Origin of the sequence: Paenibacillus cineris, from assembly GCF_018333335.1 — a bacterium.
GTDB classification, from domain to species: Bacteria; Bacillota; Bacilli; order Paenibacillales; family Paenibacillaceae; genus Paenibacillus_AQ; species Paenibacillus_AQ favisporus.
On the sequence record NZ_BORU01000003.1, the window covers coordinates 230,686 to 287,782 of the forward strand.

At 52.0% G+C, this 57,097-nt stretch carries 56 protein-coding genes (2 of these 56 running past the window's edge); 21 read left to right on the forward strand and 35 right to left on the reverse strand.

Annotation, left to right across the window (positions count from 1 at the left end; genetic code table 11):
* From KI379_RS25185 to KI379_RS25195, 3 genes are all read right to left on the reverse strand, one after another.
* Positions 1-839, reverse strand: the 5' end (the start) of a protein-coding gene (locus KI379_RS25185) for a family 43 glycosylhydrolase (protein WP_212985279.1). Its footprint begins 1,009 nt before the window's first position; the window shows 839 of its 1,848 coding nt (coding positions 1-839); its start codon is at positions 837-839; the stop codon falls past the left edge of the window.
* A gap of 179 nt (positions 840-1,018) precedes the next feature.
* Positions 1,019-2,479, reverse strand: coding sequence for a family 43 glycosylhydrolase (locus tag KI379_RS25190; protein WP_212985280.1), 1,461 nt, complete (start codon positions 2,477-2,479; stop codon positions 1,019-1,021).
* Between the two features lie 57 nt (positions 2,480-2,536).
* Positions 2,537-4,288: a glycoside hydrolase family 2 protein gene (locus KI379_RS25195; RefSeq protein WP_212985281.1), complete on the reverse strand. Its 1,752-nt coding sequence runs from the start codon at positions 4,286-4,288 to the stop codon at positions 2,537-2,539.
* Between the two features lie 176 nt (positions 4,289-4,464).
* On the opposite strand from KI379_RS25195, the gene KI379_RS25200 reads away from it, so the two are divergent.
* The gene (locus tag KI379_RS25200) at positions 4,465-5,379 is read left to right on the forward strand and encodes an ArsR/SmtB family transcription factor (RefSeq protein WP_212985282.1); all 915 of its coding nucleotides are present in this window, start codon (positions 4,465-4,467) and stop codon (positions 5,377-5,379) included.
* A gap of 96 nt (positions 5,380-5,475) precedes the next feature.
* On the opposite strand, the gene KI379_RS25205 is transcribed toward KI379_RS25200, so the two are convergent.
* The 10 genes from KI379_RS25205 to KI379_RS25250 all read right to left on the reverse strand — a co-directional run bounded on the left by KI379_RS25205 (position 5,476) and on the right by KI379_RS25250 (position 17,004).
* The gene (locus tag KI379_RS25205) at positions 5,476-6,435 is read right to left on the reverse strand and encodes a glycoside hydrolase family 43 protein (protein WP_212985283.1); all 960 of its coding nucleotides are present in this window, start codon (positions 6,433-6,435) and stop codon (positions 5,476-5,478) included.
* A gap of 175 nt (positions 6,436-6,610) precedes the next feature.
* Entirely contained in the window at positions 6,611-7,453 is an 843-nt protein-coding gene (locus KI379_RS25210; protein ID WP_280518783.1) for a helix-turn-helix transcriptional regulator, read from the reverse strand.
* Positions 7,454-7,535: 82 nt separating this feature from the next.
* Positions 7,536-8,144, reverse strand: a complete 609-nt coding sequence (locus KI379_RS25215; protein ID WP_212985284.1) for a hypothetical protein — start codon at positions 8,142-8,144, stop codon at positions 7,536-7,538.
* 176 nt (positions 8,145-8,320) lie between these two features.
* Positions 8,321-9,877, reverse strand: coding sequence for a stage V sporulation protein B (gene spoVB, locus KI379_RS25220; RefSeq protein ID WP_212985285.1), 1,557 nt, complete (start codon positions 9,875-9,877; stop codon positions 8,321-8,323).
* 286 nt (positions 9,878-10,163) lie between these two features.
* Positions 10,164-10,805, reverse strand: coding sequence for a TetR/AcrR family transcriptional regulator (locus KI379_RS25225; RefSeq protein ID WP_212985286.1), 642 nt, complete (start codon positions 10,803-10,805; stop codon positions 10,164-10,166).
* 215 nt (positions 10,806-11,020) lie between these two features.
* Positions 11,021-11,854, reverse strand: coding sequence for a MurR/RpiR family transcriptional regulator (locus KI379_RS25230; RefSeq protein ID WP_212985287.1), 834 nt, complete (start codon positions 11,852-11,854; stop codon positions 11,021-11,023).
* 72 nt (positions 11,855-11,926) lie between these two features.
* Complete coding sequence (locus tag KI379_RS25235) at positions 11,927-12,691, reverse strand: PHP-associated domain-containing protein (protein ID WP_212985288.1); 765 nt, start codon at positions 12,689-12,691, stop codon at positions 11,927-11,929.
* Positions 12,688-13,836, reverse strand: coding sequence for an ABC transporter ATP-binding protein (locus KI379_RS25240; protein ID WP_212985289.1), 1,149 nt, complete (start codon positions 13,834-13,836; stop codon positions 12,688-12,690). Before KI379_RS25240 ends, KI379_RS25235 begins: the two co-directional genes overlap by 4 nt.
* On the reverse strand, positions 13,837-15,663 hold the full coding sequence (locus KI379_RS25245) for an ABC transporter permease (RefSeq protein ID WP_212985290.1): 1,827 nt from the start codon (positions 15,661-15,663) through the stop codon (positions 13,837-13,839).
* Positions 15,664-15,705: 42 nt separating this feature from the next.
* Positions 15,706-17,004, reverse strand: a complete 1,299-nt coding sequence (locus tag KI379_RS25250) for an ABC transporter substrate-binding protein (RefSeq protein WP_244879432.1) — start codon at positions 17,002-17,004, stop codon at positions 15,706-15,708.
* Positions 17,005-17,442: 438 nt separating this feature from the next.
* Between KI379_RS25250 and KI379_RS25255 the strand changes: the two genes are divergently transcribed.
* The 7 genes from KI379_RS25255 (at position 17,443) to KI379_RS25285 (ending at position 24,221) form a co-directional block, all read left to right on the forward strand.
* Entirely contained in the window at positions 17,443-18,237 is a 795-nt protein-coding gene (locus KI379_RS25255; RefSeq protein ID WP_212985291.1) for a DUF6492 family protein, read from the forward strand.
* Positions 18,234-19,346, forward strand: a complete 1,113-nt coding sequence (locus KI379_RS25260) for a glycosyltransferase family 4 protein (protein WP_212985292.1) — start codon at positions 18,234-18,236, stop codon at positions 19,344-19,346. Before KI379_RS25255 ends, KI379_RS25260 begins: the two co-directional genes overlap by 4 nt.
* Positions 19,347-19,388: 42 nt before the next feature.
* Complete coding sequence (locus KI379_RS25265; RefSeq protein ID WP_212985293.1) at positions 19,389-20,729, forward strand: sugar phosphate nucleotidyltransferase; 1,341 nt, start codon at positions 19,389-19,391, stop codon at positions 20,727-20,729.
* Between the two features lie 110 nt (positions 20,730-20,839).
* Complete coding sequence (locus KI379_RS25270) at positions 20,840-21,295, forward strand: GyrI-like domain-containing protein (protein WP_212985294.1); 456 nt, start codon at positions 20,840-20,842, stop codon at positions 21,293-21,295.
* A 115-nt stretch (positions 21,296-21,410) separates the two neighbouring features.
* Positions 21,411-22,664, forward strand: a complete 1,254-nt coding sequence (locus KI379_RS25275; protein ID WP_244879433.1) for a sensor histidine kinase — start codon at positions 21,411-21,413, stop codon at positions 22,662-22,664.
* Positions 22,651-23,295 (forward strand): response regulator, encoded by a 645-nt coding sequence (locus KI379_RS25280; protein ID WP_212985295.1) that lies wholly within the window; start codon positions 22,651-22,653, stop codon positions 23,293-23,295. The genes KI379_RS25275 and KI379_RS25280 overlap by 14 nt, the downstream gene beginning before the upstream one ends.
* An 83-nt stretch (positions 23,296-23,378) precedes the next feature.
* Complete coding sequence (locus KI379_RS25285; RefSeq protein WP_212985296.1) at positions 23,379-24,221, forward strand: CPBP family intramembrane glutamic endopeptidase; 843 nt, start codon at positions 23,379-23,381, stop codon at positions 24,219-24,221.
* A 130-nt stretch (positions 24,222-24,351) separates the two neighbouring features.
* Here the strand turns inward: KI379_RS25285 and KI379_RS25290 are convergent, their stop codons facing one another.
* From KI379_RS25290 to KI379_RS25325, 8 genes are all read right to left on the reverse strand, one after another.
* Positions 24,352-24,996, reverse strand: coding sequence for a TetR/AcrR family transcriptional regulator (locus KI379_RS25290; protein WP_076174001.1), 645 nt, complete (start codon positions 24,994-24,996; stop codon positions 24,352-24,354).
* Between the two features lie 58 nt (positions 24,997-25,054).
* Positions 25,055-26,287: an FAD-dependent oxidoreductase gene (locus KI379_RS25295; protein WP_212985297.1), complete on the reverse strand. Its 1,233-nt coding sequence runs from the start codon at positions 26,285-26,287 to the stop codon at positions 25,055-25,057.
* Positions 26,288-26,482: 195 nt separating this feature from the next.
* A complete protein-coding gene (locus tag KI379_RS25300) occupies positions 26,483-27,052 on the reverse strand; it encodes a YdeI/OmpD-associated family protein (RefSeq protein ID WP_212985298.1) in 570 nt (189 codons plus the stop codon).
* A 51-nt stretch (positions 27,053-27,103) separates the two neighbouring features.
* On the reverse strand, positions 27,104-27,568 hold the full coding sequence (locus tag KI379_RS25305; RefSeq protein ID WP_212985299.1) for a VOC family protein: 465 nt from the start codon (positions 27,566-27,568) through the stop codon (positions 27,104-27,106).
* Positions 27,569-27,794: 226 nt separating this feature from the next.
* Entirely contained in the window at positions 27,795-28,163 is a 369-nt protein-coding gene (locus KI379_RS25310) for a DoxX family protein (RefSeq protein WP_089548757.1), read from the reverse strand.
* A 37-nt stretch (positions 28,164-28,200) separates the two neighbouring features.
* Positions 28,201-28,602 (reverse strand): SRPBCC family protein, encoded by a 402-nt coding sequence (locus KI379_RS25315; RefSeq protein ID WP_089548758.1) that lies wholly within the window; start codon positions 28,600-28,602, stop codon positions 28,201-28,203.
* A complete protein-coding gene (locus KI379_RS25320) occupies positions 28,599-28,928 on the reverse strand; it encodes an ArsR/SmtB family transcription factor (RefSeq protein WP_089550379.1) in 330 nt (109 codons plus the stop codon). The genes KI379_RS25315 and KI379_RS25320 overlap by 4 nt, the downstream gene beginning before the upstream one ends.
* A gap of 266 nt (positions 28,929-29,194) precedes the next feature.
* A complete protein-coding gene (locus KI379_RS25325) occupies positions 29,195-30,148 on the reverse strand; it encodes an alpha/beta hydrolase (protein WP_212985300.1) in 954 nt (317 codons plus the stop codon).
* A gap of 211 nt (positions 30,149-30,359) precedes the next feature.
* Here KI379_RS25325 and KI379_RS25330 point away from each other — a divergent pair, with 211 nt between their 5' ends.
* The 3 genes from KI379_RS25330 to KI379_RS25340 all read left to right on the forward strand — a co-directional run bounded on the left by KI379_RS25330 (position 30,360) and on the right by KI379_RS25340 (position 32,315).
* The gene (locus tag KI379_RS25330) at positions 30,360-30,689 is read left to right on the forward strand and encodes a winged helix-turn-helix transcriptional regulator (protein ID WP_306433704.1); all 330 of its coding nucleotides are present in this window, start codon (positions 30,360-30,362) and stop codon (positions 30,687-30,689) included.
* Positions 30,690-30,945: 256 nt separating this feature from the next.
* Positions 30,946-31,308, forward strand: a complete 363-nt coding sequence (locus KI379_RS25335) for a MerR family transcriptional regulator (protein ID WP_089548761.1) — start codon at positions 30,946-30,948, stop codon at positions 31,306-31,308.
* A gap of 23 nt (positions 31,309-31,331) precedes the next feature.
* Complete coding sequence (locus KI379_RS25340; RefSeq protein WP_212985301.1) at positions 31,332-32,315, forward strand: SDR family NAD(P)-dependent oxidoreductase; 984 nt, start codon at positions 31,332-31,334, stop codon at positions 32,313-32,315.
* Positions 32,316-32,475: 160 nt separating this feature from the next.
* Here KI379_RS25340 and KI379_RS25345 read toward each other — a convergent pair whose 3' ends face one another.
* Together KI379_RS25345 and KI379_RS25350 are read right to left on the reverse strand one after the other, a co-directional pair.
* Positions 32,476-36,078 (reverse strand): Ig-like domain-containing protein, encoded by a 3,603-nt coding sequence (locus tag KI379_RS25345; protein WP_212985302.1) that lies wholly within the window; start codon positions 36,076-36,078, stop codon positions 32,476-32,478.
* 339 nt (positions 36,079-36,417) lie between these two features.
* The gene (locus KI379_RS25350; RefSeq protein WP_212985303.1) at positions 36,418-37,266 is read right to left on the reverse strand and encodes a stalk domain-containing protein; all 849 of its coding nucleotides are present in this window, start codon (positions 37,264-37,266) and stop codon (positions 36,418-36,420) included.
* Positions 37,267-37,468: 202 nt separating this feature from the next.
* Here KI379_RS25350 and KI379_RS25355 point away from each other — a divergent pair, with 202 nt between their 5' ends.
* Positions 37,469-38,020: a GNAT family N-acetyltransferase gene (locus KI379_RS25355; protein ID WP_212985304.1), complete on the forward strand. Its 552-nt coding sequence runs from the start codon at positions 37,469-37,471 to the stop codon at positions 38,018-38,020.
* A gap of 189 nt (positions 38,021-38,209) precedes the next feature.
* Here the strand turns inward: KI379_RS25355 and KI379_RS25360 are convergent, their stop codons facing one another.
* Entirely contained in the window at positions 38,210-39,364 is a 1,155-nt protein-coding gene (locus KI379_RS25360; protein ID WP_212985305.1) for an MFS transporter, read from the reverse strand.
* A gap of 119 nt (positions 39,365-39,483) precedes the next feature.
* Here KI379_RS25360 and KI379_RS25365 point away from each other — a divergent pair, with 119 nt between their 5' ends.
* From KI379_RS25365 to KI379_RS25375, 3 genes are all read left to right on the forward strand, one after another.
* Positions 39,484-40,392: a LysR family transcriptional regulator gene (locus KI379_RS25365; protein ID WP_212985306.1), complete on the forward strand. Its 909-nt coding sequence runs from the start codon at positions 39,484-39,486 to the stop codon at positions 40,390-40,392.
* Between the two features lie 92 nt (positions 40,393-40,484).
* The gene (locus KI379_RS25370) at positions 40,485-40,898 is read left to right on the forward strand and encodes an RrF2 family transcriptional regulator (protein ID WP_212985307.1); all 414 of its coding nucleotides are present in this window, start codon (positions 40,485-40,487) and stop codon (positions 40,896-40,898) included.
* Positions 40,867-42,246 carry an MFS transporter gene (locus tag KI379_RS25375; protein WP_244879454.1) on the forward strand — a complete coding sequence of 460 codons (1,380 nt, stop codon included), beginning with the start codon at positions 40,867-40,869 and terminating at the stop codon, positions 42,244-42,246. The genes KI379_RS25370 and KI379_RS25375 overlap by 32 nt, the downstream gene beginning before the upstream one ends.
* 326 nt (positions 42,247-42,572) lie before the next feature.
* On the opposite strand, the gene KI379_RS25380 is transcribed toward KI379_RS25375, so the two are convergent.
* Complete coding sequence (locus KI379_RS25380) at positions 42,573-42,887, reverse strand: hypothetical protein (RefSeq protein WP_212985519.1); 315 nt, start codon at positions 42,885-42,887, stop codon at positions 42,573-42,575.
* Between the two features lie 132 nt (positions 42,888-43,019).
* Here KI379_RS25380 and KI379_RS25385 point away from each other — a divergent pair, with 132 nt between their 5' ends.
* Entirely contained in the window at positions 43,020-43,529 is a 510-nt protein-coding gene (locus KI379_RS25385; RefSeq protein WP_212985309.1) for a tetratricopeptide repeat protein, read from the forward strand.
* A 141-nt stretch (positions 43,530-43,670) separates the two neighbouring features.
* Here the strand turns inward: KI379_RS25385 and KI379_RS25390 are convergent, their stop codons facing one another.
* The gene (locus KI379_RS25390) at positions 43,671-44,384 is read right to left on the reverse strand and encodes a class I SAM-dependent methyltransferase (protein WP_212985310.1); all 714 of its coding nucleotides are present in this window, start codon (positions 44,382-44,384) and stop codon (positions 43,671-43,673) included.
* 181 nt (positions 44,385-44,565) lie between these two features.
* Between KI379_RS25390 and KI379_RS25395 the strand changes: the two genes are divergently transcribed.
* Positions 44,566-44,739, forward strand: a complete 174-nt coding sequence (locus tag KI379_RS25395) for a hypothetical protein (protein ID WP_212985311.1) — start codon at positions 44,566-44,568, stop codon at positions 44,737-44,739.
* A 212-nt stretch (positions 44,740-44,951) separates the two neighbouring features.
* Here the strand turns inward: KI379_RS25395 and KI379_RS25400 are convergent, their stop codons facing one another.
* Positions 44,952-45,767: an alpha/beta fold hydrolase gene (locus KI379_RS25400; protein ID WP_212985312.1), complete on the reverse strand. Its 816-nt coding sequence runs from the start codon at positions 45,765-45,767 to the stop codon at positions 44,952-44,954.
* Between the two features lie 26 nt (positions 45,768-45,793).
* Positions 45,794-47,035 carry a YbfB/YjiJ family MFS transporter gene (locus KI379_RS25405; protein WP_244879434.1) on the reverse strand — a complete coding sequence of 414 codons (1,242 nt, stop codon included), beginning with the start codon at positions 47,033-47,035 and terminating at the stop codon, positions 45,794-45,796.
* A 115-nt stretch (positions 47,036-47,150) separates the two neighbouring features.
* Here KI379_RS25405 and KI379_RS25410 point away from each other — a divergent pair, with 115 nt between their 5' ends.
* Positions 47,151-48,023, forward strand: coding sequence for a LysR family transcriptional regulator (locus tag KI379_RS25410; RefSeq protein ID WP_212985313.1), 873 nt, complete (start codon positions 47,151-47,153; stop codon positions 48,021-48,023).
* A 77-nt stretch (positions 48,024-48,100) separates the two neighbouring features.
* Here KI379_RS25410 and KI379_RS25415 read toward each other — a convergent pair whose 3' ends face one another.
* Positions 48,101-48,856: a hypothetical protein gene (locus tag KI379_RS25415; RefSeq protein ID WP_212985314.1), complete on the reverse strand. Its 756-nt coding sequence runs from the start codon at positions 48,854-48,856 to the stop codon at positions 48,101-48,103.
* Positions 48,857-49,051: 195 nt separating this feature from the next.
* On the opposite strand from KI379_RS25415, the gene KI379_RS25420 reads away from it, so the two are divergent.
* Complete coding sequence (locus KI379_RS25420; RefSeq protein ID WP_152399019.1) at positions 49,052-49,846, forward strand: SDR family NAD(P)-dependent oxidoreductase; 795 nt, start codon at positions 49,052-49,054, stop codon at positions 49,844-49,846.
* 141 nt (positions 49,847-49,987) lie between these two features.
* Here the strand turns inward: KI379_RS25420 and KI379_RS25425 are convergent, their stop codons facing one another.
* Positions 49,988-50,779, reverse strand: coding sequence for an AraC family transcriptional regulator (locus KI379_RS25425; RefSeq protein WP_212985315.1), 792 nt, complete (start codon positions 50,777-50,779; stop codon positions 49,988-49,990).
* 102 nt (positions 50,780-50,881) lie between these two features.
* Between KI379_RS25425 and KI379_RS25430 the strand changes: the two genes are divergently transcribed.
* Positions 50,882-51,331 (forward strand): SRPBCC domain-containing protein, encoded by a 450-nt coding sequence (locus tag KI379_RS25430; RefSeq protein ID WP_212985316.1) that lies wholly within the window; start codon positions 50,882-50,884, stop codon positions 51,329-51,331.
* An 85-nt stretch (positions 51,332-51,416) separates the two neighbouring features.
* Here the strand turns inward: KI379_RS25430 and KI379_RS25435 are convergent, their stop codons facing one another.
* Entirely contained in the window at positions 51,417-51,845 is a 429-nt protein-coding gene (locus tag KI379_RS25435; RefSeq protein WP_212985317.1) for a MarR family winged helix-turn-helix transcriptional regulator, read from the reverse strand.
* 161 nt (positions 51,846-52,006) lie between these two features.
* Here KI379_RS25435 and KI379_RS25440 point away from each other — a divergent pair, with 161 nt between their 5' ends.
* A complete protein-coding gene (locus KI379_RS25440) occupies positions 52,007-53,302 on the forward strand; it encodes an amidohydrolase family protein (RefSeq protein WP_212985318.1) in 1,296 nt (431 codons plus the stop codon).
* 92 nt (positions 53,303-53,394) lie between these two features.
* On the opposite strand, the gene KI379_RS25445 is transcribed toward KI379_RS25440, so the two are convergent.
* The 4 genes from KI379_RS25445 to KI379_RS25460 form a co-directional block, all read right to left on the reverse strand.
* Entirely contained in the window at positions 53,395-54,819 is a 1,425-nt protein-coding gene (locus KI379_RS25445) for a hypothetical protein (protein WP_212985319.1), read from the reverse strand.
* Positions 54,820-54,939: 120 nt separating this feature from the next.
* A complete protein-coding gene (locus KI379_RS25450; RefSeq protein ID WP_089548788.1) occupies positions 54,940-56,109 on the reverse strand; it encodes an MFS transporter in 1,170 nt (389 codons plus the stop codon).
* Positions 56,110-56,338: 229 nt separating this feature from the next.
* On the reverse strand, positions 56,339-56,617 hold the full coding sequence (locus tag KI379_RS25455) for an ArsR/SmtB family transcription factor (RefSeq protein WP_076173865.1): 279 nt from the start codon (positions 56,615-56,617) through the stop codon (positions 56,339-56,341).
* A 272-nt stretch (positions 56,618-56,889) separates the two neighbouring features.
* A protein-coding gene (locus tag KI379_RS25460) for a DinB family protein (RefSeq protein WP_212985320.1) crosses the window boundary here: on the reverse strand, positions 56,890-57,097 show its end. It continues 335 nt past the right edge of the window; 208 of the gene's 543 nt are visible here — the last part of the coding sequence; its start codon lies off the right edge, out of view — the gene reads right to left on this strand; its stop codon occupies positions 56,890-56,892.

Here is a 57,097-nt window from a genome sequence, read left to right on the forward strand (position 1 = left end):
GCGTAGACGCCATTGGCCGCAGACTTGGCGAAAACCGGCTGATCACTCTTCGTCCATGACGCGGGATTCAGCAAGTCGCTTGCAGCATCCGCGCTCAGGATACCAAGCGAGTAGTCATCCTCCCAGCAAGCGCTTGCAGAAAAGACAAGGTATATTTTCCCCTGGTTTTTCAAGATGACAGCGCCTTCATTAACAGGCATGCCTTTCATTTCCCAGTCGTATTCGGGCTTGGTCAGGATACTGCTGTCTCCGTCCAGCGTCCACGGATTCGACATCGGTGCGATGGCGATCGCGCTGCCGTGGCTGCCCGACCAATCCCCATATGCCGCATACAAAAAGTACAGTCGGCCATTATGGTCGAATACGGTGCCGTCTAGTCCCGCATACTGTGTATTCAGCTTGCCTTTGTCCGTCCAGCTGCCCTGTAAAGGATCCGGAGAATCGTTCTCCAGGACGTATACGCCCCGGCAGTCATCGCCGCAGCCGGTATTCGCCGTATAGTAGATATACCATTTGCCGTCGATGTTGTGGATCTCAGGCGCCCAAATATCCTTCAAGCCGGAAGGGGGCGTCCATACCGTCTTTCGTTCTCCCAGATCGATCGCAGTCAGTGATCTGGATTTCCAAATATCCAGCCTGTTGCCTAACGTGCGTGTAAAGTAATAGTACCCATCCGAATGCAGCATCACGTACGGATCTGCTCCCGCCGTATTGATCGGGTTTGAATAGTTCATCGTTGACGCAGCTGACGTTGGGTAAGCCCACAGCGAAGTCCATGTCAGCATAAAGAGAAGAATGAGCGATGTGCATTTAAAACCGATTCTTCTGGCAGCATACATTGTTCTGGCACCTCCGGTATGTATAGTGGTTTTGTTGATCGCGATCACGCAAAAACCATTATAGGCCAGGAAAGGCATGTAAAGTTCCGGAAAGCGGCATATTTCTGCCGGACAAATAAACATAAGATAAACCGGATTCGACGGTCGAAAGCAAGAAAAACGTGCATCGACGTACATTCCTAGAAGACAGACCGCGCGCCGCTGCCCCAAAAACCAAAGGCCGGCTCAGGAATGAGCCGGCCAAGTTTGGCACGCTTGATGTCAAAAAAGTCGATCTCCCCGTAGCCTGCGCCCTTGGTGAAGCGGATCGTGTTGGTGCCTGCATGGAGCTGAATACGCGCCGTGGACAATCCCCAGTTCTCCCAGCCTTTATTCGTGATGTAAAAGGGGCTCGGCATGCCCGAATTGACGGCCAGCTGAAGATGGGACCAGTCCCCTCCGGCCGTTCCGTTCGCGGTTCGCGCCAGCAATATATATTCGCCGGCTTTCGGCACCTTCACGGCATATTCCACGTAGCTGTCCGGCGTATCGATATGTCCGGCCTTCATGCCGCCAGACCCGTTCGGACTTTGCGAAGCGTACGCGGCTCCGCCGAACGTCCCTTGTTCCCCTTCAACGCGGATATGCGGCGTTTCACCGGAAGGCAGCGGAATCGGGACATTGGGATCGGCCGGTACGCCCAGATTGGGCGTATGGTCGGCATTCCACGTAAATTTTTGCATGCGGATCTCCCGGTTCCAACCGGCACCGTCGAATTTGGCCGTATGGTACACAATCCAGTCCTCGATTCCGTCGGGCGATTGGGTAAACGAATGATGTCCCGGACCGTAAAGCCCGTTTCCGGACGCGAAGATCGGCTGACTGCGTTTCGTCCAAGAGGCCGGATTCAGCAAATCGCCGGAAACGCTGGCTGTGATGAGCCCAAGACAGTAATCGTTCGTCCAGCTTCCACTCGCCGAGTACACCAGGCTGATGACGCCGTCCCGCACAACAACCTGCGGGCCCTCGTTGACATAAGGCGAGTGGTTGGTCTCCCACGGATAGGTCGGCCTGGAAATTTCAACGCGGCTCGAGTCGATCGTCCAAGGATTGCTCATATGGGCGATGTACAAGTTCTGACTTACGTTGACATCCCCCTCCCAGCCAGACCAAATAAAGTAGAGCTGTCCACCAGTCTGCAGCACGGTACCGTCGATAGCCCATTTATTCGTAGGGTCGGTGATCTGCCCCTTGTCCTGCCAGGTTCCCTGCGTCGGGTCCGCCGACGTATTTTCCATCACGTACATGCGGTGATTCGCGTTGTCGCCGTCATCCTTGGCGTAATAGATGTACCAGGCCCCGTCAATATAATGAAGCTCGGGAGCCCAAATATTGCAGCAGCCGGTTTCGACGACTCGGGTCGGGGCCGCGTCGATCGTCGTCAGCTCGGCCGATTTCCAGATCGTTACGTTGCCGCCCGTCGTTTTCGTGAAATAGTAATAACCGTCCGTATGTTTGTAAACCCAGGGGTCCGCTCCATCCTGCATGACGACATTATAAAAATTGTTCCGGCTGGAAGCCGCGTCCGTGACCTGCCCCATGGGGACGAGCAACAGCATGCATAACGCAAGCAGCAGTGGATTACGCACTATAGCCTTCATGTACAGGCATCCTCCTCTTCGGGAATATCAACTCGTACCGTCACCTTCACCTAACCCTTAATCTTCAATGGCCGCTTTGCGGGAATTGATGCGGCGAATCACTTCCGGATCAAACTTCTGGCGTCTGTCGTAGGTGTACAGTCCGTTTACTTCCTGTTCCACGTCATACAGCTGGGTATAACAAAATCCGAACATCATCGGGTGCTCCAGCAGAGCGCTCGTCAGCCCTTCGTACCGCTGGAGAAACGCCTCCTCGGATGTCGGCCGGTCGCCGTAGCCCCAAGCCTTGTCGTCCTTCTGGTCGGGGTTCCACCAGATGCCGCCGTATTCGCTGATAAAATAAGGCTGCCCGCCGTACGTCTGCCGGTTTGGAAACGTGTTATACACCTCGCCGCCCGTTTTCATCGGCTCGTATCTGGACCGGAACGTCTCCGGATTTTGATCGTAATCGTGCAGGTCGAAAATATCCGTCACGACGTGGAAGTTGCCGCTGGTATCGATCACCGGGCGCGTCGGATCCAGCCGTTTCGTCGTCTCGTACACGATGCGCAGCACTTCGTTATCCTGCTTGGCGCCGTCCCGGTCCCACGTCTCATTGAACGGGCACCAGCCGATGACCGCCGGATGATTATAATCCCGCTCCACACCTTCCAGCCATTCTGGCAAAAACAGCGACAAGCTTGCGGGAGTAGTAATGTCCAGCCCCCAGTTGGCATGCTCTCCCCAAACGAGGTACCCCAGCCGGTCGGCCCAATATAAGAAGCGCGGTTCGAACATTTTCTCATGTAGTCTGGCGCCGTTGAATCCGAGCCCCAGCGAAATCTCAATATCCTTCCGCAGATCCTCGTCCGTAGGAGCAGTATAGATGCCGTCCGGGTAAAAGCCTTGATCCAGCACGAGCCGCTGGAACACTGACTTTTCGTTGATCCGGAACGCCAGGCCGTCCAGCCGCACCGTCCGCAGGCCGAAATACGAATCAACCGCATCGGCATCCGTCAGGTCCGGCCGTTCGAGCGACAGCTTCAGGTCATACAGCCGGCCGTGGCCCGCCTCCCACAAATGGACTTCCGATACAGGCACGGTCACCTTGACGCATGGCCCTTGCACCACAGCCGTGGCCTCGCCGACTTCCTTTCCTTCATAGAAGGCGGACGCCTTCAGCTGCGCTCCGGCGGTATTTCCGCTGACCTTCACTTCCAGGTGCACGCATGCATTCGCCGGATCGGCCACCACTTTCATGTCCGCGAGATACGTCTCAGGGACCTGCTCCAGCCATACGGTCTGCCAAATGCCCGTCGTGCGCGTGTAGTCGCAGCCATGCGAGTGGAAGCGTTCACTTTGCTTGCCGCGCGGCTGGCTTCCCGAGCGAACGTCATCCTCCGCATAGACAGTCACCACGTTGGCGCCTTCCTTGACCTGCGAGGTAATATCGAAGCTGAACGAAGAGTACCCGCCGCAATGCGTACCGACGGATGTTCCGTTCACCCACACCTCGGTTTCGTAGTCGACCGCGCCGAAATGCAGCAGAATTCTGCCGCTGTTCCAATCCTCCGGCAAGGTGAATTCCCGCTTATACCACACGGCGGCCATGAAGTCCTTATATTCCACGCCGGACAGCTTGCTTTCCGGACAAAACGGAACATTGATCGTTCCTTCGAGCGCATGCTCCGGCTGGTGGTAGCCGCGCTCCTTCCCGCTCTTGCCGTGATCGATTTCGAACTGCCAAGGGCCGTTCAAATTCAGCCAGCGGTCCCGCACCCATTGCGGACGCGGGTATTCGGGACGGGGGATGCTGAGGTTCGATTCCATAGAATAGCTCCTTTTCGGGTTGATTTTTAGTTAACTAATTAGTTAATGATTAATCCTAAAATACTCACATAGATAGTAAAATACCCGTGATATTTAGTCAATAATTTTCTTGCTTAGTTAACCTTTTGGTTATACAATAGATAGACAACACCTATCAGACCGATTCGGAGGCATCTATGGAAATCAAGGTAAGCCAGGAAAATCTGCCGTTATTCGTTGCGCTGGCGTCGGATACGCGCATTCGTATGGTCGAAATGCTCAGCAAAGAAAACCTCAATATTAGGGAGATGGCGCAAAGGCTGAATCTCTCCTCCGCCATCGTGACCAAGCATGTTCAGCAGCTGGAAGAGGCGGGCATTCTCCGTACGGAGATGACTGCGGGCAAGCGCGGTATGCAGAAGCAGTGCTCTCTTCGTCTGGAGCAGGCATCGCTGGTGTTCAAAACGGACGGCGTCCTGCCGTCCGAGCCGGATCAAGACGGCTATGACGTCGACATTCCCGTCGGCCAGTACTCCAGCTGCCAAGTGAAGCCCACCTGCGGACTGGCTTCCGAAACCAAGCTGATCGGCATGCGCGACGACCCGCGGTATTTCGCCGAGCCGGAGCATGTCAAAGCCCAGCATATTTGGTTCGCTGCCGGCTATGTCGAATACCGGATTCCGAACTACGTCTCCGGCAAAAACAGCATCAGCGAGCTTCGCATCTCCCTGGAGATCGGCTCGGAGGCGCCCGGCTACGCCGAAGATTGGCCGTCGGATATTACGTTTCTGCTCAATGACGTTCCCGTGTGCGTCTGGACCTCTCCGGGCGACTTCGGCAGCGTACGCGGAAAGCTGAACCCTTCGTGGTGGGATCCCGGAAGCTCCCAGCACGGCCTGCTGAAAACGCTGCTGGTGACCTCTTCCGGCACATATATGGACGGCGTGCGGATGTCGGATGTATCGATACAGCATATTCCGGTCCTGCCCAGAGAAGAAATCCGATTCCGTATTCTGTCGCCGGAGGATGCGCGGAACGCCGGCGGCGTCAGCTTGTTCGGCAGGCACTTCGGCAATTACGGGCAGGACATTCAAGTCCGAATCCGCTACTAAGCCAAAGGCTCAGGCCAAACGGTTCTGTTTGCAAGAACATGCCGCTTAGTCTGAGCCTTTTTCGTTACTTTTTTCATATACTTAGCCTTCCTTCGCTTATTCCTCACCAGAAGGCACAGATAGATAATGCGTATCGCTCCAGGGAACGCCGAAATCAGGCGTACCGTCCGGATTCCAGCCGAACTTCTGTATGCGCGTCGAGCGGAGGCTCGTATCGGAGCCGGGTGAAGGAAGGGCATGATAGACGATCCAGTCCTCCTGATCATCCGGAGACTTCGTAAAACTGTTATGGCCTGTTGCATATACTCCGTTTTCTACACTTTTGCGAAATACTGGCTGCATCGATTTTTGCCATGAAGACGGATCCAGTGGATCGGCATCTTCATTCATCGTGAGCATACCTAAGGCATAATCCTCAGACCACGTGGTGCTTGCCGAATACACCAGAAAAATCCGGCCGTTGCGATGCAGCGTGACGGGTCCTTCATTAATGGCCATTCCGCCTTGCTTTTCCCACGGGAGTGTCGGGGCAGTGAGCAAGTGATGTTCCCCTGTCAATGTCCAGGGATTGGCCATTTGGGCAATGTATATCGCAGACCCATAATCGGGGAAGTTTCCGTAGCCGGCATACAGAAAATAGAGCTCGTTCCGCAAGGACATCACGGTGCCGTCCAATCCCGGGACAGGCGTCTCCAGCGCCCCTCTCCAGTTCCACTCGCCTTCCAGCGGATCAGCATTTTCGTTCTCCAGTACGCATATCCGGCGTGATTCATCGCCTCCCCCATCGTTCGCTGTATAGTAGATGTACCATTTGTGATCCAAATAATGTATTTCCGGCGCCCACAAATTGCAGCTGTAGGGACCTCCCGGTTCGGGCGTCCAGATGGTCTTCTTGCGCCCCCAGACCAATCCGGTCAAGCTGGAAGATTGGGTAAGCTCCAAGCAGCCTGACCTTGTTGCCATAAAGTAGTAGCTGCCATCCGTGTGCTTAAGCACCCAGGGATCGGCAGCATGGGCCACGATGGGATTGCAAAACGTCTTCGTTTTGGTGGACATCTTCTCACTCCTTTTCCCTGAACAAAGCAGTCATCCCTCTAATTATCCCGTGCGATCCTATCGTAAACAATGTTGAAAGCGATTTACTCTTTGCGCATAAAAAGGAATTACCGAATCGTTTTCGACCGACGAAAAAGAGAACCGTCCTGGCGAACGGTCCTCATCATCATTCCATTCATGGATTCTGTTTGCGCCATTCCAGCGGAGTGACTCCAGTCGATTGGATAAAGAACTCATAAAACCGGCTGGATGAAGTAAACCCAACCTCAGAGGCAATCAAATCGATCGCCTTGCTCGTTTGCTGTAACAGCCGTTTGGCCTCCATCAAACGAAGGCTGATGATATATTGCTTGGGCGAGACGCCGACCGATTCCGTAAATTTCTTCCGAAGGTTGCTTTCGGACAGAAAATGACGCGCTGCCAGTTCGTTAACGGTAATACGGGTATGATAGCTGCTGTGAATTTCTTTTAACACTTCTTCTATGACCCCGTGACGGATATCTGCTCCTGGCACCGCCGATTCGATGTTACGCTGGAATACCAGCAGTGCTGTCTCAAAAGCGATCCTCATCATGTTGTAGGAGTCGATCGTTTTCCTTTCGGAATTCCATTCTTTCTCCAACTGCAACAAACTGATTTCCACCCAGCGCGTATCGTCAGCGTCAAGATGGCTGCTCCGGATGCGCTGCGACTCACTCTCCGCTTCATGAAAGAGATACTGGCAGTGGACCGGAAGCTGATCATGGAAAAAATGAACGGAAACACCCTTCCAAGGTTTTGTACACACGAAGCCATGATGAAGCCCGGAAGGGATCAGGATCAGGTCGCCGGCAGCCACCTTGATATTTTGTTCGGAAGAGCTGTAGTATCCATCCCCTTCCAAAATAAGCGTTAACTCATCATATTCATGGGAATGCGACATAAAGAGGCCCTCACCTTGACTTGCCTGAAAGGTGTGAGGTTTAAAGCGCTCCATACTGACTACAAAACTCTTAACACGGTTTCCCAAAGTTAGCATCCTCTTTCCCTTGACGCTTCTTTCTCCCTTTCATTCTATGAAGTCCGCTTCGCCCCGTCAATGATCCCGCTAAGCCGAAATTTCAATCCATCAGCGCTATGAGCCAAGCCCCGCTCGCTTTGTCCTTCAATAAAGAATAGGTCATGACGCCTTGCTCTATCTGTTTATGATATATATTTCGATAAAAAGTAACGACCACTTGAATACGTTTCGAGTCTTCCTCATAAGAAATTTCATTAACTTCGGAGAACTCAAACTTCACTCCATCTCCATCCATATAATCGAACCAATCCATATTCGCCTTGATGTCATTCTCACTAAGCATATTTTGTTTGAATTTGGCTGCATCGTGATCAACAATGGCTTCCATATTATTTTGGACCTTCTCGGCTATATCCTGTGTAAAAAAGTCCTCCACGTGCTCCGATAATTCAAAGAAAACGCCCTCTTGGAAATTCTCCAGACTCGGTTTATCCTGACGGAAATCTTTTTGATAAAGAAGCGTTTTGCTGCCTGTTTTGGCAAGGGAAGTAGGGGGAGTGGTGTTCGATTCATTGGCTTCCCCAGTGTTTTCTGCACGGTGAGTAACCGCTTCCCGGCTGACATCCACACGTTTCGATTCTTGAACACATCCAGAAGCAGCAACGATCGCTAGAATAGCAATGACATGAAGCCAATTTTGAAACCTCATTGTAATCAACTCCAATTCACAGGCGGCATTTTTTCCCACTTATTCCAATATATCATATAAAAAAATGCACCCTCCAACCGGTCAAATGAGCAGAAAATCGCATCATTTGATCCTATGGAAAGATGCATATGAGAGTATACGACCCACTCTTTTGCAGAAGGCGGAAACCTGCCTCCTCAGGACACCGGAATCGTCGGTGCCTTCGGCCGGCTGCGCAAAGCCCGGGTCGCCTGCAGGGTGATGGCATACACGAGCAGCGATACAAGAATGGCCCCAAGCAGCGCAACCGTCGCCCCCAGCTGAACATGCTGCTCCAGGAAACGATGCGCGGCCAGCCCCGTCACCGTCATGACGATCCCCCCGATGCCCGCTTTGATCACCATGCGGAAGTCAAAATAAAAACCAATTGAGCCCGCTACCGCGTAGAAGTTGAGCACGGTCAGCATCAGGATGCCGAGCCCGAACCCGAGCGCCACGCCGCGGATCCCCAGGTTCGAGCCGAGTACGAAGATCAGGCTGATCTCAAAAATATTGGTCATGATATGGTTCCACATAACGGTGGATGCTTTGCCCAGTCCAAGCAAAATCGCCTTCAGCGGCGCCTCAAAATAGTGGAGGAAAAACAGCGGCGCCAGCAGCTGCAGCAGCACGCCCGCTTCCGGCGAATGGTACACGACCGTCGTCAGCGGCACCGCCCACATATACAGAATGACGGTGCAGGGCACGCCGACCAGCAGCCCCGTGCGCATCGCCATGTCCATGCGGCTGTGCATGAGCCGGGTGTCGCCCTCCGCGCTGGCTTCGCTGATCGCCGGGATCAGCGCCGTCGACAGCGACTGGGTAAAAAAGCCGGGGAGGAACAGCAGCGGGATCGCGTACCCTGCGAGCATGCCGAACTGCTTCGTGGCCATTTCCACGCCAACACCGGCAAGGACGAGGCTCTTCGTAATGACGAGCGGCAGAAACGCATGATAGATCGAATGGATGAAGCCGCTGCCGGTCATCGGCAGGCCGATGCGCAGCAGGTCCCGCAGCGTCCGGTCCCCCTTGAGCCGCACGCTCGGAACAAACCGCCGCTGCTCCTTCGATTTTCCCCGGTTCGCCCACTTGAACACGGAGAACAAATACAGCAGGCCAACGCCTTCGCCGATCACCGAGGCCCCCATGGCTCCCGCCGCCGCGTAGGCGATGCCATAAGGCAGCAGCATGTTGACGACGCCGATGATGACGATGATCTGCGCCACATTCTCCAGAATATCGGATAAGGCGAGCGGGTTCATGTTCTGCCGGCCGCGGAAATACCCTTTCAGCACGGCAGACATGGCGATAATCGGGATGATCGGCGTAATCGCCACCATCGCATAATACGCCCGCTGGTCGGCCAGCACGATCGAAGCGATCCACTTGGAGCCGAACAACGCGGCCAGCGTCAGCACGACGCTGAGCGTCCCCGTTACCGACAGCGAGACGGCGAGAATCCGTTTAATCCTCGCCTCGTCCCCTTTGACTTCCGCCTCGGACACCAGTTTCGAAATCGCAACAGGCAGCCCGAGCTCGGTCATCGTAATAAACAGCGGAAGCAGCGGATGGGCAATCATCAAGAGCCCTACCCCTTCCGCTCCCAGAAAACGCGCCAGCACAATGCCGTTCACAAACCCAAGCCCTTTGGTAAAAAAAGACGACAGGGTCAAAACGAACGTTCCACGGATAAAGCTTTGCTTGTTCAATCCCATTGGTCACATCCCACCCACTGTTTGTCCTGATCTCTCTTTTATTAGCGTATTCGGACAAGGGGCAATACATGCAGACAACCCTGACATCTTCGAATGCCTTTCCGGCTCTATGCAGCCAAAGAAAAACATAAAGGAAGCCAAATGGCGACGCATTTCTCGCCATTGACTTCCTTTGAAAGAGATTATGAACTAAAGGATTACTTGTAAGTTCATAGCAGTTCATTACATAGGGGACAGTTTACCAAAGGGACGGATACGGATTTTTCGTCTTGCTCTATATGACCTTTTAATACGATATTTTTTGGATCGTCTGCAGCAGCAGCTCTTCCATCTCGGCATCATCCACGGAATCGAGCATGTCCGGGACGAACAGCTGGTATTTTTTCATCTTATAAAATTCAAACAGCGCCTGCTTCAACGAGAAGTCATGCCTCACAGCGAACGAAGGCTCTACCATCTGGCGGAGCATGAGATCGTCTTGTACAACAGACAAAGTGGAGTTAACCGGATGAAAAACATTCTTCTCTACGCCTGCCTCATAAAACCGGCGCAGATTCCGGTGTCGCTCCAGTTCCGCTGTGCTCAGCCTGTCATATAGAACCGGGTATACCGACTTGAGGTCCTCCAGCAAAATATCGGGCATGTACAGCACGCATTGCAAGGATTGGATGTATAACATGTGGAACCTCTTGCCCCACGAGAGCTCCTCATCCTGCAATTGGACGTCGGCATTTTGCAGAAAGGCGATGCAATGATCCACAAACATTTCAATGATTTCGTCTTTGGATGAAAAATATTTGTACAGCGTCACTTTGCTGATATCCATATGGCGGGCCATGTCGTCCATATTGATGGTGCTGAACTTGCTTTTTCTCAACACCGGCTTGATTTTATCCAGGAATAAATTTTTGTTATCTATCTTTTTCATGTTGCCCTCCGCTCCGAACGCTTAATATTCCTATTATATCATATTGAACTCCTTTCATTCCGTGCATTAGCTTATATGAAAAGAACTAAGTTAACGGTTTTTCAGTAAACCAGTTAATATTAAGACGACCGGACCCGTACTGTCGGCTCTTTACACCACGGATCATATCCTTAACATCTTAACTTTTTACCGCACAAAAAAGCTGCCAAGCGGCTCTAGACCCGCTTTGGCAGCACTTTCTGATATCTGCGCCGCAGCTCGTGCAGCTCCTCACTTCCCGCAACCGCCTGCTCCTCCATCTGCTTGCCGACCGCCACGATCAGCGTCTCGAGCAAGGCCACCGGCGCCACCATGGAGTGGAACTCCCACAGCTGACCGCGTGCGGTGTACAGGGTCACATCGGCCTTCTCCAGCATGCCGCTGACCGCCAGATCGGTGACGAGCAGCGTGCGGTAGCCCTTCACCTTGCCGTGGTCCAGCAGCACCGACAGCTCCGGCGACTCGGACACGAAGCCGAAAATGACGATCACGTCCTGCGGCTGCACATGCACCAGCAGGTTAAACAGTTCGTGCCCGCCCCGGTCGAGCCGCTTGACCCGCATGCCGAACCGCGTCAGCCGGAAATCGGTCAGCGCGGCCAGGCTCTCCGCGGAGCCGGGGCCGTAGATGTACACGGTCCCCGCGTCGCTCAGCAGCGACGCCGCCCGGTCGAACGCCTCCTGGCTGAGCCGGTCGGCCGTCTGCTGCAAATAATCCGCGCCGACGAGCAAGCTCGCGGCGGCGTCGTTTTCGTTCATTTTCGAAAACGCCGATTGCAGCTTCTGCGAGGGGGACAGCAGCATTTCGTCCTTCACCTTCTGCTTGAATTCCTTCAGGTTTCGGCATCCCACCTCGGACCAGAACCGCGACACCGTCGACGTGCTGACCTGGCAGGCGGCGGCGATGTCTTCCTCCACCATAAACGGGATGTCTTCCATGTGCTTGCTGATATAATCCGCGATCCGCTGGTGTCCGCGGGACAGCTTATGGCCTTCCAGCGCAAGGTTCATAGTTCTTGCCACCTCTCTATAGCGGGATGAATGATCAACGGCCTTAACGATACAGGGAATGAACCGTTAACGTTACACGGCTTCCACTTCGACCTTCTTCTTCAATAGCTTCTTCACTGCGCCCGCCGCGCGCACCTGCAAGTGCAAGCTCGGAGAGATGACCCGTTTGCAGGCCCCCGCCCGGATAGCCGCCTTCAGCTCGGCGACGGTCTCATAATCGCCCGGCAGGACATTGTAGACGCAGCCGACCTGGAACATCTGGTGGGCGTCGCTGCCCGCTACGACCGGCACACCTAGCTCCGCGCCGAGCGGCAGCACCAGGGCGATATTTTCCTGAATGCCGATCTCATGCAGGTCCTTGCCGTTCAGGTCGAACGCGTCGAACCGGCGCAGCAGCTCGCGGTCCACATGGTACAAATGGTTGGACTCCCGGAACGGGTGGCCACCGATCACCATCATGCCCCGCGGCTCGCACAGCTCGAACAGCCCGGCCAGCCCGATAAATGAACCGGCTGCGGTGTGCGGCTCAAGCAGGGCGCGGATTTCGAGCAGGGCGTCCTTGGGTCCGGAGACGAGAATATGTCCGCCTTCGGCTACGTCCACTTCCATGCCTGTAAAGATTTTAAAGCCGTCGCGGTCGTAGTAGTGGTTGTTGCCCGGCAGCATCCGGTCAAGCGTCCCGTAGACCTCGTCGAAGCGGCGCGTATTGAAATGCTCGGTCAGCGTGATCGCCTGCAGTCCCTGATCGCGGGCTTCATCCAGCATCTCGTTGAAGTGGTCCATGGAGAAATCGGTCTTCTTGGACAATTTAACATGAAAGTGAAAGTCAATATTCATCGGTGTATTTCCTCCAATATGGGTGTAATGGTCGTCACGCCGGTCTCCAGGCGTCTGCCCGTCTCCCGGTCGTACAAGTTGATGCGTTCTTCGCGGAAGGACGCGTACAGCATGTGTCCCGGCGCGTAATCCGGGTCGCCGATGACACGCGCGCCCAGCTTCTCCTGGCCGTAGGCGACCCTCACCAGCGTCTCGCCGCCGGCGGGCAGCACGTCCTCCACCTTCACCGGGATGGAACCTGCGGTGCGGGTCTCGTGCAGCACAACGTCTTCCGGCCTCACCGTCAGGACGACCGCTCCCGCTTCCTCCGCTCCGCCGTCCATTCCTGCAAGCCGGAAGCTTCCGAGCGCCGTGCTGACGGTGCTTTCGCCTCCGCTCGTGCGGCACATTCCTTCCACCCGGTTCAGCGGATGGTCCGAGCTGCCCATGAACTCCGCCACCTGCAGCGTCCGCGGATGGCGGTACAGCTCGCGCGGCGTATCCGCCTGCACCAGCTCGCCTCCAAAAAATACCGCGACCTTCGTCGACAGTGTGATCGCCTCGTGCTGGTCATGCGTCACGTAGACGATCGTCGTGCCCAGCTCGCGGTGCAGCCGCTTCAGCTCGGCTCGCATCTCCGTCCGCAGCTTGGCGTCCAGGTTCGAGAGCGGCTCGTCGAGCAGCAGGATCGACGGGGACGTCACGATCGCCCGGGCGATCGCCACCCGCTGCTGCTGCCCGCCGGACAGCTCGCCGGGATAGCGGTCCGCCAGCTCCGGGATGCGCATTTTGTCCAGCGCCGCCATGACGCTCTTGCGGATCCCGGCCTTCGGCTGTTTGCGCACCTGCAGGCCAAAGGCCACATTGTCATAAACGGTCATATGCGGCCACAGCGCATAGCTCTGAAACACCAGGCTCACGCCCCGTTTGGCGGGATCCAGATGGTAAGCCAGATTGCCGTCGGCCACCTTGTTCCCGGAGATGACGACGGTTCCTTCGTTCAGCTTCTGCAGGCCGGCGATCGTGCGGAGCAGGGTCGTCTTGCCGCAGCCCGACGGGCCGAGCAGCGTCACGAAATCCCCCTCTTCGACGGTCAGGTCGATGCCCTTCAAAATATGCTTCTGCTGCACATGCACATGAATCTGCCGCAGTTCAATCGCGTTCATTCATTGCCCTCCCAATCCTTTGGTCAAATCGGCCTTCCCGAACTTCACCGCAAGGGCGTAGACCGCCACGACAATCGCGATAATGATCATCAGCACGACGTTGGTGAGCTGGTCATACCCTTTTTCCACGTAATAAAAGGTGAGCGTCGTCAGCGTCTCCGTCCTTGGCGTCACGAGCATGATGATCAGCTCCATCTCCTTCATCGCCCCGATGAACACGAGGATGAAGGCGGACAGCAGGCTCTTGCGGCTGAGCGGCAGCAGCAGGCGTCGGAATCGGGTGAACCAGGAGGCACCGCCAAGCACGGCCGCTTCCTCGAGTTCCGGGCCGATCTGCATCATGGCGGCGCCGCCCGCCTTAACGGTAAAGGGCAGCTCTTTGACCACCGTGATCAGAATAATAATCGTGATGGTGCCGTACAGCGCCGGAATGAACAGCACCGGCTTTGCAAACATTGTAATATAAATCGCCGCGAGCGAGATGCCCGGGATAAAATACGGGAAAAACGACAGCTGATCGACGAGCCTGCCCATGGCCGTGTTTTTGCCGCGGGCCACCGCGTATCCGAACAGAAGTCCGATAATCGCAGCCGCGACCGAGGCGATGCCGGCGATGATCAGCGAATTTTTCAGCGCGAGCAGGAAAATCGGGTTCTGCAGCACGCCTTTCTCACCGGTGTTGATATCCGGGTCCGAGCCGCCCGCCCAGTAATGAAGCGTGAAGTTATCCGGGCTGAGTGAGCCGTCCTTCAGCAGGAACGTCTGCAGCAGCAGCACGATAAAAGGCACGACCGCAATCAATACCATGCCGGCCGCCGTCCCCACAGCCGCCGGAAGCCGCCATTTGCCGAGCGGCACATGCGTCACCGCGCTGCCCTTGCCCGTCACCGTCACATAGCTGCGCCGGCCGCCGATCAACCGCTGGTTGAAATAGATCGCCAGCATGGTGATCAGCATCAGCGTCAGTGACAGCACGTTCGCCTCGGTCGTCAGCCGCGACCGCATGCTGGAGTACAGCATCGTCGAAATCATGTAGAAGTTCACGGGGGTGCCGAGCAGCGCCGGCACGCCGTAGGAACTGACCGCTTTCGTAAAGATCAGGATGAATCCCGACAGCACCGACGGCAGCATCAGCGGAAACACGATCCGGCGCAGCACCTGCATCGGCCCCGCGCCGGCCATTTCGGCCGCCTCTTCCAGCTGGCTGTTCATCGAGCTGAGCGCCGCGCCCACGAGCAGGAAGAAATACACGCTGTCGTGGATCGACAGGGTCAGCACGATCGGCACGAAGCCGTACGCCAGCCAGTCCGGCGGCGTCACATGCAGCACCGACTGCAGAATGCCGGGCGTACCGCCGATTTTGCTGTTTTTGAAAAAGGTCAGCCACGCCTGGGACAGCATCCATGACGGCAGCAGGTACGGGATGATCGCCAGAAACGTAATCGTCTTCTTGAGCGGAACGTCCGTCCGCGTCACGAGCCAGGCCAGCCCGCAGCCGAACACCATGGACAGCGCCGAGACGGTCACGCCCACCGCCAGTGCGTTCAGCACCGGCTTGTAGAAGAGGGACCAGCTCATATCGCTTGCCAGCACGCGGCTCCAGTGGTACAGCGTCAGGTGCCCCGGGTCCGCCGCGGGCGTAAGCCGGGCGTCCTGGGTTCTCCATACGAACGTCGACCAGACCAGGTTCAGGACCGGCCAGACGATGGTGTACGCCAGAAACAGAAGGGCCGCCGCCCCGATCAGGTACAGCGGATTCCGCAGCGCGTCCCGGCACCGGTTCAGCCATCTTGCTTGCCATGTATTCAGCACGGGCTTATGCAGCATCCCGTTTCCCTCCTGTTTGTGTCATTTCGGTCTTTTGGTCCGTCATTTCTGCTTGATCCAGAAGTCGCGGACCTTCGGCGCCTCGAAGTACAGCTTCTCCCCGTCAAACACCCACAGGTTCAAATCCTCGAAGGCCACCTCGTTTTTGGTCTTGACGTCGGAGCGCGGCACCCAGGAGCCCACTTCATTGAACGGCGCCATGCCTTCGCCCTGGCCGTCCTTCTCGCCCATCATCCAGCGGATGAACAGCTTAGCCCCCGCCGGATGCGGCGCTTTGTTCGCGAGGAACAGGTAGCCCGAATCGGGTACCGACGTTTTCGGCTTGATGTCATAGATCGGCAGGATGTTCCAGCCTTTCTCCTCAACCTTGGATACGTCGCCGGATACCGCCAGCCCGACCGCGTCGCTGTTCGCCTTGCCGATCGCATCCAGCACATCGTCGCTTCCTTTTAACACGACCAGCCCGTTGTCGAACAGCTGCTGAATGAACTCGTACCCCGCGTTCTCCGTGCCGTGCAGCTCGATGTCCTTGCCGAACTTCTCCTTGTACGCCGCCGCCATATCGTCGCTGTGGATGACCATCGTCGTAAACAGGTCCATGAATGCCGGCGAGCTGAGCGGATCGGCCGTATAGACCTTGCCTTTGAATTCCGGGGTAGTCAGGTCCCACCAGTTCGTCACCGGCGCTGACTTATAATGCTCGGTATTGTAGAAAATCGTGCGGAACTCCAGGTAGTTGGCATATCCTTCGGCCTGCGTGCGGTACGGCTCGTCCACCTTCTCCGCCAGATCCTCCGGCAGGTACTTGACGTACCGTCCCGGCTTCACCATCTCCTCCTCGACAGCCCCGCTCACTTCCTTCGTGATGATCACGTCCGGGTTGAACTGCCCGGCGTCCTGCTCCTTCGTCACCTTGTCCATCATCTCATCGGACTTGACTTTGCTTACCTCAATCTTGATGCCAGGGTACTGCTTCATGAACGTCTCCGCGGCGTCGTTGGCGCGTCCCGATGTCGAGTAGACGATGACCTTGCCTTCCTTCTTGGCCTGCTCGTACAGCGCTTCCGGAGTTTCGCTGCCGGACGCCTCTGCCGTATCCGTGCTCTGTACCGTCCCCGCCGGCTTGGCCGATGCGTCTGAGCCGCCCGCCGTGCCGCCTTCTCCTTGCCCGCATGCGGTCAGCAGCAGGGCTGTGCCCAAGATGAGCGCCATCGCTTTGCCTGGCCAGGACCAGGGGGTCCGTTTTCCTTTGGGCGCATATGTATCCCGCACGATCTCCGTTTTTCCGTTGGCATGTACCGTCAAGATGGTCCTCTCGTTTCCGTTTCCTTTTGACCTCATATCCCGTGGCCTCCCCATCGTTCATTCAGAATTAGTGAAGCGTGATTGGTATCCGGATGTTTCGCTTACCTCTTCACTATAGGGATGGAGTGTCAACGGAATGTTAGGCGGACGTGCGATTTCGGTAAAAAATTATCAATAACTTAAAACAAGATAAAAAACTTTCATTTTCCCCATGATGCCGATTCCTTTCTGAAGTGGTCCAAGTTTCCTCAGCCTTCTCCTGCGATCGGCATGCCCAAGGCGCCCTTCGGTCTTCTTGTATCCTATGCTTTTGATCTATAAAAATCATTTTCATAGCCGTGACTGCGAACCCCCACGTTTGCTCCAATGCGGCAAATCCCTTGATTATTGTGCGTTTTACAATCTCTCTATGCCCATTCCCTTTCTCTCTTCCAGCATATGATACTCATACATTTGATATTTGGAGATGAGCAGATGACAACCCCCATTGATGTGTTCATTCCGGCGATTGAGAAGGATCTGGCAACCCTCCCTCATGTCATTGATGCCGTCAGAAAATATGTACAGCACCCGATCCACGAAATTATCATCGTGGCCCCCCGGAAGCAGCGGATTGTGGATTTGTGTACGAAAAAGGGCTGCCGATTCGTGAACGAAGACACGGTTCTGCCCATTACGAAAAAGGACATACACTACCAGTCCAAAACATGGGACCGGTCCGGTTGGTTGTACCAGCAGCTGCTGAAGCTGGGCGGCGATAAGGTATGCTCATCCAAATACTATTTGGTGATCGACGCCGATACTGTGCTCATTCGCCCCCATATGTTCAAGACGGGCGACAAGACCGTGTTTTACTGCCGGAACTGGAGCCAGCCCGAATATTTCAACACGTACAAGAAGCTGATGGGCAAAAGCCGCGCTTCCAAGCGCTCCTTCGTCACGCATTACATGCTGTTCGAGAAGGCCAAAGTCAAACAGTTAAAGCAGGCAATCGAGTCCAAACATAACACGAGCTGGTACTCCGCCATTATGAGAAGCATGAACAAATCGAAGCAGTTTGCTTTTTCCGAGTTTGAAACATACGGCAACTTCCTGTATTCGTCGGAGCCCGGCAGGATGATGCTGAAACAAGCCAACAACAAAAGCCTGCATACTAGCTTTTCCCAAATCTCGCCTTCCAAAATGTCGTCCCTGCAGCAAAAATACCGGTCTGTTTCTTTTCACGAACGAAAAGGGTATTCGAAAGTTTCCAAGGTGAGACCGAAATGAAGCCCTATGTCGTTGTCTGGAAAGGCCCCGTCCACAAAGCCAGCGGTCTTGGCCGTGCCAGCAGAGCCTATGCCAAATCCTTGAAGCGGCAAGGGGTCGCCGTCCGGTTAAGTCCGCCAGACCACCGCAAGCCTAACGCCGCCCCAGTCAAAAAGGTTCTCATCTACCACCACATTCCCAGCCGCATGCAGTGGAAAAAAGAGCGAAGCACGTATGACTTCATCCTGTTGAACACCGTTTGGGAAACAAGCAGGCTCCCCAGAAGCTGGCTGCCCCATATGAACAAATTCGATGCCGTGTGCGTGCCGTCCCAGCATAATCGGCGGGTTCTCAGGAACTGCGGCGTCACCGTCCCGATTTTCGTCGTTCCCCATGGGGTGGACGCCAGGGAGTTTCATCCGAACTATCCAAAGCTATCGTTGCCGGCAGCCGCCGGGAAGTTTACGTTCGTATCCGTCTTCGGCTTTCAGCACCGCAAAAACCCGGAGGGACTGCTGCGAGCGTATTGGGAAGAGTTCTCTTCCAAAGATAACGTCATCCTGGTCATCAAAACGAACGGATATGTGGCCAATGAGACGGAGGCGTGGATTAAGCAGCAGGTCATGCGGTACAAAAAGAGGCTGGGCATTCAAAAGGATACAGCCCCTGTCGTCATCATCGGCCGCCATATGAGTGAAAGCCAGCTGAAAGGCCTGTATGCGCTCGGCGATGCCTTCGTCCTCCCTACCCGCGGCGAGGGTGTCGGGCTGCCTTATTTAGAAGCGCTGGCAAGCGGCATACCGGTCATCGCCACCGGCTGGGGCGGGCAGATGGATTTCCTCACGCCCCGCAACTCCTTCCTGGTCCCTTATCAGCTCAAGAGCCCGGCGAGTAGCATGAGCCGCGCCATTTCCAGAAGGTTCAGCAACCTGTTTGCGCAGAAAGGCCAGCGATGGGCCGAGCCGGATTTAAGCAGCCTCAAAAGGCTTATGAGGCAAGCGTACGAAAATCCCCGGCTCTGTAAACAGAAAGGAAGCCAGGGCCGAAAAGATATGCTCCAGCTGTCGTGGGACCAGGCCGGAATGCTCATGAAACAGGCAATTGAAGAGACGATGCGTTCCAAGAAATAAAGATGAAGGGTGATGGTTCCCCAAGGAAGGAGGATGAGAAACTTGCGTATTGTACTGTTGTGCGGGGGATCGGGAAAAAGGCTGTGGCCTTTATCCAACGATATACGCTCCAAGGTATTCTTAAGGCTGCTGACCTCCGAAGACGGGATCAAGGAGTCGATGATCGAACGGATCTGCAGACAACTGGACGAGGCGGGGCTGCTCCAATCCACCTGTATCGTCACCCATCATAGTCAAGCAGAGATTACGCGCCGCTATGTCGGCGATAATATCCCGATCATCAGCGAGCCTTTTAAAAGAGGTACGTTCACGGCCGTCGCATTGGCCGCCAGTTATCTTCATGAAAAGCTGCAGGCCGACCCGGACGAAACCATTTGCATCCTTCCGGCGGATACGTATGTCGACACCGCATTCTTCCGGCTGCTGCACCGGTTTCCCGACGTCTTGGGACGCTCCAAGGCGGAACTTGCTCTCCTCGGCACAAAGCCGGTGCAGCCTTCGGATCAGTTCGGCTATATCGTCCCGGCTCTGCCCAAAGCGGACGGCGAGTATGCTTTCGTCCAGCGGTTTATCGAAAAGCCAAATACACGCACGGCCCGCCGCCTCATGGCGCATCAGGCGATGTGGAACTGCGGCGTCTTCGCCTTTCCCTTGAGGTTCATGCTGACCTATTTGAAGGACAAGGGCCACCCTGTCCGGATCGCGGAATGGCTGGCAAAATACGAACAGCTCCCCGAAGCCAGCTTCGACCGGGAAGTCGTCGAGACGACCCTCCCTGTCGTAGCCATGGAGTACGGAGGGCACTGGACCGATCTGGGCAGCTGGATGGCGCTTACCGGCCATATGAACGATCGAGTGATCGGACTCGGGCACATATCGGATGATTCCGCGGATACCCATCTCATCAACGAGCTCCCTTATCCTATTGAAATTATCGGCGTACCAGGTATCATTGCCGCGGCCAGCACCGACGGCATCCTGATCGCAAGCAAGGAGCATGCGCATCGGATCAAGGAACGGCTTGCCCTGGCGCCTCAGATCCCGATGTACGAAGAGAAACGGTGGGGCTCCTGCCGGATCCTGAGTTACGGGAAAGATGCATCCGGCGTGGAGACGATGATCAAGCAGGTGCGACTTGCCGCCAGCAAGTCTACTAGCTATCACGTTCATCACCGCCGGCAAGAATTGTTGACCGTGGTGACGGGCAGCGCGGAAGTGATCTTGGAGGAGCAGCGGTACCACCTGAACGCCGGCGACGTGCTGAAAATCCCGTCCGGCGCCAAGCATGGCATCAAGGCCATTACTCCTCTGGAGCTGGTGGAAGTCCTGCTCGGCTCCGATCTTGCTCAGGAGGATATCACCCGCATTGCTGTGGACTGGTAAACGGCGTTTCGGTCCAAAATGTCGTAAATTTGCAGTAGGAATTGTGACCGGCCGAGCCGAAGTAGTCATCGATCGAACATAATTCCGCGAATAGCGGAAAGAGGAGGCCGATGATGGAGCCGATGGTGGAGCCTGTGATCAAGACGGAAAGAAAGGCGTTTACCTTGTTCGGATGTTCCAAAACTCATGATCCGGGCAAGCCGTACAGTGAGACGATTTTCGAATTGTTTGACCAGGTCTGGCATGAAGTACGCAGCAAAGAACTCGCTCACAGGGGGATCAATCACGTCGTCTATGAGCAGGGAAACATGGTGTTTGCGGGAATCGAGCTGGTGACACCGCCTGAGGAAAATTCCGTCTTGAAGAAGAAGGACGTCGTGCTCGAAAAATACGCCTACGGCAAGCACATCGGGCCTTACAGCGAATTGGACGCAACGTACCGGCGTATTGATGCGCTTCTCCAAGCCGCAGGAGAACACAAAGAGCTTCCCCTGATTGAGGTTTATGGCCACTGGAACGAGGATGAGTCCAAGCTGGAGACGGAAATTTATCACAACCTCATTTGATGAATCCCTGTGTGCAATGAGGCCGTGCAAGTTTCTAGTTCGTTAGGATTATATGATCAATCTTAGGAGCAGTTTGTCTACTGCTCCTTTTGCTATATAGAAGTTCGGCAAGAACATGGCTCTATTGCTGTTTATGGTCAACTTTCTTGTAATTTTCATGCAAGTTTTTTTAGATTTCCTGTATGATGATGCTATGAAAAAAATATTATCTTTCATGGATTGGGGTATATTCGCTCTTCGTTTATACCATTATATTTTGCTGTTGTCCCGGGTTCTGGCAGTAAACGAGTTTTCGAACCGGACGTTACTAAACGTCATCTGGCTGAGCATAGCCCTTGTCGCCCCTTTGCTGTTCTGGTTTCCCGGGCGCCGGATGAACAAAGTCTGGTTTTGCATATTGGAGCTATTGCTTGGCGGTTCTTATTATGTGAATTCGGTCATTCATCCGGACCTGACTTCAAAAGCGGACTATTTGCTGCCGAGTCTGACCATCGGGTACTTATTAACCAAGCAAACCCTTTGGATCATTCCCTTACTTGTTTTCATTCCTTTCTCCTTCCAGTCCTCCCTAAAATTATCTTGGGAGCAAACCCTGGGTATCGGAACAGACAATCTGCTGTTCTGCTTTATCGGCATGTGGGCAAGCTCCGTAGCCAATGCGTATGATCAGAAGAATAAATTGGCAGCCGAAGTGGAGCATCAAAACAAGCTCTTAACTCACTACTCCGCCGAGATCGAGAAAATGACTTTGCTTGAAGAACGCAACCGCATGTCCAAGGAGCTTCATGATACACTGGGGCATTCCTTTGTTTCACTCATCCTCAGCCTTGATGCTTCTATTGCCCTGATGGATAGCAGGCCTGCCGAGGCCAAGGATCGGTTAATTCGCTTAAGAGCATTGGCTGAGAACAATCTGGACGAAATGAGAAACGTCGTGCACGAAATGGGGGAAGAAGAGGAATCCAGTCTGATCCGGCAGGTCGAATCCCTCGCAGCTCGTTTCCGAGAGCATACGGGTACGGCTCTGACTTTAAGTCTGCCGGGGACAGAGCGGTCCATACGTTTTGATGTACGGCAAGCGATCCTTCGGGTCATCCAGGAATCCTTTACGAATGCACTAAAACATGGAAAGGCAACCCAACTGCATCTGGAGCTTACTTTTTCTGAGAGCCATCTGCAATTGTCCGTTCGAAATAACGGCACGCCGATCGACAAGCTAGATTATGGCTTCGGCTTGACCACGATGAAGCATCGGGTTGAGCGGTTGGGAGGCAGCTTACAGATAGCATCTGGGGAGGGTACTCCTGTGATCACCGAAGTCAGATGCGAAATCCCGCTGAAAGGAGTCATGCCGCATGGAGAAGATTAAAGTGCTGCTTGCTGATGATCAAGAGTTAATTCTCGAGAGCTTACATATCGTGCTGTCCATGGAACCGGATCTGGAAATTGTCGGTTTAGCCAAGAATGGGAAAGAAGCCGTAAAGGGCTGCGAGCAGTTTAAGCCGGATATGGTATTGATGGATGTCAACATGCCGGGCATGGACGGCGTCGCCGCAACAGCCCTGATTAAAGATCGAATGCCTGCAACTAAAATCATCATGCTGACCTCCTATAAGGAAGTAGAATATGTGTTAGCGGCGTTAAGTCACGGAGCGGAAGGTTATCTGCTCAAAGCCATTCATCCAAAAGATTTAGCTGCAGGCATACGGGTGGTTCAGGCAGGAGGGACTTTAATTTCACAGGAAATGGCGAGTAAAATGATCAAGAACATGAACAGTGCCACCCCTGCGAAACATAATGAATTCGGGCTCACTGCCCGTGAAATCGAAGTGCTGCATAAGCTGGCTGCCGGCCTGCGTAATCAAGAAATTGCCGAGGCATTGTTTCTTAGCGAAGGGACGGTCAAAAATTATATCTCAACGATTTATTCAAAGCTTAATGTGAAAGGACGCCGGGAGGCAGCCCGGAAAGCCCGGGATTCGGGAATGATGGATCGTTAAATGATGACCAAACGGCACTGTCTCTTTATGACTTTTTCATCCTATACTCAGAGCATCAAACAACAGAGGTGGCGATGTAAGACATGAAGAACAAAGTGTCATTTTGGCGTTTTCCAATCGTCTGGATGATTGCGGGGGCTATGGGTATTGTTCTCATAAATATGATATTCCAGCAATTGACAGAGCAAGGAGAGGGGATCGTCTCTCTTATTTTCACACTGGTGATGGGATTTCTGGCCCTCTTGGTTTATAAGCTCACGCTGACATACCTGGCCCGGCGGCCCACACCAGAGATATCAAGAAAGCGCGCAGGGATTGAAAGTGTCCTAGGCATGCTAACCGGGACCATCTTTATCGCAGGGTCCGCTTTTATGATTATTGCTCTGGGAGGTTACTCCTTCCAGTGGGCAAGTTCTGCGGATACGAGTTCCGTTCTAATAGCCTCCATTGAATCAGCTTTAGGAGGAGCCATTGTCGAGGAACTTATCTTTCGCGGACTTATGCTTCAAGCCATTGATCAATTGGGGGGAAAACCACTCGCACTCGCAGTAACCTCTCTATTCTTTGGAGTTGCTCATCTTGGAAATCCAGGGGCGACATTATGGAGTGGGTTCGCCATAGCCCTCGAAGCAGGTGTTCTCCTTGGATCCGCCTTCTTATGGCGGCGGAACTTGTGGTTTGCCATAGGACTGCATTTTGCTTGGAATGCCATTGAAGGCCTGCTTGGCATTCCTGTCTCTGGACACCCTGCTACCGGTCTATTTACTGTAAAGGTGAACGGTGCCGCACTTCTCACAGGGGGCAACTTTGGACTTGAGACCTCTATTGTTCCGGTTGTAATCAGTCTTCTGATCTCCATTCCTATGCTCATCGGGGCTGCACGGAATCAAAGGGTTGACGTCGGAAACCTTCCTGTACCAAAGTAAACGACCGACCAGGTCCTCTAAAATAAATTTCAGATCCAGCTTGGTGTCGACAAGATGGGGGGCTTCCCACGGAACAGACCTTGGTCTTCAGCTGCCCCCCAACAATTCGAATCATCCATTTCGATTTTCGTCAAGCATTGTTAACCCGCTTCTCTATTCCATCAAGTAATAAGGAAATTCCAGAGTTAAACAGTTCATCCGAACCAATTAACTTAAAAATACCTTCTCCATGCATCCGCTGAAGCAATTTAAATGGCGATAGATCCACATGGGTACTCTCGTTAGAGTTCTCCTCTAACGGTATCTGTAACTTCCTTTGTTCGTATTCTTCAACGACAAAATTGATGACGTAGTTCAACACATGGGTCGTATATGAAAATTTTTGTCTATCCGTCAATGATGTCGGTTCGGTCATCTGCAATAGAAGTTCGAACATTTCCATAAAGTCAGCCTCCGGCCTTGACTTCATCAGAAGCTGACCGGAGCAAGGAAATTGCTGAAGCTTGCTTCGAATAACCGTAGCGCTTAGCAGAAGCCTTTCTCTCCAGTTTCCTTGCTTGGGAAGATCATTTATGATTTCTCTTGAAACCAGGTTGGCCAACGTTTGATAAAGGACTTGCTTACTCTCAAAGTACCAGTAGATCGTAGGGGCTTGTACATTCAATTCCTTGGAAAGGTTTCTCATCGTAAAATTTTCGATTCCCTGGTCGGCGAGAAGCTTCCATGAGGCTCCAATGATTTTCTCTTCGCTGATATGTGGCCTGCGCTTAGGCATAAAAAACATTCCAACTCCATTCCAAAAATTCTGATATGACTTATTATACTCTATATAGTTATTCCTCCAATTCTACATCTTCAGGAGGCAGCGGCTTCTGGTTGAACATGCTTTCTCCTGCCTTTGAGGAAAGCCGAACATCCCGCATCCCACGTTCAATAGCACTCACTTCATAATCGCGTAAAGCGGTTAAAAGCCCCTTTTCCCCGTTCTTCACGTCGATTAATTCCTTCGAGAGCTCATAGGCATCAAAAAGTGCCGCATTCCCACCAATACCTGCCGGTGTCATGGGATGCAGGGCATCTCCCAGCAAAACCAGAGGAATCGTTTCCTTCCAAGGCTTATACGGCAGAACATTACGAAGGTGATAGACAGCCGTTTTCTCGGGATCCGCTAATTCCAACATCCGTTTTACTTGTGGATGCCAATGTCTGGTTTTCTCTTGTGTAAAAGACAACAATTCCAAGCCGTTCCATTGGAAGAGCTGCTCATCGGGTACCCCGAACCACTCAGGCGAGCACGCAAACACAGCGTAGAGGTAATCCTGTTGAGGAGAAATCTTCACATTCAGGGACATGGATTCCGGTAATTTTTCAATATTCGGCTTGAAAGCCATGTCTTCAAGAAGAAGGGAAAGCGGAGCATCTCCTTCTGGATTCGTAAGGCATCTCATACTGCCATCCCCAATGAGCATGTTAAGTTCCTTTCTCCGCATATCATCCAGAAATACCTTGGTATACAGAGCCCTGCCGCACGTATCGAAAATTTTCACCCCAGGTTTGTACTGATGCCGGACTTTGGATCCTCCCCCGTCAGCACCAACCAGGACATCCGCATCCATATACTCCCCATGATCGAACCACGCTCTTAAGCGTCCGTTTTCTAACCTTTCATAATGGGTAAACCGGTATCCGAAGCTGACCTTATCACCTAGTTCGCCAAGCAAAACTTCGCGAAAGGTAAACCGATTTACAGAAGGTGTGGCTTCCGCCTTGTTGTACATTGGATGCTGCTCTTCAGTGAGTTCCAAAGAAATGGGATCTAAGAAAACAGGATGTGCTGGTCCTAATACAGACGTTTCCATGTAGAGATCATACAGTTTTTCAGGAAGACAAAACCGCAGTGCCTTTGTTCCATTCTCATTGATTTTGATTCGATAGCCGGTTTGGACAAAATGGTCTGCCTGCTCACGTTCACAAACATGGAAGTCAATGTGATTTTTTTTCAAACTTTGTGCCAGTGCAAGTCCGCCCAGACCGCCACCGATAATGAGGACAGATAGTGAATCCATATCATTTCATCATCCTTTAACTAAGTTAGATTTATCTTACAACGTTATATTAAGAGTGTGGTCCTCTGTTTGTCAATGATTTTGGAGTTCTCAACCAAACATCCTCCTCCCGTAAGACCGGAGCTATAGCCAAATTTTCGATAGAAAAAACTGCCGACACTTTGTCGACAGTCTGGAGCATCCACGTTGGATGACTTAATAATCTAGTAGACGGCCATTATCGTTCCATTGACCGTACATTTTGTTTTCTCTCGTATTGGTTATGAATTTGTCCAATCTGCTGTGAAATAATTCGGGCTGATTCTTATAGCTTTGGATCGTGTCGATCCGGACTCTCGTATAAAGATCTGGAAATGCCATGAAATTCTCATACACTTGCTTTTCCTCTTGCAACCTTTGCTCTATCACCGGATCGATTCGAAAAGAATCGTAATTCATATCAGGAAGGACCTTTCTTCCTTCGTCTGTCATCAACCCCAACTTTTCGAGGCGGCGGACACGCTCCTTATTCAATTCAGTCCATGAGCTTTTTTGGCTTCGAGGAGACAGTCTCTGAGCCAGGTCCGTTTCAGATATTTTCTTCTTGACTCCATCGATCCATCCAAAGCATAAAGCCTCCTCGACCGCGTCCAAATATAAGAGCGTATCCGATTGGGGCGACATACGAACCAAGACCCAACAAGATTTTTCAGTCTTGCTATTTTCCTGCAGCCAAACCCTTAATGCTTCTTTCGATATGACCGGAATTAAGCGATCTACTTCCATGTTTGAAAAAATATCCTTTCAATCAGCTGCAAGACCATTTCTCAGCATGAGTTACTGTTTGTTGGAGATGACGTTATCAAGAAACTGATCTGCGTCGCTATTAAATTTCCAGGAAACTCCGAACTTATCAACAAGCATTCCGAAGCATGAAGACCACGGCGTATTTGATAACGGCATGATGACATAACCGCCCTCAGATAAATTAGAAAAGTAATTTTCCAATGTCTGCTGATCCTCATTAACGATACTAATCAGTATGTTGTTGCCTTTAACCAACTCGCCCATGACATTCTTCATTGAAGGCAAAATATCCGACATCATGATGTTCCCGCCTGCAAATGCTATGGAAGACTCCATGACCATGTTTAGTTCATTTTCCGGCAATGGATCGTTTGGATCCTGCGGGAAATCCTTAAATTTCACTTTTTTTACTTCCGTTGCGCTTAAAGCTTTCGCATAAAAATCAATCGCTTGTTCAGCAACTCCATCAAAGTTTAAATAGACTACAGCTGACATATAGTAAAACCTCCTTCTTGGGATAAATGTAGTATATTGAATAAGAGGTGACAGCTGTATGTCACCATTTATAAATAAAGTACATGGCGTCCGAACGGATCTATCCAACTGCCATTTTATGATCGGGAGGTTGGAGTCTGTATTGGATGGGTTTGTATCGCAAAAAAACTCCACATGTTCATCGCGAACATGTGGAGCTTTTTATTCCTGGATGCAGCTGGTTTGATTATGCAAAAGGCTGGAGCATTTGGCTGGCATTCGCAAGAATCAGGGCAATATTCAGTACGGCAAAGAACAAAGCCGGCGCCGTTTTGCCAATCGGATCTTTCGTGCGGATATGCACCAGGCTCGCCACCAGCATCGTAACGCCAAGCCACACTCCTGCCCATGCGACCAGTCCGGTATACCAGTAGCCGGCGATCAGCACGGCCGCACCTGCCAGTTGGACCAGGCCCGTTACTTTAAGGAACCATTGCGGCAGGTGAAGGTGTTCGAACATGTCTGCCCAGTACTTAGCCCCTATCATTTTGGCGGTACCCGAGAAGAGGTAATAAGCAATCAGCAAAGATTGAAGAACGATAGTAAAAATGGCCATTTCGATCTCCTCCTATTCGATCAGAAAATCATTTGGATTACAGCCCAGCCAACACCACTTCAAGCTGATCGGCCATCTTGACCCAACCGAGTCTGGCTCCGTTATACGACAAGCTCTCACTTTCAAATCCGGTATGCTCAAGATGAAGGCGGGTTGCGCCATTGGATGAATGGAGCGTCCATGTAACAACCGTACTTACCCCAGCGGTTACCCAGGTGTAGGATAGGCGGTGAGGTTCTTCCACGGCCAGCACTTCTGAATCGACGATTCCGTCCCACACTTTCGACGGTTTGGCCCGAAATTGAAAGTGATGGCCGACAACCGGCTTAAAGTCATTGTCCATCACCCATTTTGCAAGCATGTTGGAATCAGTCAATGCAAGCCATACTTTCTCAATCGGACTATCGAATTGAAAATCCAGCTTCACTTCCGGTTTCATTCCTCTTCCTCCTTCAACAATTGACTCAGCTTAGCCGATCCTTGGTTCCAAAAAGCCGTGTGAAAAGTGACCCAATCTTCAATTTCTCGCAGGGGCTCTGCGTTCAATCGATACCTTGTTTCCCGCCCGGCCTTGCGGTGCCTGACCAGATCGGCGGCTTTGAGGATCGCCAGATGTTTGGAAACGGCTGTCCGCCCCATCTCGAAATGGACTGTTAATTCGTGTAAGGGCAATTCTTCCGCCTCGGCCAGCAATCTAAGCAATTTGCGCCGCGTCGGATCGGCAACCGCGGCATATACATCCCTCGCTTCATGGTTTTCATCCATTCCCATCATCCCTATTCTGCTCGATGATAGGACACCAACTGGTGTCTTATGAGCTTATAATAAGACACCAGTTGGTGTCCTGTCAAGCCATAGTTTGGAAATAAAATTATAATGGCTTGTCAACGAACAATTGGCCTCTGTATATGCCAGGCATGATGCAGTAAAAAGTTTAGGGCATCCCTGAAGGATGCCCCAATGCTGAAATATTGAAGTGTTACGGATCAACTGAATATACATTTATCGGTGCGGCTTTATTCCCGCACACTTTATATTGCTGTCTCTCCGCCTCTCTCCTGTCCATGCAAAGCCTTCCGCAGTGCGCTTACGGCATGCCGCACCGCTTGTCTTCCTTGGTCATAACCGCCGGTCTGGAGCATGAAGCCGTGGACCATGCCGTCATAGCGCTTCGCTTCCACCGGAATGCCGGCAGCTTTTAATTTCGCTGCATAAGCCTCCCCATCATCGCGCAGCGGATCAAATTCGGCCGTGATGACGAGAGCGGGCGGAAGGCTGCTGAAATCGGCAGCCAATAACGGCGAAGCGTAGGGGTTCCTTCCGTCCTGCTCCTCCGCCAGGTATTGGCCCCAGAACCACCGCATCGTGTCCGTCGTCAGGCCGTACCCTTCGGCATTGTCACGGTAAGAATCCGTATCGAACGCGTAGCGGGTCGCCGGATTGAACAACAGCTGAAACTTGATGAAGGACAACCCTTGGTCCCTTGCCATCAAGGTTACGGCAGCGGCCAAATTTCCGCCCGCGCTGTCGCCGCCGACAGCAATCCGGTTGGGATCCGCTTCTAGCGAAGAGCTATTCTCCGCAACCCAGGCTGCAGCCGCATAAGCATCTTCGATGGCAGCGGGAAACCGATGCTCTGGTGCCAAACGGTAATCTACCGAGACCACGATCACGTTTGCCCCATTGGCCAACTGCCGGCATAACACATCTGCTGCATCCAGGTCTCCGACGACCCAACCGCCTCCATGATAGTAAATGAGAACAGGGAGCGGGTATTTGCTTTGAGGACGATATACCCGAACCGGTATGTGACCGGCCGGACCAAGGATCTTTCGATTGTCGACTTTCCATACTTCTTCCGGCTGGGCGGCCATGGAGCTTAAGTTGACGGTTCTGGCACTCTCCACGGATAACGTGTGAAGAGGCGGGACCCCTTGTTTCTTCATATTCTCCAACACAACTTGAACTTGAGGGTCAAGCGGCATGATGGTTCCTCCTTAGGGATCAAATATAATGGATACGAGCCTTCTTATACCCGAAATAAACAACCATTCACGAGCAGCGTCTTTCGGTAAGACAGCTACCATTCCGGTCAAAATGAAGTATACTAAATGGAGAATAACCCTGTAAGTACGCACTTTTGCGTGACATAGTACCCATTTGGTAACTTCATGGGACGGATTGGATGTGATGGATATGGGCGGTTGTCCGGTAGAGGCAACATTGTCTGTCGTTGGAGGAAAGTGGAAGGCTGTGATCCTATGGCGTTTGGTTGGTGGGACCAGGCGCTTTAACGAACTCCAGCGTTCGATTTCGCAAATTACCCGTAAGATGTTAACGGAACAGCTTCGGGAACTGGAGCAAGATAACCTCATTATTAGAACCGTCTATCCGGAAGTTCCGCCGAAAGTCGAGTACTCGCTAAGCGAATACGGCAGGACGTTTATTCCTGTTTTGAATGCCATGGCCCAGTGGGGATTGGTCCATCGGGAACGCGTGTCTGACCCCGTTCGCTCTACGACTTAGATTACCGTTCTAAAAAAAAAAATTATTGCCTCGATATGGAGAAGGCGCAGGGAAGCTGCCATTCAAACGCCTCCCAACACCAAAAAAGCAGTCCGCAATACCGGCGGTCTGCTTTTCTTCATTTTTATGTCATTTATGGGCCAATCCAAACTTTCGGTTCAACTAAATAAAGGAAGTTTCAGGCGCTTGACTTGGAGTTCACTCCAAGGGCTATCCTATAGTTGTCCGGACGACAAAGGAGATGAAAGGAGAAGGCATGTCGCGACAATATTCCATTTCCGAAATAGCTGAACAAACCGGTTTGACTTCCGATACCCTTCGGTATTATGAAAAGATTGGACTGATTCCGTCCCCCCAGCGCGGACCGGGTGGGTCTCGTTTATATAGCCAGGAAGACATCGGCAAAATTCATTTTCTACTGCATCTCAAACATACCGAGATGCCGCTTAAACACATTCAGGAGTACATTCGGGCGTATGACGACCAGGATGAGGAGCTGTGCTATCGGCTGCTTGACGAGCACCGGATCCGCATTGAAGCCCAGATGGCCGCATTGAACGAAACGCTCGTGCTCGTCAAGTATAAGCTGGATCATTTTCAGGAAATTAAAGACGGTTGAACGAAAGGAAGATCACTTTGAACATGCAGAAAACTCCCCAAACACCGATCGGGTCCGGATTTGGACCCCGCACTACAGCCATGGAAGCACTCAGACAAGCCGATTTGACCGGACAAACGGCAGTCATTACCGGCGGACATTCCGGATTGGGGCTGGAAACGGCAAGAGTGCTCGCGGAAGCGGGGGCCAAGATCATCGTCCCGGCCCGATCCGTTACAGCTGCTCAAGCGGCCATTGCCTCCATCCCAGGCGCAGAGGCGGAGCTGCTGGATTTAACCGATCCGCAGTCCATCGATTCGTTTGCGGAACGGTGGATCCGTTCCGGACGGCCGATTCATATGCTGATCCACAGTGCCGGAATTATGGCCGTACCCCAGCAGTATGACAGCCGGGGCAACGAGCTTCACTTTTCCACGAACTACTTGGGCCCTTTCCGGCTGACGGCGCGGCTGTGGCCAGCACTCCGGCTGGCCGGTGGTGCGCGCGTTGTCGTGCTATCTTCCCGGGCTCACCAGTTCAGTCCAGTCGTGTTCGAAGACATCCACTACAAGGAGCGCAGCTATGACAAATGGTCTGCCTATGGGCAGTCCAAAACGGCGGATGCCCTATTTGCGGTGGAGCTGGACCGGAGAGCACAGGCCTATGGCGTCCGGGCATTTTCGGTGCACCCCGGTTCGATAGTCACCTCGTTAGCCCGGCATTTGTCGGATGAGGAGCTGATGACCATGGGTGCGATTAACGAGCAGGGACAACGGCAATACACCAAATACGATAGTGAACGAAAGACCGTGCAGGAAGGGGCCGCTACCATCGTATGGTGTGCAGCCAGCCGTCAGCTGGACGGGATGGGAGGCGTATACTGTGAAAACGTTGACGTCTCTCCGCTCATTGATGAGCATCAGACCGGCATGGCCGGCGTGCATCCAAGCGCCGTTGATGCGAAAGCCGCTGAACGTCTGTGGAGCATTGGCGAAGCACTGACAGGCATTCATTTTGATATTTCATAATTCGATCAGAGGATAAAGCGTAACGCTCAACTTGTCCCACGATGTAAAAATCCTGAACCGGCAAGGTTCAGGATTTTTTTTAGACGAACATCATACTCTCGTATGCAGTTTTAGTGTTGCGGGATGCCAAGCTGTGACCGAAAGCGGTTGCCTCACATCATTACTTAGAGGGCACTACGTTATAGCTGACAGGCTCGGCCGTATTGCCCGCCCGATCCGATGCCGTGACTTCGATCCGGTTCATGCCCGGCTGAAGGTCGATATCCGCGCTGAACGTCAGGTCATCCTTCACGTCAGCCTGTACTCCATTCACGAGAACAATGCCGGGCTCGCTGATTTTCCCCGTAACGCGCAGCGTTCCCTTTTCCACATTGTAATGATTGCCCGTCAATTTCCCCGGTTCATCCAGCACGATGGTCGGCGAGGTCGTATCCAGTACAGTAATGCGGGCGGTCGCGGTATATTCGCCGCCAGCGGCTGCAGCCGTGATTACCGCGGTCCCCGGACTTTTGGCCGTTACCTTACCGGTGTCGCTCACTTCCGCTACGCTGGTGTCGCTGGATGTCCACGTGATGGTCTTATCTCCCGCATCCTCCGGTGTAACGGCCGCAGTGAGCTGTGCGGTTTCGCCTTCCTTCAACTCTACTTGTTGCGGTGTTACGTTGATGCCGGTAATGTGCGGCTGATCCGTCTTCACGGACACCACATCCGACGGAGCGGATTCACCGACTGCGTTGACGGCTTTGACGATGTAGAAATATTCCGTCGAAGCCGTCAGGCCGGTGTCGGTATGCGTCGTACTAGACAGTACCTCGTCGTTAAGTTTGACAAATTCGCCATCGGCCTTATCGGACCGGTAGACGCTGTACCCTTCCGCCTGCTCTACCGCGTTCCAGTTCAATTCAATCGCGCTGTCGCCTGCCGCCTTTGCCGTCAGGTTGGCTGGAGGCGCAGGGACGGTATCGTCATGAACGGGTTCCCCATACACCTTGAATTCGTAGCTGGAAGCACTTCCTCCGCTGTAGTTGGATCCCGTCACTGTTACGCGGAGATAGCGGTACGCCGCATCGAGGGCATCCGTCGTCAAGCCCTGCGTTTTATTGTCCGTTCTGTCCAGGAGGGTCGTGTACGTGACATCGTCATTGCTGCCTTCAATTTTGTATTGGTAGTATCTCGGGTAGGTCGCGCTGTTGTACCAGTAGCTCTCGAGTTTCGTGATATGCATGATATCGCCAAGGTCGACTTTCCACCACTGCGGGTAGGAATTCGTGACGGCCGCCCAGCGCGTGCCGGCTTTGCCGTCATTCGCGTACTCGATATTGTTCCCTGTTTGGAATGAGCTTGCCGTTGCCGTCTTGCCTTCCGAGACGACCCCCGACGTCGTCGTGGCTTGGACCGGCAGGCTCCATAGACTCGATCCCGAGCTGCTGCGAGCTCTTACTTGATACGTATGCGTCGAGCTCGCATCAAGCCCCGTATGCTTGTATGGGCTGCTTACTCCGCTGATCAGCGCGCCGTCCACGACCAGATCATAGCTTGCTGCCCCATTAGCATCGTTCCAGGTGACGTCGATTTGGGACTGGCCCGCTGCCTTGGCGGTCAACCCGGTCGGCGCAGCCAATCCTGCAGTCGTCGGCGTAATCGTCAGCACCTGAGCATTGGAGGCATCGAACTTGATCCCCTGGATGGACGCTTGACCCGACACGAATTCAACAGCACGGTCGCTGGCCCGGTTGACCAGCCTGTACTTCGTGATCCCGGTTAAGCTCGTATTCGTTGCGGCCTCGATCTCCGACGCCGAAGAATCCGGGGATAGGTCAGCCGGCTTCGCGTTGCCGACCGGAAGAAGATACCACTGATCGCTTCCGGCCGCGGCGCCGTTTCCTCCGTTGCCGTTCGGATCGGCATTCGGATCCGCAAGCCCTGTGGTGACTGCTGCGCCCATCGCCCGTGTCTGCGCCGGCGTCGATCCGGATACCTTCAGATCATTTCCGGTCTCCACATTTTGCAATCGGTAGAAGCCGCTGTTCTTCGACGGATCGAATTCGTCAGGTACGGGAACGAACTGCCACTGGCTGGCCGTGCCGTCCTTCAGGTCACTGCCGCCAACGGAGACCGTATAGGCAGACAACGGGGAGATATCCGTTCCATCGTTGTCCTTCGGCGGATTGTAAGAAGAATAGTAGGCATGGCCGGCATCGGGTTCAGGCAGGGAATAACTGATCTGCTTGCCGGACAAGTCGGAGATCGCCCGGAACGAATAGCCGCTGACTTGTTGGTTCGTCAGGCTTCCGGAATCGATCTGGGACATATAGCTCCCCACCGTGGCAGGCAGCTTGCCGACGAGGCAGAAGGTGTCCGGCTTGCCGAGATCGTTGGTCTCGTAGACGTACCCATCATAGCCGACAGAGCGGTATTTGCCGCTGTACACGTTATACGAAAAGGCGTTCTCGTACTGCGTATTGACCGGAACAAAAAGCCGTTCCGTCACGGTATCTTTAAAGATCGGATTGCCTGCGCTGACTTTGACCGAGGTCACATAGCCGGTGGCGTTGTTCTCCTGCTTGATCCATACTGCGCCGCTCTCAACATAGACCATTACCGTTGCATCCAGTGCGGGATCGGAGTACGTCACCGAAGGGACACTGCCGCCAGGACCGGTGATCGTTCCGCTCACCGTATTCGCCGTATATGTGCTGCCTGCCGTATCTTTGAAAGTGAAATCACCGCTGCTCGGCACTTTCATATAGCCGATATCGAGCGAAGAGTTATCCATCCCGATGCCGGTCAGCCTCAGGTCATCCGTCTCTGGCGTATAGTTGACTGTGAGGTTATGATCGCTGCCTGCGCCCATCGGACTTCCGATCCATCCGGCGTACCCTTTTAGAGCAGAGCGCGTCCACGTGCCGTTGTACCATACGTCCCACGAGCCCTCAGCCATCTTTGCGCTGATTGGCGAGCGGGCGAGGTGGAAGTAGGTGAGGACATTGCTGTAGCCCGTTTTCCAATTAATATGGTTGTTGTATAAAACGTAAAAATAACCGTTAACGTTATCGACGAAGAAGCGTGTCCCGGCCACCCCATACGACCAGGTCTTCCCCGGAAAACCGCTCGCGGTAACCGCTTCGTCACCGTCGTTCCACGGCGAGGTCGCCACCTGTCCGATCAGGTTCCATGTTTTGCCTTTGTCGGTCGAGTACATGGAGAGAACACGGTTGTTGTGCACGCCCGTGGCGATCCGCTGGTTATTCGTCGGGTTCCCGGTAGCAAATGGATTAAATTGATACTCATCATTGGTGAGCGAGTACCAGTAACCGGTATCCGGATCGACCCAAATGCCGATACCGTCGTTGTGATCATCCTGATAAGGCGTCGGAATGCCGTTCGTTTCGTCGATTTTGTAATTGATCGTCCCCGGCCGGTTCCAGTAAGAATTATAAGTCACAGGGGTGCCCCAGTTCGTGTTCAGCTTGCCTAGGTCTGTGCTGGTGTTGTACTTGATCCAGGATCCCCCGTCGTCCGCCTGCTCATAGTTGGAGACGGAATACATCCAGTGAAACTCCCCGTCCTGATCCACAAACGCGGTGCCGGCGATATCGGCCGTACCAGAGGTGAGACTGGGGACAGCGTGCTGAACGAAGGTCGGGAATTTCTCCGCGGCTGCGCTGGCCGGCTGCGTTCCGAACGGAACCGTACCGGCAGCCAGCACGATGGCGGGAATGGCTCTAAGCACCGCGAGCTTTGCTTTCCATCTTTTACGCATCAAATTGAATAACCTCCTGTCTAGGTATGGTACACACCTCCTCCCCGTCCCGGGAGACTTCCCCACCTCCTTTTGGCGCAAGATGAACTCGACTGTTTGCTCATGCTTTGAATGCTATTAAAGCAGTCAGAACCTTTCGCCAATGAATAAAGCGCTTTCAAAAATGAGTCTAAAGCGGTGCAGCCAGCAGCGTACACTTCCATTTTTTCACATAGGCAGTACTTTCGTAAGAAACACCCTTGGGAATTAAATATCGTTCATAAAACTTAATAATTGTCGGAGGAGCATGATCACGCAAAAAAGCCACCCTTTGCAGGATGGCCCTATGCTTGCCTCTGTTTATACTACTGTATTGCTAATTACGGTCAGAAAGCCGTTCTTTCCGGCCGTCTCCACCATCGATTGAATGGAGTCTCTTGCTGCACCGCTGAACAGGTACCATTGATCCTCGGTAGCATCATACAAGAGAACTTCCGGGTAGCCCGTCAACAGCTCGTCGGGAAAGGCGTTAACGAGAGAATAGACATCAAACCGCTGCACGCTGTTCCCTTTCTCATCCAGAAAATCATACTGCGAATTTTTGTAATACGACCCGGGAACATCGATGTTCGCCATCCACGAGTAACTGGCTGGGGCATCGACTTTGGCGCCTTTGTTACGCACAAAAGCATCATAAATAGCTGCGTTATACGCATTTCCTTTAAGCTGCTGGACGACGCCGCCCATCGTCATGTGGTATTCTTCCTGCAGTGCTTTTACTTTCACGTTGTGAATGACAAGTGGCGCGGTTTCGACCGTAACCTTCGAATTGCTGTAATTCACTTTACAGCCGAACGTTTCGGCGATAAAGCGAAGCGGAACCATCACGCGGTTGTTCTTGATGTACGGCTTGACATCCAGCTGCACCGCTTCACCATTTTTCATGGCCGCCGTGCTGTTCGTTTGCAGCGTCACTTTCATGCTGCTTTTGGTAAGCGTTACTTTCGAATTCGACCAATCGACCTTGGCCCCCAAATTCTCACTGACCACGCGCAAAGGCACCATGGTACGCTTGTTTTTCGTCTCCGGCTTCACATCGGACGCCACCGCGACGCCGTCAATTTGGATGGGATGGTTCGCTGCATAAGCAGGCGACGATGCGATCGCAAGAATGAATGCAAAAATGATGCTTGGGATGATCTTCTTCATGTTTTGTCATCGCTCCTTCTATAAGTTTCTATCTTATCCAATCCCCATCCCTTATCCTACCAATTTCCATTATTAATGTTAAGGGTAAACAGGCAATTCATTCGTACAGCCATTCAAGAGCATTTGTCCCTCGCTCCCCTTTCTGTAATAATTAATTCATCAAGATGGCGACGATCAAAAACAGTTATGGAGGTAGATCCCATTGATTACTGGTGAAAAGGTCGAACTGCGCCCCGTCTCTCTGGATGATTACAGACGGGCATACGCCTGGAGGAATGATGAGGAAACAGCCAAGCTGGAAGCGGGTTCGGCCCTGTTCTTGTTCAGCCATGTTCCACTGGAATATTTGGAGGATGCATACAGAAAGGAAATCCTGGAACTGGATAAGCGGGAAAAAGGACGATTCTCCATTTATACGCGCGGCGAACAACCCGAGCATATCGGTTTCATTGAGTACCGGGACGTGAACATCGTCTCCCGCCGCTGTACCGTCGGCATCGGTATTGGAAACAAGGACTTCTGGGGACAAGGCTGGGGATCGGATGCGCTAAAAGCGCTGATCCGGTATGTGTTCCAGACGATGAACCTGCGGCGAGTTCAGCTCGAAACTTGGGGCGGCAACCCAAGGGCTATCCGCGCCTACGAGAAGTGCGGTTTCGTTATTGAGGGAAGGCTGCGCGAGCATTCCTATATTGATGGACAGTACGTTGACAACATCGTGATGGGGCTCTTGAGAGATGAATTTAAGTTCTGATATGTTTCCGGAAAAACGGAGCTTTAATGTTTTGGTTGTTATTGAAGTGTCCGAGAAGAGAATAAACCAGCGAATATCGTAAAAAGAGGGCAGTTTAGCCCTCTTTTTTTTGCTGCCTAATCCAATGGTATGAAGTACCTTACCTCTTAAACTATCCTGTCAGTAATAAAAAGCTGCCGGATCAGGCCATCACGAACCTGCCCCCTCCTCAGCCTTTTTGCCTGCGATCAGCAGCTGCACCCCGATCATCGCCACGATGATGACGAGCATCGCGAGAAGCGCAGCGTGAAAGCTTCCGCTGTAATCATGGATCGTTCCAACCAGCAGCGGACCGAATGCGCCGATAATGTAACCTCCACACTGAGACATCGCGGCCCACGCCCCCGCTTCCTCCGAAGTGTTCGTCTCGACAATCGGCAGCATCAGCGCCAGCGGGAATAATCCGCCTGCCCCGATTCCCAAACAGATGATAGCCGGCAGCATCGGCAGGTGGAACAATAACATTACAATACCGATCAACTCAAACACGCTGCACAAAACCAGAAACAATCTTCTTTTGCCAAAGCGGGACACCAGACCCGGAACGATTAAGGAGACAGGAACTTGGATAATCGTAAACAAGGTAAGGAACATCGCCGAGCTCGACGGACTGTACCCGAAGCTGTGCGCAATCGGTGAAATCCATGCGGTAATGGAATAGAACATGCTTGCCATAAAACCGAAAAATAACGTTAATAATATCGCTCTTTTATTACGGATGGGCAGCCTGGAACGAACCAATCTCTTCCGCTCGGCCTTGTTCCGGAGAAATGCCGACCAGATCAAGAGGGCAATAACACCCAAAATAGCCCAGCATGACAAGGTCAACGTTAAGCTGTGATGACTCCGGTCGTATATCGGAATGGAGAAGGCGGATGCTAATGCTGCCCCCACAGTCATTGATGCGGAATAGATGCTGACGATGCCGGGCTTCGTCGGGAAATATTTTTTAATAAAACCGGACAATAAAGGCCCTGCCAAACTGATCCCGATCCCGCCTACCAACGCTGTAACCACCAGGATCGTGACGGAGCCGACGATTCCTCGCAAAGCAGTGCCTCCTGTAATGAGCAGCAAGGCGATGATAATCGTGCGCTCCAGCCCCAGCCGATCACTCAGCGCCGTCGCTGCAGGAGCAAAAATCCCCATACATAATACAGGCAGCGTCGTGAGCAGACTTGCGGTCAGCCCGCTCATTCCCAAATCGCCCTGCATAGTACCTAGCAAAGGGGCAACAGACGTAAGAATTGGCCTCAGGTTCAACGCCGCGATAAATATAGCTAATAATAAATAGAACTTTCTCATCGATTTCCTCCACCCATCTGCTTTATGTACATTCAGTATATGGAACCACCTTTCATTGTTCAATCCTATAATTTATATTATTATGATAGTAAAATACTATTAAAATCAGGAGACCTTGCATGGACACTCGAAATATACAGTACTTTATGGCCGTGTATGAGCATCTTCATTTTACGAAAGCCGCCGATGAGCTAGGTATCTCCCAGCCCACACTAAGCCAGCAGATTCGCATCCTTGAAGCGGAGTTCGGCATGCCGCTCTTCGACCGCATCGGCAAGAAGGTGGTTGCGACGGAAGCCGGTAGGCTTCTGCGGGAGTATGGAACAAAAATGCTGCAGGCGGAACGGGATGCCAAAAATGCCATCAAGGAGCTCCAGTCCGGCAAACAAGGCACCGTTCGGCTGGCCGTGCTGCCTTCTGACCTGGATTTTCAGCTCGTTCCGCTGTTTGTCCAGTTCAAATCCACCTATCCTGACATCCAGCTGCAGGCCTTCTCAACGATCTTCGTCCAGGACGAAGTGCTTAACCATAAAGTAGATCTCGGGATTGGATTGCGCGGGCAGGTCGATAAAAGGCTGACCCAAATTCCGCTTGGATGCGAACCCTATCATCTATTCGTGAATTCGGCAAGCGAGCTCGCCGACAGGAAGGAGATCACGCTGGAGGAACTGAAGAAGCATGCCTTAGTAATGTATCCAAAAGGGTATCTAGGCCGCGATCTGGTTGACGATGTATGCAGACAAGAGGGCTTCGAATTAACGACGGTGATGGAGGCCAGTTCAGCCACTTCGCTGCTGCAGTTAGTATCAGCAGGGGTAGGCGCGACGATTCAACCGGCTGGATTGCTCAGACAAAATCCGGAGCGTCCCGAAATTGCATCGATCCCAATTACTGGACCGACACCGGTGCGTTATCTGGAGCTGATGTACTATGCGGATCGATTTATTAGCGGCTCCCAGCGGCAATTGACGAATTGGCTGATCGATTACTTTAACGCCAACATAGGCCAGAATCCGCATGACGGTTAGGCTGGGGGCACATCATAGCGCTCCTGAGCTTCAAGATGGCACTTACGTTGACAAAATAAATGTAATAAATTATATTACAAATGGTGATGCAAATGAACAGCGATTTTATCGTGGCTGTGCACAGCCTTGTATTTCTGGCTTATGCGCCGGACAATCTGAAAACCAGTGATAATATAGCCAAAAGTGTGGCCGTCCATCCGGTGCGCGTTCGCAAAGTACTGTCTTTGCTTAGAAAGCATGGCTTCATTCAATCCAAGCATGGAGCTAAGGGAGGCTTCATCCTCGTCCAGGATCCGCGGACAATTACCCTGGATAAGCTCTATGTCTTGACCTCAGAGGGATCCCTGAAGCCCAAATGGCCTGACGCCAATCAAAAATGTGCCATCGGCGCGAATATCGAGCGAGCTATGGACGGTATCTTTGAAACGACCGAACAACGTGTCGTGGCCAATCTGAAGGATTATACGATTGCCGATGTGTTGCACAGGATCGGAGAGCAGGATTAGGAACAGCCTGCTTCTTTATTTTTCGGATAATTGTAATAAAAAATATTACAATAATGCTGGAGAGGCAAAAATCATCTATTATATTTTAATTCTTTTACGTATATATGTAATAAAAATTATTACATTTTTTATTAAAATTACTACTATGATTAACATAAGGAGATTTTCTATGTCTAAATCACGTACAGTTAATCACATGTCATTTTGGTTTGTGGCTTACGCCCTTTTGATTATTATGATGGGTACGAATATTCCGGCTCCCCTTTATAGCCTTTATGGGCAATTGTGGCACTTTTCAACGGGAGTGACGTCCTTTCTTTTTATTATGTATGTCCTTTTTTTGATACCCGCAAGCTTTGTGTTTGGTCAGCTCTCGGATCGTATTGGACGTAAAAAGGTGCTGCTGGCCGGCGTGATCGCAGCCGGAGCGGGTTCGCTCATGTTCTCGGTATCCCATAACCTCGCCATGCTGCTTGCTTCACGTGCGATTCAGGGCGTTGGCGTCGGTATCATCAATGGGACAGCTGTTGCGACACTGTCTGAGCTGCGCCCGTCAAGCAGCAAAACGGCCTCGCTGGTGGCATCGGTGTCCATCGCAATCGGGACGGCCATCGGTCCGCTATATTCCGGTCTATTGGGTGAATATTCATCCTCCCCCATTCGGCTTCCCTATGATTTGCATTTAGTGCTTTTAGGATTTGCCTTCCTTGGGTTATTAGCCGTACCGGAAACCCGCAAAATTGCGGGCGCACCCCAGCGGCTGAAGCTGCCCAGCGTGCCGGCCGTGATCCGGAAGCCGTTTACGATCTCGGTGTTGGCGTCGATCATCGCATGGGCGGTAGCCGTGTTTTTTATGACACTGGTGCCGACGGTCATCGCCACCCAAATGAATCTTCATAATTTGGCCTTATCGGGCGCTGTTGTTTGCTTAATGCTCGGATTTTCAACATTATCCCAGATTCTGTTCAAGTCCTTGTCGGCATCGTCAGCCATCTATACAGGTTTTGCTTTGCTTACGCTCGGCATCGTGGGCGTTGTCATTGCAATTCCTACGCAGTCGGTTTTCCTCCTTCTATTAAGCACCGTGTTGGCGGGAAGCGGGCATGGGCCGGCCGCGTCAGGAAGTATGTCTTGGATCAATGAAATGTCCCCATCCGGAAGCCGGGCGGATATGATGTCGATCTTTTATGCGGTCACCTACCTGGGTGCCGGTATCCCGGTGCTTGCACTAGGCATCGGCGCCGAGTGGATTGGCTTTTATCAAGCGATCTCCATCTACTCTGGACTTATTGTCGTTTTCGCCGCGGTAGTTGCGCTCATTGTCCGGGGTTATCATGCCAGGGCGTGATCGGGAGTGCTTAAATCCTACACCCTTCTCTTCTCTGGCCTTTCTACCCAGTCTGATTGGCATGAGGTACTGAAAAAAAGCCCGATTCACCTGCCGGTGGAATCGGGCTTTGCATGCTTATTCCTCGAAAAACTGATTTTTATCCACTCCGGAAACGTTTAGCGGAATGTCCGTCGAATTGGCAACCAGTCTGAACTGATTGTCGTTTACCTTTTCTGCTACGGCAGATACGGATGCACCTTGCAGCTGGCGATTAATGGCTCCAACTAAGGCATCCATGGTGGCATACCGCGATACTAACGTGACGACGGCCGTATGCTCCCCATCTATTTCTCAGGGATATCCGTCTTTGAGTAATACCGAACCGTCTTCCCGGTTCTTTCGGCATACTCAATTTCTTTTTTTGTGCTGCTCCCCATATAACCTTCGACATCAATGACAAAGATTTCATCGGACAAATCAATTTTTTTAAAATGAAGTTCGCCAAGCAGTTCTGCCTGTTCTGTCGTCAATTCGATTCCTTCACTTTGTTCAAAGAACGCTAGGCCTATCACAATATTTCCTTTAAGTGTTAAATAAGCGTTGGCCTGTTCAAACTGCCTTTTGAATTTAGTAGACCCGCATAAAGTAATTACTCGCATCATTTCTCCCTCTCTAACCCAAAGAGCAAGCTTTCTATTCGTCATCATACCATTTGAACCAGACTTCAAATAGACGCCCTTTAGATGCTGTGTTAGAATTCCTTCATGTGGAAAAAAGAGGAGTGAAGCAACGTGCCAAAAGACCAGCTTCAACAATTAATTGCTCTTCGCGAAGAGGGACGGGCCAACCAGGATCAAGAGCTTCTGGCCGATGTGCGCGCCCGGCTGTTGGAGCTGCTGAACGAAGATCCGAATGATGCGCAGGTGAACTACCAGACCGCAATCGCCCATGACAACTCGGGATTGGGGAAAGAAGCCATCCCCTACTACGAACGCGCCCTGCAGCTCGGCCTTTCCGGTAACGATCTGGAGCGCTGTCTGCTCGGTCTGGGGAGCACCTACCGGTACTGGGGCCAATATGAGAAGTCGATCGCAACGCTCCGCAGGGGCGTTCAGGAGTTCCCTGACAACCGGGCACTCCGGGTTTTTCTGGCCATGGCGCTGTACAACGGCCAGCAGTATAAAGAAAGCGTCGAACTCCTGATTACCAATCTCATGGAATCGACTACGGATGAAAAGCTGCTTTATTTCAAACGCGGCATTTTGGCCTATACGGAAGACTTGGACGAAACCGCAGAGTAAGCAGCTCTTTCGTAAAATCCGGGGCGGTTCAGCATCTAACCCTCGGCGTTCTCATGGATCTCGCACGTTAGCAGAACAGCCTGCCGGCTTAGGCCGACAGGCTGTTTCATTGCAGAAACCATGGGGGTATGCTGTTTCTTTTTACTTTTTAGCAGCAAAGATAAAGGATTTGGCATGGAGCCCCGCCTGCTGGATATCCCAGTCTCCGTATATATTCACCAGCTGAAAGCCTGCAGCAAGCAGATCCTGCCTGAGCGTCTCCCTCTCCCTAAAAATCAGCGTGTCGTCTTCGCTCCGAACCTCATGGGTATCCAAGTTTTCATAAAAAGTATCGTATGTCACCAGGGGCAGATGAACCGAGGTCGTCTCATGCCAGGTCCTGATGTTCGCCTTCGTTGCCGGATCCACGACTTCACGAAGAGAGTGTTCCTTGGTCCAGCGGTCCCAAGCGCGTGCGAGAGGATTTCTGGTGTCGAACAAAAGATACCCTCCCGGCCTCAAGGACTGAAAAATGTTGTGCAGCGTGGCTGTCCATTCCGCGTCCGTCACAAAAACCTGTGCCACGTTGGACGTCATCATCACTACATCAAACCGCTCCGCCCCCAGTTTCTCGGACGTTCCAATCTCCCATTGCACGGCGTTCTTCGTGTCCTTCTGCTCGGCAATCCGAATCGACGCCTCGTCGGGATCCAAACCGGTCACGTGATAACCTTTACCCGCCAAATGCAGCGTCAGCCTTCCGGTTCCGCAGCCTAAATCAGCTATTCCGTCAGGCTTGATCCGCTCAATGATGCGCACGAAAAACGTGTCGTCCTTCCCCCATCGGTTCAATTGATCGTAAATCGATTCGAACATCTTTTCCCTCCCGCTTCGCTTCCTGAATTTTCGCTATTCTGATCATAGTTCATTGGCCTTTAGGGGGATAGGGAAAGAAATAATATAGCCGTTTAATATCCGTGCAAGGATGCATAGACGCAGACTGGAAGTTGCATCCTAATGATAAATGGAATTTAGACAAGGGAGGCATCGAAACGAAATGGAAAAGGATAACCACTTAGCCAACGAAGCCGAAGCGAAAGAACAAGCGGCCAAAGCAAACCGTAACAAGGGTTCAGAAGTCCCGGACACCGAATTCGCCGGAGAACTCAGCCGCAGCGACATCAAGTCCGCGTTCAAAAATCCAATAACCGGCGAAGAACGGTTATATTAAAATTCCGCTATACCGGGAATCAACGTTCGGTGCAAGAGTTTGGGTGTCGTAACCAAGTAACAAAAAATAAGGTTAATCTTACAGCGCAAGAAGCGCCCATAAGGTTAACCTTCTTGTATTTGGATGCCGGCTCTGCGGCTGGCATTAACAGCAGGTCACGACCTCCCGCTTTCTTGGGATTGCTTCTGTCCCGCCCATCTCACTGCGCTTTTTCAGTTGCTATACGGGTCAGCCAGAAAGTCGTTCACCGCTTGAGCATAACCATTTAAATCATCGGAGTGGACACCGTGACCGCATTGTTCGAAAACGACAAGCTTGGTGCCTGGTCTTCTTGCCTGCATGCGTCTTGCCTGTTCGGTATCCAGGATGAAGCTCCTGCCGCCATGAATCAGGAGGATCGGGCAGCTTGAGCGCAGCCAGTCGTCCCACCACACCCCGTTGGATTGGGGGACGGATACCTGCAGCCCTTTCAAATCCGTTCGGAAGCCCCAACCCCATTCATCCTCCAGCACGCTTTCGGCAAAGTAGTCGATCGCCCGGAGTCCTGCGCTTGCAAGCGATTCCCTCAGCTGCTTCAAGGAAGGAGACCGGAACGGAAGCCGTTCGGCAAAGGAAAAGTCCGCATTAATCTCCGCGCCGATATCCTCCACAATCAAGGAGCTCACCAGTTCAGGATAGCGGGCCGCGAATTGATAAGCATTTAATCCACCCAAAGAATGCCCCAAAATCGTAACCGGCTGTCCCCCAAGCTCGGACTGGATCAGATTCCAAATATCCATTACATAATCTTCCCTGGCGTATTCCCGTCCGGGTGGATGGTCGCTCCATCCATGTCCCCGCTGGTCCAGAGCAATCACCCGCCAATCCTTAAATCGGGCCGCCAGCTCCGAGAAGGTCCTTGCATTAGCCATGTACCCATGCAGCATCACCAGCACCTGCCTGCTGTCTCCGCCAAAATCAAGATAGGACAGCTGAAGATTTCCCGATTTAAAATATTTTCTTTGTGCCAATGGAGTATACTCCGTCATTGTACTGTTCCTCCTTTATATACGATTCAGGCGCCAAGATGCAGGTCGCGTGTTTTCGTTTTTCGCTGCTTTTGTCCATACAAGCCCGCCAACCCCGCGGATATTCCCATAAAGATCGCGCCTGAGGCCGCGCCGAATTGCAAACCGTACTGCTGCACTCCTACCCCGCCGACGATGGGTCCCAGCATTTGTCCTGCCGCGAAAAAGGCGGTGGCGATGCTGAGGCATGCCGCATAGGCGCGGAGTGGAACGTGGCGCCGAAGCAGCGAAGTCGTCATCAGCGGCGGAGTAATAAAAGAAACAAGCCCGATCATCACTGCTCCTAGTGTGGTAAAGAACAAATTCCCAGTCGTTATGCCGAGCACCCCGACGGTTCCCAAGGACAGCCCCGCCGCCAGCGTATACCCGCTCGGCCACCGGTCGATAGCCCTGCCGCCGACCCAGCCGTTAAACATGCCCGCCAAGCCGATACCGGACCAGATTAATCCGGCAAAGAGGGCCGGTATGCCCCTGCTTACCAGATAAGGGATCAGATAAGTGAAGTAAATAATGTATCCCGCACCAAGGAAAAAATAAGAACCGATTAAGAACAAGAGCTTCTCGGGGCTGAATAGAAGCCGGTATACTTTGACGCGTTGTTGATCCGGAGTTTTCACTTCTGCCTGGGACGATGAACTTCCCTGTCTTCGCTTGCTCGTGACCACCGCAAAACCGAACGCCGCCGCGATGCCAAATACGCCCATGGCTGCCCAAGCATACCGCCATCCCTGCAAATGGGACGGGTCAATCGTAAAGGGTGCGGATAAACCCGTGAGCAGAATGCCAGCGGAGCCGCCCAGCCAAATCAAGCCCGAAGCCGCTCCCTGCTCAGCCGGCCGAACGGCGTCCATTGCAATTGACAAGACGAGCACCGTGGCGAGAGCTGATAGAAATCCTATGGCAAAACGCCATAAACCGAGTTGGGCCAAATGATCACTGAATGCCGAGCCGATCATGGCCAATCCGAGCAAAAAGCATGTCGTTCGATTGATGCCATGCTTCCGGTCCGGAAACCGCGAGATCAATGGAGGCAGGCACAAGGTCCCCACCAAGTAACCGATAAAATTGATCGTCCCCAACATACCTAATTGACTGTAGCTCCCCCCGATTTCCCGCTGAATTCCCGGCAGAAACATGCCGTAAGAGAGCCGGGAAAAACCGAGGATCACGACAAATAACAGTGATGCCCACAAAGTGATTGCGTTCCATGCCGATTTTTGGCCCATCATTTGATTTTCCTTCCATTGATTGGTTTGAAATTAGTTTAAAAGAGTGCGATTATTTTGTAAAATTGAATTATATGAATGAATTGTTTAATTATCTTAAACTAAGGAGGGGACGAAGATGGATTTGCGAGCCTTAAAAACGTTCGAAGCCTGCGTACGTCTCGGCCACTTCCAGAAAGCTGCCGAGGAGCTTCAGTATGCACCTTCTACGGTAACTCTTCAGATCCAGCGTTTGGAAGCCGACCTGGGTGTTTCTTTATTTATTCGAGATGGCAAACGTGTGATCGTCACCGAGGCTGGCCGATGGCTTCATCAAGAAGCCGGGACTTTGCTGAAGTCCGTTCAATCCATGAGGCAGACCGTCTCCGAAATCGCTTCGGGAGAAGGAGGGACCGTCCGTTTCGCCGCGATCGAACCCATCGCAAGCCAAAGATTGGCGGCGGTCGTGGCCGATTTTTGCAGGCTGTATCCGAAAGTGCAGTTAACGATGGAAGTGAGCGGCAGCCAATCGATTGCGGACAGGGTTCGATCCGGCGAACTGGACTTTGGGATATGCTCGGTTCCCTCGGCGAAATTCATGCTGGATTTTGAACCGCTGTTCGAGGATCAACTCGGGGTCATGATGCATGTGGATCATCCGCTTGCCAAACGGGATGAGATTGCGGTTAGCGACCTCGCGGGACTTACGGTTCTGGTCAAAGAACCGACTTGTATCTATCGGAAGCTTTGGGAGAGGGCGGTGAACCAAACGGAACCCCACCCTTTTTCTTGTATGGAGGTAGGAAGTTTCTTTGTCATTCAGCAACTGCTTAAGGAAGCATCCAGCGTGGGGGTCGTTCCGATGTACAGCGGACTCGAACTGGAGGGTTCTTTGGTCATCCGTCCATTTTCTGACATCCACCCTATCGTTCCGCTGGGCATCGTTTATAAAGATAAACACCTCTTGGGCAAAGCGACGTCATTATTAATGGATGCGATCAGGGCGATTTAATAGCTGCACTATAGAAATAACTTGATGTAAAGTACGACGCCAAGAAGAAGCTGACCAATTGGGGCCAGCTTCTTTTTTTATTGATCAGAGGTAATTTGTATTTGATCTGCAGCAAACTCATGTAGGTCTTGATCATATTTATACGTTACATGAACAGTGCATACGTAGTCTGGAAGCACGTCATCAATGGGTCTAACAGATCCGACTATATCAACGGTCAGTTTCTGATCTTTCACATTGTTTAGAATGACATTACCAAAGTAAAGTTTGTTTTCATATTGACCATCTGAATTATGCATTAACGCTAACTCGCTGACTTTTTTACTGAATTTGTATTCTTTCCCTTGAGCCTTAGCCTTCACTAGCAGTTCATCGCCCTTTTGGCTAACTTCGGTTTCTATACCCGCAAGAATCTCCTCCACACGTTGTATCTTTATTTCCGAAAGGTTTTTCCCGTTTAAAATATGGGCTTCATTCGTATCTAATTCAGTACCATAGCCCGTAACCAGAATGATGACCGCTTCTTCTTTGCCATCCCCTGTCAGATCAACATAGGACACTTGTGGATTAGAAACACCTTTAAGTATGTTCCAATCGAATTTCTTTTGGCTGCCGTTAACGTCTACAATGACTCCATCTGTAGTTTCAAAAAGTTTTACCTCTCCATTTTCAGAAGCACTGAGCAGCTTAGATGGCTCTTGCTCTTTTTCAATCGAAGAAATTGCGGACTGTTCGAAGTCTTGTGAACCACTCTCCGGCTTGTCCGAAGCGCATCCTGAAAACACAAAAGCAGCAGACAAAAACCATGCAGCAAATCCTATTCCCTTTTTCAATCCTAAGGCCCCTTTCCGGTCGTCTACGAATCATGTTAACAGAGCAAATCAAAAACTGATTTACTAAATTTTAATAATTAGCCATTACTTTCCAGCCCTGAGGGCGCCCTAAACTTGCCTGCCCCAATAAACTTTGATATTATTTAGACGTCTAAATATTAATGTTCTAAACCAAAAGGCGGGTGTTCATTTCATATGGCAAGAGTAGAAGGAAAAGTTGCCCTTGTAACGGGAGGAGCTTCAGGAATTGGGTTGTCCTCCGCAAGACTGTTGGCTAAAGAGGGGGCCAAAGTGGTGATTGCGGATTTCAATGCGGAAGGAGCGCAGCAGGCAGCTGCTGAGATCAACGCACAAGGCGGAGAAGCCTACGGCCTGTTCCTCGATGCAGGTGACGAGAGCTCGATCCGGGAAGCTGTCGAGTTTACCGTCAAGCACTTTGGCACAATTACGGTGCTGTTCAATAATGTAGGCTTAACCAATCTTCAGAAGGATTTGGATGTTGTGAACATGGATCTGATGGAGTGGGACCGGCTCATGAATGTCAATCTGAAAAGCGTGCTGCTCGGCAGCCGCTTCGCGATCCCCCATATGATCGAGGCGGGCGGCGGATCCATCATCAATACGGCATCCATGGCAGGCTTTACAGGCGATTCCATTCGTTCGGCATACGGTGCTTCCAAAGCCGCGGTCGTGAACCTGACGAGATATATCGCCACCCAATACGGCGCCTCCGGCATCCGCTGCAACGCGGTTGCACCTGGCTTAATTCTCACTCCCGCCGCTAAAAACAATATGCCGCCGCAAGTGCTGGACATTTTCGCCAAGTACAACAAGCTCCCGTACCACGGAGAACCGGACGATATCGGATACACCGTCCTATTCCTGGCTTCGGATGAATCGAAATTCATTACGGGCCAGACCATTCAAGTCGAAGGCGGGCACTATATCGCGAATCCGAGCATTCCCGATTTTGCTGACTTCATGCAATAAAATTCCAAGCCACCAAAGCGCATACTTTCATATATCTGCAAAAACGCCGGTCAAGACAACGTCTTGCCGGCGCTTTACGTTTGCAGGCTGAACAGACCTGTTCAATGATATTTCAAAATCTGTAAATAAAGTGCGACTACCTTAATCCCCCCGCCGGTAGGCATGAGGAGACGTTCCTACGATCGCCTTAAAATCTTTGCTGAAATGCGCTTGGTCAAAATAACCGAGCTCCAAGGCCACCGTCGTGATATCAGCTCCATTTTCAATCGCGTCGCTGGCCTCGTGCATGCGGTATCGCTGAATGACCCATTTGGGGCTTACCCCTAAATACTGTTTAAACATGCGCTGCAGCGTGCGTTTGGATGCGTTGAACCGGTTCACCAGCAAATCTACGCTGGTCAACGAACGATCTTCCATGATCGCCCTGACGATCTTGTTCAGCTCGTCCACTTTGTCATCCGGCTCCGGAATGTAACTGGACAGCAGTCTTTCAATAAAGGCAACCCTCTCTTCCAGACAGTTCGACGCAAATATCCCCTTCTCTGCCGTTTCCGCATCAAACGGAAAATATCTGGAGATATCCACTTTACGGTCCACCAGTTCCGACATGGGCTCTGACGTATAACCGTAAAAAGCACCTGGACGATAAAGAATTCCTACAATCTGCCCCTTTCCCTGCAGCGTATAAGCCGCTTTCCTGCTTTCGATTCCGCAGACGTACGAACTTCCTTGTTCAAACACGATGTTGACCCCGGGATGCTGCAATACTTCCTGCGTATACGGCGGCTGCCCCTCTAAATTCCATTCGACGAACCAGTAATGCTGGATCAAATGACGGAGCATTTCTGATGGCAGATGACGTGTAATTCTGACGTTCGTTTGTGCCGGGTCAAAATGCAAAATCCCTCGGTTAGGGTTCACCTGATGGCGCATCGAATCCCCCCTAATGGCGCGTTTTTACAAGAAACCTGAAGGACGGAAATGGTACGTTACATGTATACAACGTAAATATTTTTGTTTCAAGGAGGATTCGACATGCAGTTAGAGTACACCTTCTACATTGGAGCCAGCCCCGAGGAGGTTTGGGACGTGCTGTTCAACCCTGAGAAATCGTTCCGCGCTTTTATGGGAGGCGTTATTCAATCGAATCTGCAGGCAGGCGACCCGATCCGGTTTGTCGGCCCTGGGCCTGACGGGGAAAACACGGTGCACATTTACGGAGAAATTTTGGCCTATGAAAAATACAGGGTACTCAGCTACACCGACCATCCCGGCCCCTCCCACTTCGCCGAACACGAGACGATGCAGAGCCGGGTGACGATCCGGTTAGAGCCGGTGGGATCGTGCACCAAACTGCACCTCATCAATGATCAATGGACCGACAGCAACCCTTTGTTCCTGAAAACCGAGAAGTTCTGGTGGATGATTCTAAGCAACATCAAGTCCATCGCCGAGACGGGCAGCCCCCTCGATTTCGGTTTTTAAATGCACATCCTGCACCAAAAGACGATCGTCCTTTAACGGGGATGATCGTCTTTTTTGGGCTGCCCGATTGGCTCTCGCAAACGGATTATAAGCGTTCATTAATTTTGACCAGCAGTCCCTTTAACAGCTGCTTCTCCTCTTCGGTCAGGGTCTGAACGATTTCGTCCTCCACCTTCTGAAAGGATTCGTTAAAAGCATCAATCAATTCAACGGCCTTTGGCAAAACATAGATGTTTTTCTGCCGTTCATTATTGGCCGGAATTTTCCGCTCAATATATCCTTTTTTCTCGAGGCCTTGGAGCATGCTTGTTATGCTGGCCCCCTGCAAATGAAACCGATTGGCTAAATCCCTTTGAATGATATCTTTATCCTGGTTTTTATGAATATAATCAAGGACTTTGCCTTGCTGCGCGTTTAATCCCAGCTCTTTAATGCTTTCATCCGCCTTTTTCTTCAACTTCAGGCCGATAATCTGAAACAAGTCCAGATAAAGCGTATCCTTGCGAGGTTTCATAACTGTCCCTCCTCAAAATGTTAGGAGACTAACTTTTAACATTTAAACTATACGGGGATTCCATAGGCTTGTCAATTCAAAAATTAGTTTATTGACTGTTAGAAAACTAATTGTTATACTTCGAACTGTCATCAAGCACACATCCAAGGAGGAATAACGAAATGAAGAATACGCTGGACAAGGTTACGGCCATTATAAATGCACAGATTTTCGACGGGGAACAAGTGATTGAGGCAAGAAATGTGCTCATTCAAGGGGAGACCATCATTGCCGTGGGCACTGACGTTCCGGAGGATGCAGTCATCGTGGATGCAAACCATACGACATTATTGCCGGGCTTGATTGATGCCCATGTTCACACTTCCATTAGAGGATTACGGGATGCTGTAAAATTCGGTGTGACGACCGAACTCGAAATGAACGGAGACTTTAACGAAAGAGGACGGGCGATTCAGCTGAAAAATGTGGAAGGCGCCGCCGATGTCCGTTCCGCCGGAACCGCGATCACCGCTCCGGGCGGTCATCCGGATGAATTGCTGCCCGATGGAGACGAGATCCCCGAGTTCGTGTTAAAGGAATTGGAGAAGTTATCGAAGGAAGACCGGGAAGCGATGCTGGCGGCATACGCCCACGATCACGAAGAAGTGCCCCAGGTGACGACGGTGGAAGAAGCGATCAAACACGTGCATACCCAGGTGGAGAATGGCGCGGACTATATTAAAATCATGATTGAAGAAGGCACGGTCATGGGCGCCCCCGGCCTGCCTGTCCTGAGCGACGAAATTCTTAAAGCTGCCGTGGAAGAGGCCCACAAGTTTGATAAAATCGTCATCGCCCACGTCCTGACGGCTCGCTCTTCGCAGACCGCCATCGCTCTCGGAGTGGACGGATTGGGCCACCTGTTTATCGACAGACCTGAACTCACGCCCGATTTGGTCCAAGCTATTGCCGATTCTGGCGCGTTCGTGACGCCATGCCTCGTATTGAACTCGTCCATCCTTGGAAATCCGGCATCCGATTTGGCCAATGATCCGCGGGTGCATTCCAAATTAAGCCCGGAATGGATCGATATTCTGAACTCCAGCTTCAATACGTTCCCGCAAGGCGATATGGAGAACAGCTTTAAGAACGTGATGGATCTTCATCGGGCCGGCGTCGACATTCTGGTTGGAACGGATGTCTCCCCTGTTCCCGTTCCAAATCTCGGCGGCCTTGCGCATGGTGCCAGCGTCCATCATGAAATGCAGCTGCTCGTTCAAGCCGGGTTCACTCCGATCGAAGCGCTCCAGTCCGCCACCTCGAAACCGGCCCGCCGCTTCGGGCTTCACGATCGCGGACGGATTGCCGCAGGTTCGCTCGCAGACCTTATTCTGGTGAATGGCGACCCGACAAGTCATATCTCGGATACCTTGTCGATCGAATCCGTGTGGCTCAGAGGCGTGCAGCAACAAAGTTAACCTGAAGGAGCATTCGATACCGGAAGCTTGTTATGCGCCGCGCTGCCCCGTAGAAAAAAGGCTTCCCCTTATTGGGAGAAGCCTTTTTGGACTTACAACACTAAAAACTGCGTCCCAAAGCCCTTGCCGGAAACATAGGCTTTTTCCAGTTCTTCTGGATCGCCGTTGTCTAATATAACCACATTTTCGGGATACAGCTTACCAAGCAATGCCCACCGGACAAGCTCGTTTCCATCGGTTGGAATGAAGTGGATTCCGTCTGTATTTGTCACCAATCCGGAAAGCGCAAGGATGTCTGCTGCCGAATGCAGGCTGACAGAGGTACGCTTCACAATAGCGGCATCGGCGTTGTCGTTTCCTTCGGGCCGGTACATAAAGCGATGCCCTCTAAAGAGCTGACCGAGATCCACCGAAAATTCACGTCCGTCCACTTCCAAGCTCAATCGCAGGGTCGTTCGATCAGAAGCCGTAATCGGCAGTAAACGCGCTACGTTCGGACCAGCGATCTTCCCTAAAGAGACAGGAAGCGTATCTTTATCCCCTGGCGTACCGCTTCCCGCATCGGTGCGCGGTGCCGCATAATAATCGTCATATTCGTAATCGAACGAGATCGCAGCCATATCCTGCGTTTCTTCTGCCTGTATCGTTCGTACCGGATGCCATTTCAGCAGGTACCGCGGCGCCGTCCCGGCCGGCTCTCCCAGCCCGGCAGGCAATACGGTGCCCAGTTGATATTGGAATCCGTAACCGGCTGCGGACAGACCCGAGCTGACCACACTTTGCGCATACTGGACAATCGATTTGTGTGTCAACTTTTTCCCAAGCAGCTGAGTTAAAAAGACCTCCCGGGCTGGTTCCAGAAAACGGAGCCCTTTAAACTCCTTATGTTCCTTCACTTCAAACGGAACCTGCTCCCAATTGGCAAACGGAAGCAAGGCATCCCGCAGCAAAACCATTTGGTGCAGGTATTCATTATAGATCTGCATGATTCTTGGGCCCCCAAAGGGTCCCCAAACCTGTGCAACAGCGTCAGGGATCAGGGCATGACCGTAGCAGTGGCTTCTAAATTCCAGCTGGCCAAGCGTTTCCGGCCCATAACTCGCGAGCGTCCTCTTCTCCGCATTCATTTCCCGCGCCCAGCTTACCAGCTGCTCGCCGATGCGTACCGCCTGGGCTGTCAGTTCGACGCCGGCTTTATCTTCTAAACCCAGGGGACCAAGCGGCAGAGATGACACGCGTCCGGAAATCGCCAAGTTGGCCTGAAGGCTGTCCAGCAGGACCGCCGGATCGCCGTTTACCGGTTCGCCAAGCTGGACCAGCATCGCCTCAAGCAGGGGATCGAGCGCCCTGACGACCTCTTTTGCCCGATATATACCGGCAGGCAAGTTCCAATCCAAGGCGCTGCCCGCCCCTTGCCGGATCGAGTCATTCGGAGATTTTCCAATTCGCGGCTCTACATCGATTTCCTTTCCCCATACGATACGGTTATCATTCAAATTAAGTTGATAATCAGACATATTTTCCACCTCATTTTAAAGTTTTGTGGTTGCTTACGACAGCAAATTGTTCTGTTCAAATGATCCCTCAAGGCATTTTTCAAGTCCAGGCATCCCCCCTTTCACGGTGAGTTCCAGAGGTTAATTGCTCAGTACCGATTCTTTTCTGCTTTTGAGCGAAAAAGAGTACAGCGCAGTGATCACGCTAAGCAGAATGCTTACTGCTCCTACCCATCCCAGCTGCATTAGGGACGTCTGATTGGCCACCCATCCGCCTACCCCGGCGCCTACCGCCATTCCAAGCTGCAGCATGGAACTGTTCAGTCCCAGCGCAAGACCCGAAGTCTTCGGGGAAAGGGAGATGAGGTAATACTGCTGAGCGGGAGTCGTCATCCAAGCCGCTCCGAACCAGACCGCCAGAATGATCAGCGCGCTCACCATCGTGGCTGCGGCAAGCGGAAGTACGGCCAGTGCGGCTGCATGAAGAAGCAGGCTGATGAGCAGCGTTTTGCCAATTCCCCACTTATCCGCGCCGTACCCGCCAAGGCGTGATCCCATGACAGCGAACAGGCCGCATACGAAGAGCGCCGTGCTGATCATCGTCGTATTCATGCCCACGGCTGTCTCAAGAAAAGGTGCAATGTATGTAAACATCAACTGATACCCGGCAATCCAGAAAAAAGTAATCATCAAGCCGCTGACCATTCGGCGATCCTTCAGCGCAAGCAGCTGGTCCCGAATCGAAGTCGGCTTCTGTTCTTGTACCTTCGGCATCCACACGGCGATTCCGATCATGGCAAGCACACTCAATGCCGCAATGAGCATAAACACCGGCCGCCATCCCCAATATTCGCCGATGATGGTTCCGAGCGGAGTGCCTGCAACCAAGGCAGTACTAAATCCCATATAAATGATGCCGATGGCATTCCCTTGCTTTTGGGGCTCCACCAGGCTGGAGCCGACCATGAGGGCCACCACCGTAAAAACGCCTTGACTGGCTGCCAGAATCATTCTGGAAATCATCAGGACGGTAAAATTCGGACTAAAGAAGGCGACCAAATTACCAATGACAAACAAAGTAAAGGTCAGCAGCAGCAGCCTTTTTCTCTTCATTTTGCCGGTAAGCGATACAAGGATCGGGGTTCCGATCGCAAATACAACGGCATACAGCGTAACTAATTGCCCGGCTGTGCCTACGGATACGTTCAAATCATTCGAGATCATCCCCAAAATCCCCATGACGACCATTTCAGCCGTCCCCATGACAAAGGCGCCGAAAGCAAGCAGATAAACGAGTCCCATTTTATTCATTGATTCCTCTCCTTTTAGGTTATTACCATGAATATCTTGATGTTTTTATACTTATCGAAATATTGATCATAAAAATACATACATGTTAAACCACATCCTTCTTGTGTTCTTATAGATTTAAAACTATCAATATATTGGTCAAAAAAGAAACTGCCGCTAATGACAGCACACTCATTTGGATCTTATCTTAATATATTTAAATTTATCGAAATATGGGACCGAAAAAAAATTAATCTGGCTGAAGCACGACATGACGATCTAATGTATCCTGATTGACCCGATAAAAGTGATAAGTCCCTTCCTTGCGCGCCAGCCTCAACACCCCGCACTCCACCAGCTGTTTCAGATGATGCGACAGAGTGGAACCTTTATAATTCAGCTGCTCCTCAATCTGGCTGCAGCTTAATTCATCATGCTTGCATAAGAGCTTGACGATATTTAACCGGGTCGGCTCTCCGAGTGCTTTGTATATTTTTACAGCTTCCTGATGTGACTGCTCCTTGTTCATGGGGTTGCCCTCCTTCCATAGGTTTATAATTCTATATTTATCGATATACTAAGCGATGAAATTTCCTTTGTCAACAGCGATCTAGAATAAATATGATTCCTTCTGAACCAAATCCCTTTCCCTAGAGCAAATGCCCCGCTGGCTGTGGTGTTTTTAAATGGAGCGACCGTTAAGTAAAAAAACAGCCGCAGCCAGGGAAGATGACAAGCCCTGGACTGCGGCTGTATTTTCTGCTTTTTGGGCCTCAGAATACAGGCGGCAACGCTAACGGGCTAAACCAGGCTTAACTCGCCTTTCAACCGCTCCAGCTGCATAAAATGGTGCCGGTAATGCATCTCAACCAGCAAAAACCATTCCGCGGCGGTTAAAGGACCAAAACGCGGATGCGGGATCTTAGATTGCTCAGACGCTCCGGCCAGAGCGGGCTCCGTCCGCTTCATCCGTTCCACTACACTCCGGAGCCCTTCGATAATCTGCTCC

Excerpts from the sequence above, each read along its gene's own strand:
- KI379_RS25285 (WP_212985296.1), top strand. The coding sequence starts at position 23,379 with ATGAAGAACAAAGTGTCATTTTGGCGTTTTCCAATCGTCTGGATGATT.
- KI379_RS25420 (WP_152399019.1), top strand. The coding sequence starts at position 49,052 with ATGGCAAGAGTAGAAGGAAAAGTTGCCCTTGTAACGGGAGGAGCTTCA.
- KI379_RS25295 (WP_212985297.1), bottom strand. The coding sequence starts at position 26,287 with ATGGATTCACTATCTGTCCTCATTATCGGTGGCGGTCTGGGCGGACTT.
- KI379_RS25330 (WP_306433704.1), top strand. The coding sequence starts at position 30,360 with ATGGGCGGTTGTCCGGTAGAGGCAACATTGTCTGTCGTTGGAGGAAAG.
- KI379_RS25205 (WP_212985283.1), bottom strand. The coding sequence starts at position 6,435 with ATGTCCACCAAAACGAAGACGTTTTGCAATCCCATCGTGGCCCATGCT.
- KI379_RS25450 (WP_089548788.1), bottom strand. The coding sequence starts at position 56,109 with ATGAATAAAATGGGACTCGTTTATCTGCTTGCTTTCGGCGCCTTTGTC.
- KI379_RS25315 (WP_089548758.1), bottom strand. The coding sequence starts at position 28,602 with ATGAAACCGGAAGTGAAGCTGGATTTTCAATTCGATAGTCCGATTGAG.
- KI379_RS25240 (WP_212985289.1), bottom strand. The coding sequence starts at position 13,836 with ATGAACGCGATTGAACTGCGGCAGATTCATGTGCATGTGCAGCAGAAG.
- KI379_RS25395 (WP_212985311.1), top strand. The coding sequence starts at position 44,566 with ATGGAAAAGGATAACCACTTAGCCAACGAAGCCGAAGCGAAAGAACAA.
- KI379_RS25425 (WP_212985315.1), bottom strand. The coding sequence starts at position 50,779 with ATGCGCCATCAGGTGAACCCTAACCGAGGGATTTTGCATTTTGACCCG.
- KI379_RS25250 (WP_244879432.1), bottom strand. The coding sequence starts at position 17,004 with ATGAGGTCAAAAGGAAACGGAAACGAGAGGACCATCTTGACGGTACAT.
- KI379_RS25405 (WP_244879434.1), bottom strand. The coding sequence starts at position 47,035 with ATGATGGGCCAAAAATCGGCATGGAACGCAATCACTTTGTGGGCATCA.
- KI379_RS25365 (WP_212985306.1), top strand. The coding sequence starts at position 39,484 with ATGGACACTCGAAATATACAGTACTTTATGGCCGTGTATGAGCATCTT.
- KI379_RS25305 (WP_212985299.1), bottom strand. The coding sequence starts at position 27,568 with ATGTCAGCTGTAGTCTATTTAAACTTTGATGGAGTTGCTGAACAAGCG.
- KI379_RS25375 (WP_244879454.1), top strand. The coding sequence starts at position 40,867 with ATGTGTTGCACAGGATCGGAGAGCAGGATTAGGAACAGCCTGCTTCTT.
- KI379_RS25225 (WP_212985286.1), bottom strand. The coding sequence starts at position 10,805 with ATGAAAAAGATAGATAACAAAAATTTATTCCTGGATAAAATCAAGCCG.
- KI379_RS25245 (WP_212985290.1), bottom strand. The coding sequence starts at position 15,663 with ATGCTGCATAAGCCCGTGCTGAATACATGGCAAGCAAGATGGCTGAAC.
- KI379_RS25190 (WP_212985280.1), bottom strand. The coding sequence starts at position 2,479 with ATGAAGGCTATAGTGCGTAATCCACTGCTGCTTGCGTTATGCATGCTG.
- KI379_RS25350 (WP_212985303.1), bottom strand. The coding sequence starts at position 37,266 with ATGAAGAAGATCATCCCAAGCATCATTTTTGCATTCATTCTTGCGATC.
- KI379_RS25335 (WP_089548761.1), top strand. The coding sequence starts at position 30,946 with ATGTCGCGACAATATTCCATTTCCGAAATAGCTGAACAAACCGGTTTG.
- KI379_RS25210 (WP_280518783.1), bottom strand. The coding sequence starts at position 7,453 with ATGCTAACTTTGGGAAACCGTGTTAAGAGTTTTGTAGTCAGTATGGAG.
- KI379_RS25410 (WP_212985313.1), top strand. The coding sequence starts at position 47,151 with ATGGATTTGCGAGCCTTAAAAACGTTCGAAGCCTGCGTACGTCTCGGC.
- KI379_RS25455 (WP_076173865.1), bottom strand. The coding sequence starts at position 56,617 with ATGAACAAGGAGCAGTCACATCAGGAAGCTGTAAAAATATACAAAGCA.
- KI379_RS25360 (WP_212985305.1), bottom strand. The coding sequence starts at position 39,364 with ATGAGAAAGTTCTATTTATTATTAGCTATATTTATCGCGGCGTTGAAC.
- KI379_RS25300 (WP_212985298.1), bottom strand. The coding sequence starts at position 27,052 with ATGGAAGTAGATCGCTTAATTCCGGTCATATCGAAAGAAGCATTAAGG.
- KI379_RS25280 (WP_212985295.1), top strand. The coding sequence starts at position 22,651 with ATGGAGAAGATTAAAGTGCTGCTTGCTGATGATCAAGAGTTAATTCTC.
- KI379_RS25430 (WP_212985316.1), top strand. The coding sequence starts at position 50,882 with ATGCAGTTAGAGTACACCTTCTACATTGGAGCCAGCCCCGAGGAGGTT.
- KI379_RS25270 (WP_212985294.1), top strand. The coding sequence starts at position 20,840 with ATGATGGAGCCGATGGTGGAGCCTGTGATCAAGACGGAAAGAAAGGCG.
- KI379_RS25445 (WP_212985319.1), bottom strand. The coding sequence starts at position 54,819 with ATGTCTGATTATCAACTTAATTTGAATGATAACCGTATCGTATGGGGA.
- KI379_RS25380 (WP_212985519.1), bottom strand. The coding sequence starts at position 42,887 with ATGCGAGTAATTACTTTATGCGGGTCTACTAAATTCAAAAGGCAGTTT.
- KI379_RS25260 (WP_212985292.1), top strand. The coding sequence starts at position 18,234 with ATGAAGCCCTATGTCGTTGTCTGGAAAGGCCCCGTCCACAAAGCCAGC.
- KI379_RS25235 (WP_212985288.1), bottom strand. The coding sequence starts at position 12,691 with ATGAATATTGACTTTCACTTTCATGTTAAATTGTCCAAGAAGACCGAT.
- KI379_RS25390 (WP_212985310.1), bottom strand. The coding sequence starts at position 44,384 with ATGTTCGAATCGATTTACGATCAATTGAACCGATGGGGGAAGGACGAC.
- KI379_RS25345 (WP_212985302.1), bottom strand. The coding sequence starts at position 36,078 with ATGCGTAAAAGATGGAAAGCAAAGCTCGCGGTGCTTAGAGCCATTCCC.
- KI379_RS25400 (WP_212985312.1), bottom strand. The coding sequence starts at position 45,767 with ATGACGGAGTATACTCCATTGGCACAAAGAAAATATTTTAAATCGGGA.
- KI379_RS25200 (WP_212985282.1), top strand. The coding sequence starts at position 4,465 with ATGGAAATCAAGGTAAGCCAGGAAAATCTGCCGTTATTCGTTGCGCTG.
- KI379_RS25440 (WP_212985318.1), top strand. The coding sequence starts at position 52,007 with ATGAAGAATACGCTGGACAAGGTTACGGCCATTATAAATGCACAGATT.
- KI379_RS25325 (WP_212985300.1), bottom strand. The coding sequence starts at position 30,148 with ATGCCGCTTGACCCTCAAGTTCAAGTTGTGTTGGAGAATATGAAGAAA.
- KI379_RS25230 (WP_212985287.1), bottom strand. The coding sequence starts at position 11,854 with ATGAACCTTGCGCTGGAAGGCCATAAGCTGTCCCGCGGACACCAGCGG.
- KI379_RS25310 (WP_089548757.1), bottom strand. The coding sequence starts at position 28,163 with ATGGCCATTTTTACTATCGTTCTTCAATCTTTGCTGATTGCTTATTAC.
- KI379_RS25340 (WP_212985301.1), top strand. The coding sequence starts at position 31,332 with ATGCAGAAAACTCCCCAAACACCGATCGGGTCCGGATTTGGACCCCGC.
- KI379_RS25370 (WP_212985307.1), top strand. The coding sequence starts at position 40,485 with ATGAACAGCGATTTTATCGTGGCTGTGCACAGCCTTGTATTTCTGGCT.
- KI379_RS25275 (WP_244879433.1), top strand. The coding sequence starts at position 21,411 with ATGGCTCTATTGCTGTTTATGGTCAACTTTCTTGTAATTTTCATGCAA.
- KI379_RS25195 (WP_212985281.1), bottom strand. The coding sequence starts at position 4,288 with ATGGAATCGAACCTCAGCATCCCCCGTCCCGAATACCCGCGTCCGCAA.
- KI379_RS25320 (WP_089550379.1), bottom strand. The coding sequence starts at position 28,928 with ATGGATGAAAACCATGAAGCGAGGGATGTATATGCCGCGGTTGCCGAT.
- KI379_RS25290 (WP_076174001.1), bottom strand. The coding sequence starts at position 24,996 with ATGCCTAAGCGCAGGCCACATATCAGCGAAGAGAAAATCATTGGAGCC.
- spoVB (WP_212985285.1), bottom strand. The coding sequence starts at position 9,877 with ATGGGATTGAACAAGCAAAGCTTTATCCGTGGAACGTTCGTTTTGACC.
- KI379_RS25435 (WP_212985317.1), bottom strand. The coding sequence starts at position 51,845 with ATGAAACCTCGCAAGGATACGCTTTATCTGGACTTGTTTCAGATTATC.
- KI379_RS25215 (WP_212985284.1), bottom strand. The coding sequence starts at position 8,144 with ATGAGGTTTCAAAATTGGCTTCATGTCATTGCTATTCTAGCGATCGTT.
- KI379_RS25255 (WP_212985291.1), top strand. The coding sequence starts at position 17,443 with ATGACAACCCCCATTGATGTGTTCATTCCGGCGATTGAGAAGGATCTG.